Annotated in this window: 44 protein-coding genes (1 of these 44 only partly in view); 20 read left to right on the forward strand and 24 right to left on the reverse strand. The window is 58.7% G+C overall.

The genetic code is table 11. The annotated features are described in order from the left end of the window. Positions 1–6: 6 nt before the first annotated feature. Positions 7–573: an ADP compounds hydrolase NudE gene (gene nudE, locus J2Y91_RS06475; RefSeq protein WP_099753502.1), complete on the reverse strand. Its 567-nt coding sequence runs from the start codon at positions 571–573 to the stop codon at positions 7–9. Between the two features lie 403 nt (positions 574–976). Here nudE and J2Y91_RS06480 point away from each other — a divergent pair, with 403 nt between their 5' ends. The 5 genes from J2Y91_RS06480 (at position 977) to kch (ending at position 8,306) form a co-directional block, all read left to right on the forward strand. After that, a complete protein-coding gene (locus tag J2Y91_RS06480; RefSeq protein ID WP_133622548.1) occupies positions 977–3,112 on the forward strand; it encodes an intracellular growth attenuator family protein in 2,136 nt (711 codons plus the stop codon). 144 nt (positions 3,113–3,256) lie between these two features. Further along, positions 3,257–3,658: a ribosome-associated heat shock protein Hsp15 gene (gene hslR, locus J2Y91_RS06485; protein WP_133622547.1), complete on the forward strand. Its 402-nt coding sequence runs from the start codon at positions 3,257–3,259 to the stop codon at positions 3,656–3,658. A gap of 25 nt (positions 3,659–3,683) precedes the next feature. After that, complete coding sequence (gene hslO, locus J2Y91_RS06490) at positions 3,684–4,562, forward strand: Hsp33 family molecular chaperone HslO (protein WP_048917685.1); 879 nt, start codon at positions 3,684–3,686, stop codon at positions 4,560–4,562. A gap of 373 nt (positions 4,563–4,935) precedes the next feature. After that, complete coding sequence (gene pckA, locus J2Y91_RS06495; RefSeq protein ID WP_133622546.1) at positions 4,936–6,555, forward strand: phosphoenolpyruvate carboxykinase (ATP); 1,620 nt, start codon at positions 4,936–4,938, stop codon at positions 6,553–6,555. Positions 6,556–7,130: 575 nt separating this feature from the next. Continuing rightward, the gene (gene kch, locus J2Y91_RS06500) at positions 7,131–8,306 is read left to right on the forward strand and encodes a voltage-gated potassium channel protein (RefSeq protein ID WP_133622545.1); all 1,176 of its coding nucleotides are present in this window, start codon (positions 7,131–7,133) and stop codon (positions 8,304–8,306) included. A gap of 37 nt (positions 8,307–8,343) precedes the next feature. Here the strand turns inward: kch and envZ are convergent, their stop codons facing one another. Together envZ and ompR are read right to left on the reverse strand one after the other, a co-directional pair. Next, the gene (gene envZ / locus J2Y91_RS06505; RefSeq protein WP_048917688.1) at positions 8,344–9,690 is read right to left on the reverse strand and encodes a two-component system sensor histidine kinase EnvZ; all 1,347 of its coding nucleotides are present in this window, start codon (positions 9,688–9,690) and stop codon (positions 8,344–8,346) included. Further along, positions 9,687–10,406, reverse strand: a complete 720-nt coding sequence (gene ompR, locus J2Y91_RS06510) for an osmolarity response regulator transcription factor OmpR (RefSeq protein WP_001157751.1) — start codon at positions 10,404–10,406, stop codon at positions 9,687–9,689. Before ompR ends, envZ begins: the two co-directional genes overlap by 4 nt. 290 nt (positions 10,407–10,696) lie before the next feature. Between ompR and greB the strand changes: the two genes are divergently transcribed. The 5 genes from greB (at position 10,697) to J2Y91_RS06535 (ending at position 18,254) form a co-directional block, all read left to right on the forward strand. Then, entirely contained in the window at positions 10,697–11,176 is a 480-nt protein-coding gene (greB, locus tag J2Y91_RS06515) for a transcription elongation factor GreB (RefSeq protein ID WP_048917689.1), read from the forward strand. A 279-nt stretch (positions 11,177–11,455) separates the two neighbouring features. Then, positions 11,456–13,789, forward strand: coding sequence for a Tex family protein (locus J2Y91_RS06520; protein WP_133622544.1), 2,334 nt, complete (start codon positions 11,456–11,458; stop codon positions 13,787–13,789). A 152-nt stretch (positions 13,790–13,941) separates the two neighbouring features. Beyond that, positions 13,942–14,181 (forward strand): ferrous iron transporter A, encoded by a 240-nt coding sequence (gene feoA / locus J2Y91_RS06525; protein ID WP_048917691.1) that lies wholly within the window; start codon positions 13,942–13,944, stop codon positions 14,179–14,181. After that, positions 14,181–16,484 carry a Fe(2+) transporter permease subunit FeoB gene (gene feoB, locus J2Y91_RS06530; RefSeq protein WP_133622543.1) on the forward strand — a complete coding sequence of 768 codons (2,304 nt, stop codon included), beginning with the start codon at positions 14,181–14,183 and terminating at the stop codon, positions 16,482–16,484. Before feoA ends, feoB begins: the two co-directional genes overlap by 1 nt. An 81-nt stretch (positions 16,485–16,565) precedes the next feature. Continuing rightward, positions 16,566–18,254: an alpha-amylase family glycosyl hydrolase gene (locus tag J2Y91_RS06535; RefSeq protein WP_133622542.1), complete on the forward strand. Its 1,689-nt coding sequence runs from the start codon at positions 16,566–16,568 to the stop codon at positions 18,252–18,254. Between the two features lie 33 nt (positions 18,255–18,287). Here J2Y91_RS06535 and J2Y91_RS06540 read toward each other — a convergent pair whose 3' ends face one another. Both J2Y91_RS06540 and bioH read right to left on the reverse strand, forming a co-directional pair. Continuing rightward, a complete protein-coding gene (locus J2Y91_RS06540; RefSeq protein WP_048917698.1) occupies positions 18,288–18,554 on the reverse strand; it encodes a YdgH/BhsA/McbA family protein in 267 nt (88 codons plus the stop codon). Positions 18,555–18,687: 133 nt separating this feature from the next. After that, positions 18,688–19,461 (reverse strand): pimeloyl-ACP methyl ester esterase BioH, encoded by a 774-nt coding sequence (bioH, locus tag J2Y91_RS06545; RefSeq protein WP_133622541.1) that lies wholly within the window; start codon positions 19,459–19,461, stop codon positions 18,688–18,690. Between the two features lie 34 nt (positions 19,462–19,495). Here bioH and gntX point away from each other — a divergent pair, with 34 nt between their 5' ends. The 3 genes from gntX to fabF all read left to right on the forward strand — a co-directional run bounded on the left by gntX (position 19,496) and on the right by fabF (position 22,262). Continuing rightward, a complete protein-coding gene (gntX, locus tag J2Y91_RS06550; RefSeq protein WP_099753507.1) occupies positions 19,496–20,179 on the forward strand; it encodes a DNA utilization protein GntX in 684 nt (227 codons plus the stop codon). Between the two features lie 58 nt (positions 20,180–20,237). Further along, on the forward strand, positions 20,238–20,813 hold the full coding sequence (gene nfuA / locus J2Y91_RS06555) for a Fe-S biogenesis protein NfuA (protein WP_133622540.1): 576 nt from the start codon (positions 20,238–20,240) through the stop codon (positions 20,811–20,813). 165 nt (positions 20,814–20,978) lie between these two features. Beyond that, positions 20,979–22,262 (forward strand): beta-ketoacyl-ACP synthase II, encoded by a 1,284-nt coding sequence (gene fabF / locus J2Y91_RS06560; protein WP_133622539.1) that lies wholly within the window; start codon positions 20,979–20,981, stop codon positions 22,260–22,262. Positions 22,263–22,327: 65 nt separating this feature from the next. Here the strand turns inward: fabF and malQ are convergent, their stop codons facing one another. Further along, entirely contained in the window at positions 22,328–24,397 is a 2,070-nt protein-coding gene (malQ, locus tag J2Y91_RS06565; RefSeq protein ID WP_133622538.1) for a 4-alpha-glucanotransferase, read from the reverse strand. Between the two features lie 10 nt (positions 24,398–24,407). Beyond that, the gene (gene malP / locus J2Y91_RS06570) at positions 24,408–26,810 is read right to left on the reverse strand and encodes a maltodextrin phosphorylase (protein ID WP_133622537.1); all 2,403 of its coding nucleotides are present in this window, start codon (positions 26,808–26,810) and stop codon (positions 24,408–24,410) included. A 514-nt stretch (positions 26,811–27,324) separates the two neighbouring features. On the opposite strand from malP, the gene malT reads away from it, so the two are divergent. Further along, complete coding sequence (gene malT / locus J2Y91_RS06575) at positions 27,325–30,042, forward strand: HTH-type transcriptional regulator MalT (RefSeq protein WP_133622536.1); 2,718 nt, start codon at positions 27,325–27,327, stop codon at positions 30,040–30,042. Positions 30,043–30,142: 100 nt separating this feature from the next. On the opposite strand, the gene J2Y91_RS06580 is transcribed toward malT, so the two are convergent. The 3 genes from J2Y91_RS06580 to glpE form a co-directional block, all read right to left on the reverse strand. Continuing rightward, on the reverse strand, positions 30,143–30,901 hold the full coding sequence (locus tag J2Y91_RS06580; RefSeq protein ID WP_133622535.1) for a DeoR/GlpR family transcriptional regulator: 759 nt from the start codon (positions 30,899–30,901) through the stop codon (positions 30,143–30,145). Beyond that, entirely contained in the window at positions 30,898–31,728 is an 831-nt protein-coding gene (glpG, locus tag J2Y91_RS06585) for a rhomboid family intramembrane serine protease GlpG (RefSeq protein WP_133622534.1), read from the reverse strand. Before glpG ends, J2Y91_RS06580 begins: the two co-directional genes overlap by 4 nt. Positions 31,729–31,827: 99 nt before the next feature. After that, positions 31,828–32,151, reverse strand: a complete 324-nt coding sequence (gene glpE / locus J2Y91_RS06590) for a thiosulfate sulfurtransferase GlpE (protein ID WP_133622533.1) — start codon at positions 32,149–32,151, stop codon at positions 31,828–31,830. A gap of 239 nt (positions 32,152–32,390) precedes the next feature. Between glpE and glpD the strand changes: the two genes are divergently transcribed. Beyond that, the gene (gene glpD / locus J2Y91_RS06595; RefSeq protein ID WP_133622532.1) at positions 32,391–33,902 is read left to right on the forward strand and encodes a glycerol-3-phosphate dehydrogenase; all 1,512 of its coding nucleotides are present in this window, start codon (positions 32,391–32,393) and stop codon (positions 33,900–33,902) included. A gap of 87 nt (positions 33,903–33,989) precedes the next feature. On the opposite strand, the gene glgP is transcribed toward glpD, so the two are convergent. The 6 genes from glgP to asd all read right to left on the reverse strand — a co-directional run bounded on the left by glgP (position 33,990) and on the right by asd (position 44,962). Next, positions 33,990–36,437 carry a glycogen phosphorylase gene (glgP, locus tag J2Y91_RS06600; protein ID WP_048917710.1) on the reverse strand — a complete coding sequence of 816 codons (2,448 nt, stop codon included), beginning with the start codon at positions 36,435–36,437 and terminating at the stop codon, positions 33,990–33,992. Positions 36,438–36,458: 21 nt separating this feature from the next. Beyond that, complete coding sequence (gene glgA, locus J2Y91_RS06605; protein WP_133622531.1) at positions 36,459–37,892, reverse strand: glycogen synthase GlgA; 1,434 nt, start codon at positions 37,890–37,892, stop codon at positions 36,459–36,461. Between the two features lie 31 nt (positions 37,893–37,923). Next, positions 37,924–39,210, reverse strand: coding sequence for a glucose-1-phosphate adenylyltransferase (glgC, locus tag J2Y91_RS06610; RefSeq protein WP_133622530.1), 1,287 nt, complete (start codon positions 39,208–39,210; stop codon positions 37,924–37,926). Positions 39,211–39,223: 13 nt separating this feature from the next. Beyond that, the gene (gene glgX, locus J2Y91_RS06615) at positions 39,224–41,209 is read right to left on the reverse strand and encodes a glycogen debranching protein GlgX (protein WP_133622529.1); all 1,986 of its coding nucleotides are present in this window, start codon (positions 41,207–41,209) and stop codon (positions 39,224–39,226) included. After that, positions 41,206–43,392 carry a 1,4-alpha-glucan branching enzyme gene (gene glgB, locus J2Y91_RS06620; protein WP_133622528.1) on the reverse strand — a complete coding sequence of 729 codons (2,187 nt, stop codon included), beginning with the start codon at positions 43,390–43,392 and terminating at the stop codon, positions 41,206–41,208. Before glgB ends, glgX begins: the two co-directional genes overlap by 4 nt. 460 nt (positions 43,393–43,852) lie before the next feature. Continuing rightward, positions 43,853–44,962, reverse strand: coding sequence for an aspartate-semialdehyde dehydrogenase (gene asd, locus J2Y91_RS06625; RefSeq protein WP_133624994.1), 1,110 nt, complete (start codon positions 44,960–44,962; stop codon positions 43,853–43,855). Positions 44,963–45,235: 273 nt separating this feature from the next. On the opposite strand from asd, the gene J2Y91_RS06630 reads away from it, so the two are divergent. Next, positions 45,236–45,829 carry a YhgN family NAAT transporter gene (locus J2Y91_RS06630; protein WP_133622527.1) on the forward strand — a complete coding sequence of 198 codons (594 nt, stop codon included), beginning with the start codon at positions 45,236–45,238 and terminating at the stop codon, positions 45,827–45,829. Positions 45,830–46,138: 309 nt separating this feature from the next. Here the strand turns inward: J2Y91_RS06630 and gntU are convergent, their stop codons facing one another. From gntU to J2Y91_RS06650, 4 genes are all read right to left on the reverse strand, one after another. Then, positions 46,139–47,479 carry a gluconate transporter gene (gene gntU / locus J2Y91_RS06635; RefSeq protein WP_062818500.1) on the reverse strand — a complete coding sequence of 447 codons (1,341 nt, stop codon included), beginning with the start codon at positions 47,477–47,479 and terminating at the stop codon, positions 46,139–46,141. A 6-nt stretch (positions 47,480–47,485) separates the two neighbouring features. Continuing rightward, positions 47,486–48,025 carry a gluconokinase gene (gntK, locus tag J2Y91_RS06640; RefSeq protein ID WP_062818501.1) on the reverse strand — a complete coding sequence of 180 codons (540 nt, stop codon included), beginning with the start codon at positions 48,023–48,025 and terminating at the stop codon, positions 47,486–47,488. A gap of 186 nt (positions 48,026–48,211) precedes the next feature. Continuing rightward, on the reverse strand, positions 48,212–49,207 hold the full coding sequence (gene gntR, locus J2Y91_RS06645; RefSeq protein ID WP_048917721.1) for a gluconate operon transcriptional repressor GntR: 996 nt from the start codon (positions 49,205–49,207) through the stop codon (positions 48,212–48,214). A gap of 106 nt (positions 49,208–49,313) precedes the next feature. Next, positions 49,314–50,009 carry a pirin family protein gene (locus tag J2Y91_RS06650; protein WP_048917722.1) on the reverse strand — a complete coding sequence of 232 codons (696 nt, stop codon included), beginning with the start codon at positions 50,007–50,009 and terminating at the stop codon, positions 49,314–49,316. A gap of 367 nt (positions 50,010–50,376) precedes the next feature. On the opposite strand from J2Y91_RS06650, the gene J2Y91_RS06655 reads away from it, so the two are divergent. Continuing rightward, positions 50,377–50,871, forward strand: a complete 495-nt coding sequence (locus tag J2Y91_RS06655; protein ID WP_048917724.1) for a GNAT family N-acetyltransferase — start codon at positions 50,377–50,379, stop codon at positions 50,869–50,871. 59 nt (positions 50,872–50,930) lie between these two features. Here the strand turns inward: J2Y91_RS06655 and J2Y91_RS06660 are convergent, their stop codons facing one another. Beyond that, the gene (locus J2Y91_RS06660) at positions 50,931–52,112 is read right to left on the reverse strand and encodes an aspartyl protease family protein (RefSeq protein WP_253537687.1); all 1,182 of its coding nucleotides are present in this window, start codon (positions 52,110–52,112) and stop codon (positions 50,931–50,933) included. 302 nt (positions 52,113–52,414) lie between these two features. Between J2Y91_RS06660 and J2Y91_RS06665 the strand changes: the two genes are divergently transcribed. After that, positions 52,415–53,245 carry an SDR family oxidoreductase gene (locus tag J2Y91_RS06665; protein ID WP_099754385.1) on the forward strand — a complete coding sequence of 277 codons (831 nt, stop codon included), beginning with the start codon at positions 52,415–52,417 and terminating at the stop codon, positions 53,243–53,245. A gap of 10 nt (positions 53,246–53,255) precedes the next feature. Continuing rightward, complete coding sequence (locus J2Y91_RS06670; protein WP_253537690.1) at positions 53,256–54,398, forward strand: phytanoyl-CoA dioxygenase family protein; 1,143 nt, start codon at positions 53,256–53,258, stop codon at positions 54,396–54,398. A gap of 82 nt (positions 54,399–54,480) precedes the next feature. Here the strand turns inward: J2Y91_RS06670 and ggt are convergent, their stop codons facing one another. Beyond that, positions 54,481–56,229: a gamma-glutamyltransferase gene (gene ggt / locus J2Y91_RS06675; protein ID WP_048917728.1), complete on the reverse strand. Its 1,749-nt coding sequence runs from the start codon at positions 56,227–56,229 to the stop codon at positions 54,481–54,483. Between the two features lie 161 nt (positions 56,230–56,390). Here ggt and J2Y91_RS06680 point away from each other — a divergent pair, with 161 nt between their 5' ends. After that, positions 56,391–56,687 carry a DUF2756 domain-containing protein gene (locus J2Y91_RS06680; RefSeq protein WP_048917759.1) on the forward strand — a complete coding sequence of 99 codons (297 nt, stop codon included), beginning with the start codon at positions 56,391–56,393 and terminating at the stop codon, positions 56,685–56,687. Between the two features lie 102 nt (positions 56,688–56,789). On the opposite strand, the gene ugpQ is transcribed toward J2Y91_RS06680, so the two are convergent. Further along, positions 56,790–57,530 (reverse strand): glycerophosphodiester phosphodiesterase, encoded by a 741-nt coding sequence (ugpQ, locus tag J2Y91_RS06685; RefSeq protein ID WP_048917729.1) that lies wholly within the window; start codon positions 57,528–57,530, stop codon positions 56,790–56,792. Further along, positions 57,530–57,671, reverse strand: partial view of a sn-glycerol-3-phosphate import ATP-binding protein UgpC gene (locus J2Y91_RS06690; RefSeq protein WP_133622525.1) — the 3' end only. The gene runs 929 nt beyond the window's last position; only the last 142 of its 1,071 coding nucleotides appear in the window; the start codon falls outside the window, past its right edge; it ends in the stop codon at positions 57,530–57,532. Before J2Y91_RS06690 ends, ugpQ begins: the two co-directional genes overlap by 1 nt.

The following is a 57,671-nucleotide window of genomic DNA, read 5'->3' on the forward strand; positions in this document are numbered from 1 at the left end:
TTTTTTTTAATACGTTACCCTGCCCTGCTTCACCAGCCACTCGCGCACCAGGAACAGCGCGCTGACGTTGCGCGCCTCGCGGAAATCCGGCTCCTCCAGCAGCGCCAGCAGATTGTTCAGCGGCCAGCGCATCTGCGGCAGCGGTTCAGGCTCGTCACCCTCCAGCTTTTCCGGATAAAGCCCTTCCGCCACCACGATATTCATCTGACTGGAGAAATAAGACGGCGCCATGGTCAGTTTACCCAGCTGCTCCAGCTGATGCGCGCCAAAGCCCGCCTCCTCTTTCAGCTCGCGGTTAGCAGCGTCAAAGGGTGTTTCACCCGGGTCGATCAACCCTTTCGGGAAGCCCAGTTCGTAGCTCTCCAGCCCGACCGCGTACTCCTGGATCAGGATCAGATGATCATCAATGATCGGCACGATGAGCACCGCTTCCCGGCCTGAAGATCGCATGCGCTCATAGACCCGGCGCTGGCCGTTGCTGAACTCAAGGTCGACCGATTCCACCGTGAACAGTTTCGATCGCGCTGCGACCTCAACATTAAGGATGGCAGGTTTTTGTAATTGTCTGGTCATAAGGGCCCCAGCGAAAAGCCAAAAAGTGAGCGTCATCCACCCGGCGAATTCAGGTGCTGACCGTGTTATTGTCCATTGTGCGGTAGCCGCCGCAGGAAACCAATCATCGCATGAATCATTTTACTTATTTATAACAAATCATTGTAAACATGAGAAAAATCTTTTAAAGAATGTCAATTATCAGACTAATAAATAGGAATATGCCGATACTTAAGTGGCCAAATGCCTGGTAACATCTACATCGGCCATGGTATACAATTATTCTAATTTTATGATTTTTAGCGCTATTTTTAATCACACAGCTGACAGCCAGCACTGTTTAAACTCGCCACAATTGGGTTAGATATGACACAGTCTTACGCGAGAACGTCGACAGGAGCATTGTGGCAGGAATGAGGGAAGCATGAGCACAATAGTCATCATATTGGCTGTAATGCTGGCCTGCTCGGTAACGGCAGGTTGTTTCTTTTGGTACGCTATGCGGCATCGCCCGCCGTTGGCGAAACCACTGCCATTCATAAGTCCCCCCTATCGCAAGCTGAGCAACGAAGAGCGCGCGGCGGTTGAACGCTACGTGGCGCAGTTGGGCAGCCAAAATCAGACTCTGCCCAGCGGAGCCAGCAGTTCGCCCGATCAGCTGGTGCTCACCTCGCAAAGCAACAATGTCTACCCCGTCACCCGCTCGATTACCCGCTACGGCCTCTCTACCGATGAACCCCACAAATGGCGCTACTACCTTGATGCCGTCGAAGTGCATTTGCCGCCGCTGTGGGAACAACATATCGCGGAAGAGAACTATGTTGAGCTGATCAAAACGCAAACCATTCCGTTGGTGATCTCACTCAATGGTCACTCGCTGACGCAGTACAGCTGGGAAGCGCCCGCGCTGACGCCAATGGTGCGCGCCACCGGGCAGAATGCCTCTATCCGTAAGGAAGAGGGCGAAAATATTGAGCTGCTAAGCGTGCGCAAAGAGAGTGCAGAAGAGTACGCGCTGAGCCGACCTGACGGCACGCGTGAAGCGGTCGCTATCTGTATCGCGCTGCTGCTGTTCTTTATCAGCCTGGTCGGGCCGATAGTGTTGATGCCCTGGCTGATGCTGGCGGGCGTTGCCATCATCGCGGTCAGTGCCTGGTTTATCTATCGCCGCCCAGGCGAAAATGATCTGCGCGAAATTCACTGCCTGCGCGGCGCGCCGAAGCGCTGGGGACTGTTTGGCGAATCTAATCAGGGGCAGGCCAGCAATATCTCGCTCGGCATTATCGACTTAATCTACCCGCCGCACTGGCAACCCTATGTCGCCCAGGACCTTGGCCAGACCACCGAAATTGATATCTACCTCAACCGTCAGGTGGTGCGCCAGGGGCGCTTCCTCTCGCTACAGGATGAGGTGCGCAACTTCCCTGTCCAGCGCTGGCGTAAAAACGTCGTGCTGGCGGTGGGTTCGCTGATCCTGCTGGCGCTGCTGATAAGCTGGATCCCGCTCAGCATGCCGCTGAAACTTAGCCTGGCGTGGATCAAAGGCACGGAAAGTTTGCAGGTTACCCAGGTCAGCGAGTTGGAAAAAGCCCCGCTGCACGTCGGTGACAGCCTGAAGGTAAACGGCAGCGGAATGTGTTCGATCCCGGCGACCTACCAGGGCAACCGTAGCTATGCGTTTATGCCGTTCGACTGTTCGGCCATGTACTGGAACAATGCGGAACCGCTGCCGCTGCCGCAGTCCGATATTATCGATAAGGCAACGGCGCTGCTGGACACCACCAGCATGCAGCTGCACCCGCAGTCCAGTACCGACCCGAAACTTAACCCGCAGCTGGCGACCGCCATTCAGAAGTCGGGCATGATCCTGCTGGATGACTTCTCCGATATCGTGCAGAAAACCCAGGATCTGTGCAGCCAGGAGCAGGACTGTGTGCGCCTGAAAAATGCGCTGGTCAACCTGGGGAACGCGAAAGACTGGCAAACGCTGGTGCACCGCGCTAACTCCGGCGCGCTGAACGGCATGAACGTGCTGCTGCGCCCGGTCAGTGCAGAAGCGCTGGAAAATCTGGTCAATACCGCCACCTCTTCCTTCTTCTACCGCGAAACGCGCCGTGCGGCAGAAGCGCTGAACAGCCCTCCCCCGGGTGGCTTCCTGATCCTCAGCGATGAGGGCCGTCAGTTCGTCAATCAGCCAGCACCGGCGGTCTCACTGTTTGATTACAACGCGCCGGACCAGTGGCCGGAACTGCAGCGGCTCTCCGGCATGCTGCTGCACACTCCGTTTAGCGCCAGCGGCATTATTACCAGCATCACCACCGATGCCAACGGCACGCGCCACATCGCTCTGCACAGTGAACCGGATAGCCTCACCCTGTGGCGCTATCTTGCCAGCAGTCTGTTACTGCTGGTGCTGGCGCTGAGCCTGGTGATTAACAGCCTGCTGGCGCTGCGCCGCATGCATCGCCACCGCGTGCGCCTGATGGAAATTCATCAGTATTATGAGAAGTGCTTTAACCACTCGCTCAGCGACATCCAGACCGTGCGGCCGATGTTCTGAGCATCGCCGCATCTGTGCTATTTTTAAGGCTGAGACTCTCCGCTTTACCTGCCTGAACACGTTGCGCGTGAGTATCCGCCGCAGCGCGCCTTGATTTATGGCGTTAGCCCCATATATAAGGTGAATCCAAAAAGGAACCCAGCGATGAAAGAGAAACCCACAGAAGGGGTGCGGCTTGATAAATGGCTCTGGGCCGCCCGCTTTTATAAAACCCGTGCTGCGGCACGCGAGATGATTGAAGGCGGCAAGGTGCATTACAACGGCCAGCGCAGTAAACCCAGCAAGCTGGTTGAAGTCGATGCTGAGCTGGTGCTGCGCCAGGGTAATGACCAGCGCACCGTGGTGATCGAAGGCATCAGTGATAAGCGCGGTCCGGCAGCGATTGCCCAGCAGCTGTATCGCGAGACGGCAGAAAGTATTGAAAAACGGGAAAAGGTCGCGCAGGCACGCAAAATGAATGCGCTCAGTATGCCGCACCCGGACCGACGCCCGGATAAAAAGGAGCGTCGCGACCTGATGAAATTTAAAAATTCTGGCGACGAATAACGCGCCATTAAAGAGAGAAAAACTTATGTCCCAGCAAGACCAGATGCACCGCTTCCTGTTTGAAAATCACGCCGTGCGTGGCGAACTGGTAGGTATTTCCCAGACCTGGCGCGAGATTATCGACGGCCACGACTACCCACAGCCGGTGCAGCAGGTGCTTGGCGAACTGCTGGTAGCGACCAGCCTGCTGACCGCCACCCTGAAGTTTGACGGCGACATCACGGTCCAGCTGCAGGGTGATGGCGCACTGAATATGGCGGTTATTAACGGTAATAATCAGCAGGAGATGCGCGGCGTGGCCCGTATGCAGGGCGAGATTGCTGACGGCAGCAGCCTGAAAGAGATGGTCGGTAACGGCTACCTGGTGATCACCATCTCGCCAAAAGAGGGTGAGCGCTATCAGGGCGTGGTTGGGCTGGAAGGCGAAACGCTGGCAGAGTGTCTTGAGGACTACTTCATGCGCTCTGAGCAGCTGCCAACCCGTCTGTTTATCCGCACCGGCGAAAGTGAAGGCAAAGCGGGCGCAGGCGGCATTCTGCTGCAGGTGCTGCCCGCGCAGGATGCCAGCCTGGATGAGTTCAACCATCTGGCGACGCTGACAGAAACCATCAAGACCGAAGAGCTGCTGGACCTGCCGGCGAACGAGGTGCTGTGGCGCCTGTTCCACGAGGAAGAAGTCACGCTGTTCGAGCCGCAAAACGTCTGCTTTAAATGCACCTGCTCGCGCGAGCGCTGTGGTGATGTGCTGAGCACGCTGCCGCCGGAAGAAGTGGATCAGATCCTGCAGGAAGACGGTGAGATCGACATGCACTGTGACTACTGCGGCAACCACTACGTCTTTGACAGCGTAGACATCGCGGCCATCCGTAATGATTCAGCTGCCGGTGACCAACAGGTTCACTGATCCCTTCGGGCCAGGTCTTCCTGGCCCTGCACTCTCCTGCTGTGCATAACAAACTTCTCGTAGCAAAAAAATGCGATACTTTCTATCGCCAATATGCCGAGTTTTCAACCATTTCATGCGCAATTCCACGATATTTATCACTGGCTTATCGCACTTACTTTAGTTAATAAATGAAACAAATCACGCCGCTTTACAGCGAATCGCGTGTCGCCTCTCATTTCTTCCTTTTGCCTCTTTCTCTGTCGTCTGACAGGTGTAAACTGCGCGCGATCGTCACGGTGCCAGCCGCCCGAATGTGCCAGGCATTACGGCAAAATCGTCGAAACACCCCTACATCTGCAGCAGTACAAAAAACCGACAAAGGAGCAGTAACATGCGCGCTAACGACCTGACCAAGCAGGACCTCGTTGCTTATGGCATCACTGATACGGTTGAGGTAGTTCATAACCCCGATTATGACACGCTGTTTAAGGAAGAAACCCAGCCCGGTTTACAGGGTTTTGAACGCGGAATAGTGACCCAATCAGGCGCGGTTGCCGTCGATACCGGTATTTTTACCGGCCGCTCGCCAAAAGATAAATATATCGTGCGCGATGACGTCACGCGCGACACGCTGTGGTGGAATGACCAGGGTAAAGGCAAGAATGACAATCAGCCGCTGTCGCAGGAGAACTGGCAGTCGCTGAAAAACCTCGTCACCACCCAGCTCTCTGGTAAGCGCTTATTTGTGGTCGATACCTGGTGCGGCGCCAACCCGGACAGCCGCCTGAGCGTGCGCTTTATTACCGAAGTCGCCTGGCAGGCCCACTTCGTCAAAAACATGTTTATCCGCCCGGATGCGCAGGGTCTGGCTGACTTTAAGCCTGACTTTGTGGTGATGAACGGGGCGAAATGCACCAACCCGGACTGGCAGGCTCAGGGGCTGCATTCAGAGAACTTTGTGGCGTTTAACCTGACGGAGAAAATCCAGCTGATTGGCGGTACCTGGTACGGCGGCGAGATGAAAAAGGGGCTGTTCGCCATCATGAACTACCTGCTGCCGCTTAAGGGCATTGCCGCGATGCACTGTTCGGCCAACGTCGGTGAAAAAGGCGATGTGGCGGTGTTCTTTGGCCTGTCCGGCACTGGCAAAACCACCCTGTCGACCGACCCGCAGCGCCAGCTGATTGGTGATGACGAGCATGGCTGGGACGACGACGGCGTGTTTAACTTTGAAGGCGGCTGCTACGCCAAAACCATCAAACTGTCCGAGCAGGCTGAACCCGAGATCTATCACGCTATCCGCCGCGACGCGCTGCTGGAAAATGTGGTGGTGCGCGCCGATGGAACGGTGGATTACGACGACGGCAGCAAAACCGAAAACACCCGCGTTTCCTACCCGCTCTACCACATCGACAACATTGTTAAACCGGTATCAAAAGCAGGCCATGCGAAGAAAGTGATCTTCCTGACCGCCGATGCCTTTGGCGTGCTGCCGCCGGTGTCGCGCCTGACGCCAGAACAGACGCAGTATCACTTCCTGTCCGGCTTTACCGCCAAACTGGCGGGCACCGAGCGCGGCGTAACCGAGCCCACCCCAACCTTCTCCGCCTGCTTTGGCGCCGCGTTCCTGACGCTGCACCCTACCCGGTACGCTGAAGTGCTGGTGAAGCGCATGCAGGCCGCGGGAGCGGAAGCCTGGCTGGTGAATACCGGCTGGAACGGCAGCGGCAAGCGCATCTCGCTGAAGGATACCCGCGCCATCATCAACGCGATCCTCAGCGGTGAAATCGCCGATTCGGAGACGGCAACGTTGCCGATTTTCAACCTTGAGATACCGCTGGCGCTGCCGGGCGTCGACAGCCACCTGCTCGATCCGCGCAACACCTACGCCAGCACCGCCGACTGGGAAGTGAAAGCCCGCGACCTGGCGCAGCGCTTTATCACCAACTTCGATAAGTTCACCGACACGCATGCCGGTGAGGCGCTGGTGAAGGCCGGACCTGCTCTCTGAAAATAATCACGGGGCGACCGAAAAAGAGGTCTGCCCCTACAACTGCAAGAATGCCGTAGGGGTCGACCCCTGAGGTATTCCCAGAAATGACATCCCTCGCTAAACGTCCGCTAACCGGTCTGAGCTCAGTCTGAGCACGCCGGAACGGCAAAAGACGCTCCCTGCGGGCCTCGGCACGCGGCATCCCTGCCGCGTGACGTCCGGCTTACCTCAGGCCAAGCTCATCCCCCACTCGCATCGTGCTCGCTGTGGGTTTCAAACCGCGACGCTGCGGCTTTGGGTGCAAGGAGGGAGGGCTGATTGCAGCAGGCCCACGGCCAGGGATGGCCGTGAGCCAGGCTACAGGGATGTATTCATGCCGGTGCGGAAAGCAGCCCTCCCTCCTGAAACCTGTCACCTCTCATACCGCGATAAAATCCAGATCAATTTTTGTGGGGATCCCTCATGGGTCGACCCTTTTTTCCGGTCGACCCATTTTGGCTTAAACCCAGCAGCCTTCTATCGCACATTACTCATTGTCCGACCTGACAAACTGCTAAAATAGGATCCCGACTTGGCTCTGGAAACACAGTGACGTGAAACGCCTGCTGCACCACACGCTTTATCTGTTTAACCCCGTTCACCTGCTGGCCTGCCTGGTGACGATAAATGGCTATCTTTTTCTGCACCCTTCCCTGCACCACGCATGGCACTCCGTGCCCGGTGTGATTGACGGTTTTACCACCTGGAAAAATGCCCTGCTGGTGTTTGGCCTGCTGGAGATCCCGCGCTTTATGCTCGGCCTGAGCCTGATGATTATCGGCTGTGGTTTACTGCTGCGCGCGCGCATCGCCTGGGCTTTCTCACTGCTGCTGCTGCTGGCGATGATGCTGTTTGAACTTAACAACCCGCATACGCGGCACCTGCTGCTGTACGCCACGCTCGGCAACACCCTGCTGCTGCTGTGGTTCTGGCGGCGCTTTCATCATGCCAGCCTGGCCGCAGGCAGCCTGTTTGCCCTGCTCAGCATCACCTCGCTGCTGCTGTATGGCGTACTAGGCTCGCTGTACCTCGGCGAAGAGTTCCGGCCACACATCAGCGATCTCACCATGGCGTTCTACTATTCAATCGTCAGTATGTCGACGGCAGGCTTTGGCGATATCGTGCCGCTCACCCCCCATGCGCGCCTGTTTACCGTCTCCATTATTCTGCTGGGCATCACGGTGTTTGCCACGTCGGTCAGCGTAATTATCGGCCCGGTGCTGGGCGGCAATATGAAAAGAATTATCAAAGGGAGGTTTACCCGCGTGATGCGTAAAAATCATTTTATTATCGCCGGTGCTACGCCGCTGGCGCACAGCGTCTATCTCGGCCTGAAGCAGCGCGGGGAAGCGTTAACGGTGATTGTACCGGAAGGGCTGGCGCACCAGTATCCGCCGGATACTGACCTGGTCATCGGCGATCCTTCCAGCTCGGAAGTGTTAACGGAGGCGGGATCGGCACACGCGAAGTTTATCCTCGCTCTGCGCAACGATGATTCGGAGAATGCGTTTATCGTGCTGGCGGCAAAAGAGGCGGGCGGTAGCGCAACGCGCACCATCTGCCTGGTGAACGACAGTCAGCATCTGCAGAAGATTAAGCGCGTGCAGCCCGATATTGTGATCTCTTTGCAGCTGCTGGGCAGTGAGTTCCTGGTGCGGACGTTAAGCGGGGAGACGATCGACAATGCGAAGATTGCCGAGCTGTTTTTTGGTCACGTTAACACGGATTAACCGGGCGCGGCATGCCACGCCCCTACCCGGTCTCCGATTACGCCACCGGGCCGGGCAGGCTGGCCGGAGGCAGCGGCAGGTAAGCACGAATGCGCAGACCGCCTTTATCGCTCTTGCCGATCTCCAGCGTTCCCTGATGCGCATCGATAATGCGTTGCACAATCGCCAGGCCGAGGCCGGTGCCGCTGGTACTGCGCGCGCTATCGCCGCGCACAAACGGCTGGAACAGATGCTTCAGCTGGTCCGGCTCAATGCCCGGGCCGTCATCTTCCACCTGGAACCAACCGCGCTGCAACTCGCGTCCGGAGCTGACTTTAATCCAACCGTTACCGTAACGGGCAGCGTTAACCACCATATTCGCCACGGCACGTTTGATGGCCAGCGGGTTGATATCCAGCATCAGCTCGGCGGACATCACCGCATTTTCAATTTCACGCTCGTAGCCGCTCTCTGCGGCCACCACTTCGCCCAGCACGCTGTTGAGGTCGGCACGCTCAAACTGCATCTCCTGGCCGGTGCGCAGATAGTCGATAAACTGTTCGATAATCGCATTACACTCTTCGATATCTTTGTTAATCGACTCCGCAAGGTAGCCGTCCTGCTCCGACATCATCTCGGTCGCCAGACGGATACGCGTCAGCGGCGTGCGCAGATCGTGACTGACCCCGGCCATCAGCAGGGTACGGTCATCGGCCAGCTGCTTAACGCCGGAAGCCATCTGGTTAAAAGCCCGGGTAACTGAACGCACCTCGGACGCGCCATACTCGCGCAGCGGCGGCGGAATAATCCCTTTACCCACCTGCAGCGCAGCATGCTCCAGCTCCACAAGGGGTCGGTTCTGGATGCGGATAAACAGCCACGCACCGCCAATCGCCAGCAGCATGATCGCCAGCGTGTAGCGGAACAGCGGCGAGAAATCGCCCTGATGGATTTCAGTCAGCGGCACGCGCACCCAGATATCGGGCGACAGCCAGGTTTTCAGCCAGACCACCGGTGAGTTTTTATTCACCTCGACGCGCACATCGGTCGGGCCACCGAGCTGCTGCGCCATCTGCTGGCTGAGGAATTCGTAGTGTTGCGCCCAGCGTAATCCGCTCTCTTCCGCCGCCGCATTGGTATACAGCGAAATGCCCAACTCGCGGTATATCTCACGGCGAAATGCCGGCGGCACTTCCAGCTGCGTGCCATCTTCCAGCTGCAGCCGGTCGGTCATCAACATGCGCACTTCATACGCCAGCACTTTGTTAAACTGCTGCAGGCTGGGCAGTATGGCAAAGTTAAGCACCACCAGATAGGTCGTTACCAGGCTGACAAACAGCAAGGTAACGATCAACAGTAGCGTGCGGGCAAATGAACTGCGGGGAGAGAAGCGGAGTCGCCTCATGCCTTACTGCCGTCCGGCACGAAGACATAACCCAGGCCCCAGACGGTCTGGATGTAGCGCGGATGGGCCGGATCTTCTTCCACCATGCGGCGCAGGCGGGAGATCTGCACGTCGATAGAACGCTCCATCGCACTGTACTCGCGGCCACGCGCCAGGTTCATCAGCTTGTCACGCGACAGCGGTTCACGCGGGTGGCTGACCAGCGCTTTCAGTACCGCAAACTCACCGCTGGTCAGTGGCATAGGCTCATCTTCACGGAACATCTCACGCGTGCCGAGGTTCAGCTTGAACTTACCAAAGGCAATCACCGCCTCTTCCTGCGAAGGGGCGCCCGGCAGCTCATTGGCCTGACGGCGCAGCACGGCACGGATACGCGCCAGCAGCTCACGCGGGTTGAAAGGCTTCGGAATGTAGTCATCCGCGCCGATTTCCAGCCCGACGATACGGTCCACTTCTTCACCTTTCGCGGTCACCATAATGATCGGCATCGGGTTACTCTGGCTGCGCAGACGGCGGCAGATCGACAGGCCATCTTCGCCCGGCAACATCAGGTCCAGCACCATCAGATGGAAGGATTCACGCGTCAGCAGACGGTCCATCTGCTCGGCATTTGCCACGCTACGCACCTGGAAACCCTGTTCGGTCAGATAGCGTTCCAGTAGCGCACGTAAACGCATGTCATCATCGACCACCAGGATTTTGTAATTTTCTTGCATTGAGTGACTCCCAAAGGCGCTATTGCCTGAGCTGGTATTTTCAAAAAAGATGCCTGAATGTAACAGTCAATAATGGTTTATATTGTAGCCGAAATTGTTACAAAGCATATTAAACAGCAGCTTATCTTGAAATTCTGGCAAAAAACCACGGCTGAAGCACAAAGTTCACGCGCGGTATTTGTCAGAACAAACAAGCAGTAACGTTCGGGGATAATTCGCAATGCGTGATTTGCATCCGCACGCCGGGCATCACAAAATAGCGGGCAAACCGCGACGATGATGGCTGAACGATGAAAACAAAACTGATTACCCGTGAAGGCTACAATCTGCTAAAGAAAGAGCTGGATTTTCTCTGGCGCGAAGAGCGCCCGGAAGTGACGAAGAAGGTGACCTGGGCGGCCAGCCTTGGCGACCGCAGTGAAAACGCCGACTATCAGTACAACAAGAAGCGCCTGCGGGAAATTGACCGCCGGGTGCGCTACCTGACCAAGTGCCTGGAGCAGCTGCGCATCGTCGATTACAGTCCGCAGCAGGATGGCAAAGTGTTCTTTGGCGCCTGGGTGGAAGTGGAGAATGACGACGGGGAGATCAAGCGTTTTCGCATCGTCGGCTATGACGAAATTTTTGGCCGTAACGATTACATCTCCATCGACTCACCGATGGCGCGCGCCCTGCTAAAGAAGGAGGTCGGCGATGCCGCCACCGTGCAAACGCCGGTCGGTGAAGCGCTGTGGTACGTCAACGACATCCGCTACGTTAAAGAATCCTAATCCGCACCGCGGCGGCCTGTTTTTACCCAAAATAATTCGAGGTGCAGGAAGGCGGCAAATGAGCGACAAATCGGTCGGGAACCGATTTGAGCAACGCTGGCCGGAGGCTGAGCCTCAGGGATGAGGCTCACTAATCCCGATGAGCTTACATAAGTAAGTGATTCGGGTGAACGAATGTAGCCAACGCGCCTGCGGCTTGAAGTATGAAGGGTAAAGTAGCATTCTGCCGCTGCAATCCGTATAACTGTTGCCAATTTCTTAAGCCATTAAAGTATCCCAATGATGAAAGATTCGCTGAGCCGCCTGATTGCAAGTGAACTGCAGGCCCGAGCTGAACAGGTTGAAGCCGCTGTTCGCCTGCTGGACGAAGGTAATACCGTGCCGTTTATCGCACGTTATCGTAAGGAAGTGACCGGCGGGCTGGACGACACCCAGCTGCGCCAGCTGGAAACCCGCCTTGGCTACCTGCGCGAACTCGCTGACCGCCGCCAGTCCATTCTGAAATCCATCGCCGATCAGGGCAAACTGACCGACGAGCTGGCCGCGGCGATTAACGCCACGCTGAGCAAAACCGAACTCGAAGATCTCTACCTGCCGTATAAACAGAAGCGCCGCACGCGCGGGCAGATCGCCATTGAAGCCGGTCTGGAACCGCTGGCCAACACGCTGTGGCAGGAGCCAAAACACGATCCTGAGCAGCTGGCTGTGGGCTATGTTGACGCCGATAAAGGCGTTGCCGACAGCAAAGCGGCGCTGGATGGCGCGCGCTATATCCTGATGGAGCGCTTTGCCGAAGACGCCAGCCTGCTGGCAAAAGTGCGTGAATACCTGTGGAAAAATGCTCACCTCGTCTCCCGCGTGGTTGACGGCAAGCAGGAAGAAGGCGCGAAATTCCGCGACTACTTTGACCATCACGAAGCCCTGTCCGGCGTGCCTTCCCACCGCGCACTGGCCATGTTCCGTGGCCGCAACGAAGGCATCCTGCAGCTGTCGCTGAATGCCGACCCGCAGTTTGACGAGCCGCCGCGTGAAAGCCACGGCGAACAGATTATTACCGAGCACCTCAACCTGCGTCTCAACAACGCTCCGGCCGATGCCTGGCGTAAAGCCGTGGTGAGCTGGACCTGGCGCATCAAAGTGCTGCTGCACCTCGAAACCGAGCTGATGGGCACGGTGCGCGAGCGGGCGGAAGACGAAGCGATTAACGTGTTTGCCCGCAACCTGCATGACCTGCTGATGGCGGCCCCGGCCGGGATGCGCGCCACTATGGGTCTCGATCCGGGCCTGCGTACCGGCGTGAAAGTAGCGGTAGTGGATGCGACCGGCAAGCTGGTTGCCACCGATACCATCTACCCGCACACCGGGCAGACCGCCAAAGCGGCGGCGACAGTGGCCGCGCTGTGCACCAAACATAACGTTGAGCTGGTGGCCATCGGTAACGGCACCGCCTCACGCGAAACCGAGCGTTTCTACATTGAGGTGCAGAAGCAGTTCCCGCAGGTGAAAGGCGAGAAAGTGATCGTCAGCGAGGCGGGCGCGTCAGTCTATTCCGCCTCTGAACTGGCGGCGCTGGAGTTCCCGGACCTGGACGTTTCGATTCGTGGTGCGGTATCCATTGCCCGCCGTCTGCAGGATCCGCTCTCCGAGCTGGTGAAGATCGACCCTAAATCCATCGGCGTGGGCCAGTACCAGCATGACGTGAGTCAGAGCCAGCTGGCGAAGAAGCTGGATGCGGTAGTGGAAGACTGCGTAAACGGCGTAGGCGTGGATCTGAACACCGCTTCAGTGCCGCTGCTGACCCGCGTGGCCGGCCTGAGCAAAATGATCGCGCAGAATATTGTCAGCTGGCGTGATGAGAACGGCCGCTTCCAGAACCGTCAGCAGCTGCTAAAAGTGGGCCGCCTTGGACCGAAAGCCTTTGAGCAGTGCGCGGGCTTCCTGCGCATCTCACAGGGCGATAACCCGCTGGATGCCTCCACGGTGCACCCGGAAGCGTACCCGGTGGTGGAGCGCATTCTCGCCGCCACCGAACAGGCGCTGAATGAGCTGATGGGGAACCCGTCCGTGCTGCGCGACCTGCGCGCGGTCGATTTCACCGACGAGCGTTTCGGCGTGCCAACCGTCAGCGATATCATCAAAGAGCTGGAAAAACCGGGGCGCGATCCGCGTCCAGAGTTCAAAACCGCCCAGTTTGCCGACGGCATTGATACCATGAACGATCTGCTGCCGGGCATGGTGCTGGAAGGCTCCGTCACCAACGTCACCAACTTCGGCGCGTTCGTCGATGTCGGCGTGCATCAGGACGGCCTGGTACATATCTCCTCCCTCTCCGACAAGTTTGTTGATGATCCGCATAAAGTGGTGAAAGCCGGGGATATCGTCAAAGTGAAGGTGATGGAAGTGGATCTGCAGCGCAAGCGTATCGCCCTGACCATGCGCCTGGACGAGCAGCCGGGTGAAACCAACGCGCGTCGTGGCGGCGGTAGCAGCGCGGCTAACGGCCGTGACAATGCGCGCCCGGCAAAAGGCAGCAAGCCACGCCCGGCCGCGCAGCCCGCCGGTAACAGCGCGATGGGCGATGCCCTCGCCGCCGCGTTTGGTAAAAAGAGCTAAACCTCAGGGCGGGCTGCCAGGCCCGCCCTTTTTTGCAAAAAACCGCTCCCGTTCTCCGCTATAACCTTGCTCAATATCAATGTGAGCAATAATCATTCTCATTAAAATTCATTGTTTCACTCTCCCGTCCAACATCTCAGCAGGCCAGGACAATGCAACTGATCCCCCAGCACAGCTACCGGATTACCGGTTTTTCTCCCACGCTCAGCGCGGCTTTTCGTCAGAAACTGATGGCGCAGGGCCTGCTGCCCGGCACCTGCTTTACCCTGGTGCGCGTAGCGCCGCTCGGCGACCCGCTGCATATCGAAACCCGCCGTACCAGCCTGATGCTGCGCCGCAAAGAGCTTTCCCTGCTGCTGCTTGAAGCCATTGAAGCCGGGGAGGGAGCTTAATGAAAAACACGACTCTCGCCCTGACCGGTAACCCAAACGTTGGCAAAACCACCCTGTTTAATCAGCTGACCGGGGCGCGCCAGCGCGTCGGCAACTGGGCGGGCGTCACGGTTGAGCGTAAAGAGGGACGCTTTACCACCGCCCGGCATCAGGTGAAGCTGGTCGATCTGCCCGGCTGTTACTCGCTGACCACTCTCTCGGAGCAGGCATCGCTGGATGAGCAGATCGCCTGTCAGTACCTGCTGAGCATGGAGGCTTCGCTGGTGATCAACGTGGTGGATGCCAGCAATCTGGAGCGCAATCTCTACCTTACGCTGCAGCTGCTGGAGATGGGCCTGCCCTGTATCATCGCGCTGAACATGCTGGACATGGCCGAAAGCCAGCAGATCACAATAGACATTGCGGCGCTGGAGCAGGCGCTGGGATGCCCGGTAGTGCCGCTGGTTTCCACTCGGGGCCGCGGGATTGATCGGCTGAAACAGGCGATTGACCATTACCCACCTCGCGGCGCGCAGATCGGTGTCGCCTACCCTGCTGCGGTGCAACAGGCGGTAGCACAGCTGGCTGCGGCCATGGCGGCCCCCCTCTCGCCGGCGCAAAAAAAGTGGCTGGCGCTGCAAATGCTGGAAGGGGATATCTGGAGCCAGCAGCAGGCCGTGGATGCCGCCCGGCTGCTGCCCGCCGTATCCCGGCAGGCAGGAGCAGACGTGGCGCAAAGCATCGTCAGCAGCCGCTATCAGACGATTGAAACCCTGTGCTGCCAGGCCATTCAGCAGCAGGGAACGCGCAAGGGGGTGTCACAGCATCTCGACCGCCTGACGATGAACCGCTGGCTTGGTCTGCCCTTCTTCCTGCTGGTGATGTACCTGATGTTTTTCCTCGCCATTAATCTCGGCGGTGCGCTACAGCCGCTGTTCGACCTCGGGTCGGCGGCGCTGTTTATTCAGGGTACGCAGTGGCTGGGCATCACGCTGCACCTGCCAGAATGGCTGACGCTGTTTCTGGCGCAGGGGATTGGCGGTGGTATCAATACGGTGATGCCGCTTATCCCCCAGATCGGCATGATGTACCTGTTTCTCTCACTGCTGGAAGATTCTGGCTATATGGCGCGTGCCGCCTTTGTGATGGACCGCTTGATGCAGGCGCTTGGCCTGCCGGGGAAATCTTTCGTGCCGCTGATTGTCGGCTTTGGCTGCAATGTCCCGTCAGTCATGGGTGCGCGTACGCTTGATGCCCCGCGTGAGCGCCTGATTACCGTGCTGATGGCGCCGTTTATCTCCTGCGGGGCACGCCTGGCTATCTTCGCGGTGTTTGCGGCAGCGTTCTTTGGTCAGCGCGGGGCGCTGGTGGTATTCAGCCTTTATCTGCTCGGCATGGGTGCCGCTATCGCGACCGGCCTGCTGCTCAAGCATACGCTGATGCGCGGCGCGGCCAGCCCGTTTGTGATGGAGCTGCCCACATGGCACGTTCCGCACCTTAAAAGTCTGCTGTTACAGACGTGGCAGCGTCTGCGCGGCTTTGCGCTGCGCGCGGGCAAAGTGATTGTGCTGGTCAGCGTCGTGATTGGCGGGCTGAACAGTTTTACCTTCAGCGGTCAGCCGGTCAGTAACCTCAACGACTCGGCCCTCGCCAGCGTCAGCCGCACGCTGACCCCGCTGCTGTCGCCGATTGGCGTGCAACGCGATAACTGGCAGGCGACCGTCGGGCTGCTGACCGGGGCAATGGCGAAGGAGGTGGTGGTCGGCACGCTCAACACGCTCTACACCGCAGAAGCGCTGCAGCGGCAGCCGTTTGACGCGGCGCAGTTTAGCCTGATCGATCAGCTCAAGGAGGCCGCCGTGCAAACCTGGCAAAGCGTGCGGGCGACGTTCAGCCTCAGCGTGCTGGCGAACCCGATTGAAGCCAGTAAAGGCGATGCCGAAATGGCCAGCGGTGCGATGGGTACCATGCACAGTAAATTTGCCAGCGATGCCGCCGCCTACAGCTACCTGATCTTTGTGCTGCTGTATGTCCCTTGCGTCTCGGTGATGGGAGCCATCGCGCGCGAAAGCAGCGCCCGCTGGATGCTCTTCTCTGTCGTGTGGGGCATCGATCTGGCGTACTCACTCTCTGCCCTGTTCTATCAACTTGCCCGTTTTGACCAGCACCCGCGTAGCAGCCTGCTGATCATCGCCAGCGTGATACTGATTAATGCGTTACTGCTGCTAGTCCTGCGACGCATCCGCATCCGGCCGGGGCTAATCCCGGTAAAAAATGGGGTGAGCGGCTGCTCTGGTTGCGCAAAAAGCGACAATTGCCACTGATGTAAGTTGCGATTTTGTGACCAGCGTCTACAGTGAAAAATAACGCCTGATTTTTCACCTGCGGTGGCAGCCGAAATAAAAATGGATATTATCAATAACTTAATAGATAAGATCTACGAATACGCATTTCCGCCATCGTACCTGCAGCGCCTGCATACGCTGATTGACGAGGCGCGGGCGCAGATTCATCAGCAGCGAAAAGCCCACTGGGATGAAAACGATGTGGTGCTGATCGCCTATGCCGACCAGTTTCATCAGGACGATACCCCTACCCTGACCACCTTCTCACGCTTCTATCAGCAGCATTTACAGTCCAGTTTTAACCTGGTTCACCTGCTGCCCTTTTTCCCGTATTCATCCGACGACGGCTTCTCGGTGATAGATTATCACCAGGTTAATCCCCGGTGCGGCAGCTGGCAGGAGATCGCCGAGCTGCACCAGCACACGCGCCTGATGTTCGATTTTGTCTGCAATCATATGTCCGCGCACAGCGCCTGGTTCGCGCACTATCTGGCGCAGGATCCCGGCTGGGATGACTTCTTTATCAGCATACCCCCCGCCACCGATTTAACAGCCGTGACCCGCCCACGCACCTCGCCGCTGCTGACGCCGTTTACCATGGCCGACGGCGAAACGCGTTATATCTGGACCACCTTTAGCGCGGACCAGATCGACCTGAACTTCGCCAATCCACAAGTGCTGATCGCTATGGTTAACGTGCTGCTCGACTACCTGAAAAAAGGTGCCGACTATGTGCGGCTGGATGCCGTGGGCTATATGTGGAAAACCCCCGGCACCTCCTGCATCCATCTGGAGAAAACCCACCAGCTGGTGAAACTGTTCCGCGCCATTGCCAACGAAGTCGCCCCAGGCACCGTGGTGGTAACGGAAACCAACGTGCCGCACAAAGACAATATCAGCTACTTCGGCAACGGCCGCGATGAAGCGCAGATGGTGTACCAGTTTTCCCTGCCGCCGCTGGTGCTGCACGCTATTCACTACGGTTCCGCGCGCGCACTGCGCCAGTGGGCGGCCTCGCTCGACAGCAGCGGTGGCAGCACCACCTTTTTCAACTTCCTCGCTTCGCACGACGGCATCGGCCTGAACCCGCTGCGCGGCATCCTGCCGGAAACCGAAATTGTCTCGCTGGTGCGCGATCTGGCGATGGAAGGCGCGCTGATCTCCTATAAAAATAATCCTGACGGCAGCACCAGCCCGTATGAAATCAACGTCACCTATATGGATGCGCTGAACCAACGGGATGACGATGACGATACCCGCCTGCAGCGCTTTCTGCTGGCGCATGCCCTGCTGCTGGCCTTCCCCGGCGTGCCGGCGATTTATATCCAGAGCATTCTCGGCTCGCGCAATGATATGGAGGGGGTAAAAGCAGCGGGGCATAACCGGGCGATTAACCGGCAGAAATACGCCGTCAGCGACATTGAGCAGGCGCTGAGCGAGACCGATTCCCTGCGCTACCGGGTGTGGTATGCGCTCAGCCAGCTGGTGCAGGTGCGTAAACGCCAGCCCGCGTTCCATCCGGATAACCCGATGCATATCGCCGACAGCGATAATTCACTGCTGGTGATGCAGCGCCAGGCGCGGGACGAAAAAGAGAGCCTGTGGTGTGTCTACAACCTGAGTGGCAAAACGGTAAGCTATACCCTGCCGGAAGCGCGCTGGTATCGCGATGTGGCGAATGATGAGCGGGTGGATGGGCATCAGGGGCTGGAACTGGCGCCGTGGAGCTTTCGCTGGCTGAAAATCTAAAATACTGCCCACCCGCGGTGGGCAGGAGATCGATTACTTGTACACTTCAGCCAGGGCGTGAGTATGGTCGCCTTCATCTGCGGCGATAATCACGAAATACTTGCCGCCCTTCTCATCGGCCTTTTTTGACAGGTGTTTTTTCGCATCCATCGGATCGAGCGTTGAGTTGGTGGTCACGGTGCCGACTTTTTCCAGCTTCATCTCAGCCGCTTTTTCGCGCGAAATCTCTTGCGCAGCGCTGGCGTTGAAGGTGAATGCGGCGGTGACGAGCAGAGTGGTAACAGCAATAATCTTTTTCATCCTGGATCCTCTCCTTAGGCCAAAACTTCGGTTTGTCTGACAGCGCCGTGCGCTGCCGTTAAACAGTATTGTTGCTGTCGCGAAGTGCGGCAACTGACAAAATTGTTGCAAGTAGTAACTATTGCAACGTTTATCAACGTATTGGCGACGCAAACTCCAGCACTTCACGACAAAAATCATCCGGATGGGAGATAAAGGGTGCATGAGCAGCTTTGGCGATAATGTGACTGCGGCTGTGCGGCCAGCGCTCATCCAGCAGCGCGGCAATCTTACGCGGCACCAGGCCATCGAGTGCGCCGTACAGCCTGAGCAGCGGCATTTGCAGCACGATCATCGCTGCGCGCAGATCGGCGGTACGCAGGATCTCCAGCCCGCCGTTTAACACCTGCGGCGTCGGCATCGGCTGTTCCAGCACCACGCCTTTCAGCAGGCGTGCATCCTGGCGCGCGCTCTCGGTGCCCAGGGTTTGCAGCGCCAGAAAACGCTCCACGGTGCGCTGGAAATCTTCGCTGAGCTGCTGCTGGAAGCCGCTCAGGGTTTCCGGCCTGATGCCCGGCCACTGCGGTTGTGCGCTGAAGCAGGGGGAGGAAGCCACGCTAATCAATCCGCTGACGCGCTCAGGGTGGCTCAGCGCCAGCTGGCTCGCCACCAGTCCACCCAGTGACCAGCCGAGCCACATAGCGCGTTCAGGTGCCTGCGGCAGAATCGTCGCGACCATCTCATCCAGCGTCATCGCCGGAAAATTCCGGCTGCGGCCATAGCCCGGCAGGTCAACGAGGTGCAGGCAAAAATGTGCGCTGAGCCGCTCGCTGATGCAATGCCACACGCCCGCATTCAGCCCCCATCCGTGCAGCAGCACAAGATGGCGATCTCCCTGTCCAATTGTCTCCCAGTGCAGTGCCGTCATGAGTTAGGGTCCTGTTTTTGCTTATGAGGTCGCTATGCTACCAATGCCGGCTGTCTGTTGGCTATGCCAGATGCCGCTCGCTGTGGCCGCCCACGGGATCTGCAGCATTTGTCTGCGGGGGTTACCGCTGCGCCGCCACTGCTGCCCGCGCTGCGGATTAGGCCACCATGGCGGCCTGCACGAGTGTGGCCGCTGCCTGCGCCGCCCGCCGCCCTGGGGAGCGCTGCTTGCGGTCACGCCCTGGCAACCGCCACTCAGCCAGCTGGTGAATCGCCTGAAGTTTTATCACGGCACCGCACAGGCGGTAATGCTGGCGCGGCTAATACTGCTAAGCTGGTTAATGCGGCGGCGGGACCACGGGCTGATGCGCCCCTCCCTGCTGCTGAGCGTGCCGCTGCATCATCACCGGGCATGGCGGCGTGGCTATAATCAGTTAGAGGATATCGCCCGCGCGCTGGCGCGCTGGACGCCGTGCCAATATCTGCCGCATGCGCTAACGCGGGTGCGCGCTGGAAAAGTGCAGCATCGCCTGGGGGCTCTCGCCCGGCGAAAAAACCTGCGCGGTGCGTTTCGGCTTGAAACGCAGGTGCGCGGTCACCATATCGCCTTACTGGACGATGTGGTCACCACCGGCAGTACCGTGGCTGAGATCAGCCGCATTTTGCTGGCCCAGGGCGCGGCCAGCATACAGATATGGTGCCTGTGCCGAACCTTGTAGAGCGTCGGTGATGGGCGTATTATAACCAACGAAATTAGTCAACTATTGAGCAATCGCCATGATCCTAATTACCGACTCTGCACAAGAGCACTTCTCAAAATTGCTGTCAAAGCAGGAAGATGGCACCCAAATTCGCGTATTCGTGATTAATCCGGGTACGCCGACCGCAGAGTGCGGCGTCTCCTACTGCCCGCCCGATGCAGTAGAAGCGACGGATACCGAACTAAAGTTCGAGAAGCTGTCCGCCTTCGTTGACGCGCTCAGCGCCCCTTATCTGGAAGACGCGGAAATCGACTTCGTCACCGATAACCTGGGTTCACAGCTGACGCTGAAAGCGCCAAACGCCAAAATGCGTAAAGTGAACGACGACGCGCCGTTGGTCGAGCGCGTTGAGTACCTGCTGCAGGCCCAGATTAACCCGCAGCTCGCCAGCCACGGCGGCAAAGTCTCGCTGATGGAAATCACCGATGAAGGCTTCGCCATCCTGCAGTTTGGCGGCGGCTGTAACGGCTGTTCCATGGTCGACGTGACCCTGAAAGAGGGCATCGAAAAAGAGATGCTGGCCGCCTTCCCTGAGCTGAAGGGCGTGCGTGACCTCACCGAGCACCAGCGCGGCGAGCACTCCTTCTACTGATTGACCTCGTTATCTAGCGGGATGGGCCTGCCCATCCCCTACACTCCATTCCCCTCATCCTGGCCCTTTTCCCGTCTCAGCGCGCCTACCCCCGCTGCGATTGAGTGTGGATCTTTCAGCTTACACGTGTACACTGAAATCAGTTTCCCTAACCTACAGGTCATCATGTTGAATACTACTGGCAGAAGAGTTGTTATCACCGGCATGGGTCTGATTGGCCCATTGGGCAACGGCGTGGCAGGCAGCTGGCAGCGGCTGATCGCCGGGCAGTCCGGCATTCGTCATCTCGATGAAGAGGCGCACGGTGACACCGCCATTCGCGTGGGCGGGCAGGTTCAGTCTGTCGCTCAGGACCCCGAGTACGGCTTTGATATCGATGCGTTAATTCCCCCAAAGGAGCAGCGTAAAGCTGACCGCTTTATCCATCTGGCGCTGGCCGCCGCTGAAGAAGCGATAAGCCAGGCGGGGCTGCACACTCTGACGGAAGCGGCAAAACTGCGCACCGCGACGATTATTGCCACCGGCATTGGTGGCTTTCACGCCATCAATAATGCGGTGAAAACCGTGGCGGAGAAAGGCAGTCGCAGGCTGTCACCGTTTACCATTCCCTCATTTATCGCCAACCTTGCCTCGTCGCATGTGGCGATCAAATACGGCTTTAAAGGCATCTTAGGCACGCCAGTTTCTGCCTGTGCGGCCAGCATTCAGAGCATCGGCGATGGTTTCCGCGCTATTCGCTATGATGAGGCGGATATCGCCGTGGTTGGCGGCAGTGAGTCCTGCATTAACCCGGTATCGCTCGGCGGCTTCCAGGCGGCACGCGCCCTCTCAACCGCCTTTAACCACCATCCAGAGCAGGCCTCACGACCGTTCGATCAGCGCCGCGACGGTTTTGTGATGGGTGAAGGCGCCGGGATGCTGGTGCTGGAAGAGCTGAGCAGCGCACAGCAGCGCGGCGCCACTATTCTGGCGGAAGTGGTCGGCTACGGCACCACGTCGGATGCATACCATATCACTGCCGGGCCGGAAGATGGTGAAGGCGCAGCCAGGGCAATGAGCATTGCGCTGCAGCAGGCGGGGATGACGGGCAGCGATATCGATTATATCAATGCGCACTCGACCTCCACCCCGGTCGGCGACCTCGCGGAGATGAATGCGTTACGCCGCGTGCTCGGTGACGGGGCGAAAACCGCAATCTCCTCCACCAAATCCGCCACAGGTCACCTGCTGGGTGCGGCGGGTGCAGTGGGCGCCATCTTCTCACTGCTGGCAATGCGCGACGGTATTGCCCCGCCATCGCTGAATATTTCCCAGCTCGACAGCGGTGCTGAAGGGTTAAACGTGGTGCAGAATGAGGCGCGCCGGATGCCGATCGGCAGCACGCTGGTGAACGGGTTTGGCTTCGGCGGGGTGAATGGCTCGGTGATATTTAAAGCCTTTACGCCTTAAACCAGGGCGGACCGAAACAGAAGGTCCGCTGTAGGGGACGACCTTCTGTTCCGGTCGTCCCGTGTTCAGCTTTTACGCCGCTTATCCAAATCCTTAATCAAGCGGTTGACTCTCGGGTCGGCAAACATCGCCTCCTGCGTCACGCTCAGCTTGCGCCGCCAGTTCGGGTATTGATCGGTGGTGCCCGGCACATTGACCGGTTTTTCCATATCCAGCCAGTCCTCCGGCTGTAACCCCAGTAAGGCGCTATTGCTGTCGGCGATAAAGCGCTGCATGCCGCGATTAAGCGTTGCCGTCATCGCCATTTTCGCCGCCTGGCTACCGCAGCTTTTCGGCACGCAGCCATAGCGGTGCAGCGCGTTTAACAACGCCTGCTTCTGCCGCGTACGGTCAGCGTACAGCTTGCTCAGCACCACCTTATCCGGATAGAGGCCCAGGGTTTCGCCGAGAGTGAGATCCCCGGCGCTCCAGAAGCCGCGCAGCGTCGGCAGGTCGTGCGTGGTCGCACTCGCCATCGACTGACGTGGCCACGCCGCTGGAGAACGGTAGCGGTCCATCCCCTCCTGCTCGAAATAGAGCACCTTCCACGAATAAACCCCGTTATCGCGCAGCTTGCTGACAATTTCCACCGGCACCGTGCCGAGATCTTCGCCGATCACCATGCACTGATGGCGCTCGCTTTCCAGCGCGAGGATCGCCATCAGATCGTCAACCGGGTAGTAGACGTAGGCGCCGAAGTTAGCGGTCTCGCCGTAGGGGATCCACCACAGGCGCAGCAGCGACATCACATGATCGATACGCAGCGCGCCGCAGCTTGCCATATTGGCGCGCAGCAGATCGATAAACGGCTGATAGCCGCGTGCCGTCATCACGTGCGGATCCATCGGCGGCAAGCCCCAGTTCTGACCCAGCGGACCGAGGATATCCGGCGGTGCACCGACCGAAGCCTTCAGGCGATAGAGCTCGCGATCGCTCCAGGTCTCCGCGCCCCCCTCCGCCACGCCGACCGCTAAATCGCGATACAGGCCAATCGGCATCTGCTGCTGCTGGCACTGCTGCCAGCACTCATCGAACTGGCGATTCGCCAGCCACTGCAGCCACAGCCAGAACTGCACCTCATCAGGGTTATCGCGGCTGAACTGCTGCACAGCCTCACTCTGGCCGTGCTGATAGTCGGCGGGCCACACCGGCCAGCCCCAGCGGCTGGCATCTTCCTTCAGCATCGCCGCGTGCAAAGCATCGTAGGTCGCCTGCGAAAACAGGCTCTCGCCGCCGTCGGCAACAAACTGCGCGAAGTGCTGGCGGGTGGCATCCTGCTCATCGCGCTGGCGGAAAGATTGCCAGGCGTGACGCAGCCCTTGCAGCTTCAGCTCGCCCACCGTGGCGTAATCCACCCACTCGGTGTCGCGCGCCTTTTTTAACGCCTGCTGGGTATTTTTCTGCTGCCACCAGCGCTGGGCGGCAGCGCTGTGCTGGAAATCAGGCACTGCCGCGACGTCGATATACATCACGTTAAGCCAGCGCCGTGATGAGGGGCTGTAAGGGCTGGCGTTTTCCGGCATCGCCGGATAGAGCGCATGCACCGGGTTGAGGCCGATAAATGCCCCCCCGCGCTGCGCAATATCTGTCACCATGCGTTTCAGATCGCTGAAATCCCCCATCCCCCAGTTGTGCTGCGAGCGCAGGGTGTAGAGCTGCACGGTGGCGCCCCACAGTTTCTGCCCGCGCTTGAGTTCTGCCGGCTCATAACAGCGCCTGGGTGCGATAATAATCCGGCACGGCCACTGTTTTTTGCCCTGACGCAGCAGCAGCTGATGGTAGCCGTTGGGCAGATTCTGCGGCAGGCGAATCTGCTCGCCGCCGTTCACCTCGCCGTAAAACTCGCGTCCTTTTTCACTGGTAAAACACCACTGAAAGCGCCCTTTGCCGCCAATCTCCATCCGCTGCTCGCGCTTTTTCAACAAAACTTTGCAGGGCGGCAGCGGCGCATCCTCACTCTTCAGCGGCTCACTCATCGCCGCCAGCAGCTTCTCACGCGTCTCCCGGCTGACCGCTTCCGGCTGGCCGAAGGCGTTAATATATTTGGCTGAAATACCGGCCGCCGCAGCGGCCTGCTCAAACTTCTTTGCATCCATAAGCCGCTCCTTAGCGTTTTGCCTGCCAGATACGCTGCTGGTAGTCGCGTACCGAACGGTCCGAGCTGAACATCCCGGTACGGGCTGTGTTAAGAATGGCCGCACGCGTCCAGGCTTCCTGGTCACGATACAGCGCTTCCACCTGCAGCTGCGCCGCACAGTATTCAGCAAAATCGGCCAGCACCAGCCAGGGATCGCCCCCCTTGCCGAGGCTGTGCAGCATCATATCGAAGGCGTGCTTGTCGCCATCGCTAAAGAAGCCTTTCTCCAGCTCTTTCAGCAGGCTGTCGAGGTGCTTATCTTTTTTACGCAGCTTGATCGGGTCATAGCCGCCCGCTTTCAGCGCCTTCACCTCATCGACGGTGTTGCCGAAGATAAAGATATTCTCTTCACCCACCTGCTCGGCGATCTCGACGTTGGCGCCGTCCAGCGTTCCCACGGTCAGCGCACCGTTCAGCGCCAGCTTCATATTGCCGGTACCGGAGGCTTCATAACCGGCGGTCGAGATCTGCTCCGACAGGTCCGCTGCCGGGATCATCAGCTCAGCGGCGGTGATGCGGTAATCGGGGATAAACACCACTTTCAGCTTGTCGCCGATCAGCGGATCCTGGTTAATCTTCTCCGCCACTTTGTTGATGGCGTAGATAATATTTTTCGCCAGGTAGTAGCCCGGCGCAGCTTTGGCACCGAACAGGAACACGCGCGGCACCACGTCGAGCTGGGGATTGTCGCGCAGCCGCTTATACAGCGAGAGGATATGCATCAGCCCGAGGTGCTGGCGTTTGTACTCATGCAGGCGCTTGATCTGCACATCAAACAGCGCGTTGGGATTGACTACAATGCCGGTACGCTGCTCGATGTAAGCCGCCAGCCGCAGTTTGTTATCGTGTTTAATCTGGCGATATTTTTTCCGAAATGCCTTATCGTCGGCAAACTTCTCCAGCCCCTGCAGGGCAGCAAGATCGTTGGCCCACTCTACCTTCAGCGTGTCGTCAATCAGCCCGGCCAGCGCCGGATTACACTGCTTCAGCCAGCGGCGCGGCGTAATGCCGTTGGTGACGTTGTGGAATTTTTGCGGCCACAGCTGGTGATATTCCGGGAACAGATCTTTCACCACCAGCTGCGAGTGCAGTGCCGCCACGCCGTTAACGGCAAAGCCGCTGACCACGCAGAGGTTGGCCATGCGCACCTGTTTGTGATGCACAATCGCCAGCTTCGCCCACACTTTCTCATCGCCCGGCCACTGCTTATCGACCAACTTTTTAAAGCGGCGGTCGATCTCTTTGATCAGCGTAAAGTGGCGCGGCAGCAGGCTGCGTACCAGCTTCTCATCCCAGCGCTCCAGCGCTTCCGGCATCAGCGTGTGGTTGGTGTAAGCAAAGGTGCGGCTGGTAATGGCCCAGGCGTCATCCCAGCTCAGCTGATGCTCATCGAGCAGCACGCGCAGCATTTCCGGGATGGCGATGGTCGGGTGAGTATCATTCAGCTGGATAACTTCAAAGTCGGGCAGCTGATGGATGCTGCGCCCGGCCAGGTGGTGACGGCGCAGAATATCCGCCACTGAGCAGGCGCACTGGAAATACTGCTGCATCAGGCGCAGGCGCTTGCCTTCCTGATGGTTGTCGTTGGGATACAGCACTTTAGTCAGCTTCGCCGCATCAATGCCCTGCTGCTCCGCCTTCAGGAATTTCCCCTCGTTAAACAGCGTCAGGTCGAAAGGATGAGCATGCACCGCCTGCCACAGGCGCAGCGGCTGCACCACGCCGTTGCGATAGCCGGTAACCGGCAGATCCCAGGCTTCACCGCGCAGGGTGAAGTCCGGCTCCCAGCGCAAGCCGCCATTGCCGGTTTTCACCACTTTACCGCCGATACCGACGTTCACATCCAGCGCCGCGTTATGGCGGAACCACGGATAGCTGGCACGATGCCAGTCATCGGGGGCTTCAATCTGCTTGCCGTCGTTGAACGACTGGCGGAACAGACCGTACTGATAGTTAAGACCGTAGCCGGTTGCCGACTGGCCGACGGTCGCCATCGAGTCGAGATAGCAGGCGGCAAGGCGCCCCAGACCGCCATTGCCCAGCGCCGGATCCACTTCCTCTTCCAGCAGTTCGCTCAGGTCGCGCTGATGCTCTGCCAGTGCCGCCTTCACTTCGTCATACCAGCCGAGGTTCAGCAGGTTATTACCGGTCAGACGGCCAATCAGAAACTCCATGGAGATGTAGTTCACATGGCGCTGTGTCCTGGCGCTTTTCACCACCGGCTGCGCGGCCAGCAGTTCCGCCAGCGCCCCGCTTATCGCCTGCCACCACTGGTGGGAGGTCATCTCACTGGCAGAGGAGTACCCTAAATGCTGCCATTGACGCGTCAAGGCAGCGTCGAAACGTGCCTTATTGAATTTCTGTTGCGACATACCGTCCCTCTTAAATTAGTTACTTATGCGCACATGCTAACGTTGCGGAATGACAGAACATCCTCCTCCGGCATTTTTTATCAGGGAGGAGTGACAGGGCGTAGCTGAAAATTTAGCCCCAGAATAGAGTTAAGACGGCAAAACGAAAAAAAGCTCACCGCATCATGCGATGAGCCAAAAATAAATCAAAAAAAGCAACTAGAGGGACTCAACCTGCCGGGCGGGCAGCCCGGAAAAGCGCACGGTCAGGGGGTGCAGGTGTGACTGCACGCCCGGATAGCAAGATGGGGGAGGAAGCGTGCTGCTGATGTAATTATGGGTGATTCAATTGATCGCGCCAGCGTCGCGCGCAGTAAAAATTACGTCAGGAAATGTGATGAGGTGCAACTTACCGAGCATCCGCGATCGCTCTGTCTTGCAATAACCGGGTTGATGGTCAATGGTGTCTTAATTACGCGCTGTAAAATAATTCCCATTATTTCACGATGTATCATCACACAATGAAGTGTAACTCATGTTGATACCAGCAAAACTAAGCAGACCCCTAAGGTTAGAGAACACGCTGCTGCGCGATCGCCTGATCGCCCGGCTGTCCAACAGCAACCTTTATCGGCTGGTACTGGTGACCAGCCCGGCTGGCTATGGCAAAACCACACTCATCGCCCAGTGGGCGGCAGAAAAGAGTGGCCTGGGCTGGTACTCCCTCGACGACAGCGACAACTATCCTGAGCGCTTCGCCAGCTATTTTATGGCTGCGGTGCAGCAGGCAACGGACGGCCACTGCGTGCGCAGCGAAGCGCTGGCGCAAAAACGTCAGTACGCCAGCCTCAACGGGCTGTTCGCTCAGCTGTTTATTGAGCTGTCCGAATGGCAGCGCCCGCTGTCGATCGTGATTGACGACTACCACCTGCTGACCAATGACGCCATTCACCAGGCGATGCGCTTCTTTATCCGTCATCAGCCCGAGAACCTGACGCTGGTGATCCTGTCGCGCAACCTGCCCTCGCTGGGTATTGCCAACCTGCGCGTGCGCGATCAGCTGCTGGAGATCAACAGCCAGTCGCTGGCGTTTACGCATCAGGAAACCGGCGCCTTTTTTGCCGCTCGCCTGCAGCAGCCCATTGCTGACGTTGATTCGCAGCGCCTGTGCGATGAAGTGGCTGGCTGGGCGACCGCCCTGCAGCTGATTGCGCTGTCGGCACGCCAGTCAAACACCCCGGCGCATCAGTCGGCACAGCGGCTGGCCGGGATTAACGCCAGCCACCTTTCCGACTATCTGGTCGACGAGGTGCTGGACTGCGTTGACGAAGGCACGCGTAATTTCCTGCTGCGCAGCTCGGTGCTGCGCTCAATGAACGATGCGCTGATCGCCCGCCTGACCGGCGAAGAGAACGGCCAGCGGCGGCTGGAAGAGACGGAGCGCCAGGGGCTATTTTTACAGCGCATGGATGAGAGCGGCGAGTGGTTTAACTTCCACCCGCTGTTTGCCTCCTTCCTGCGTCAGCGCTGCCAGTGGGAGTTGGGCAGCGAACTGCACACCATTCACCGCGCCGCCGCCGAGGGCTGGATGGCGCTGGGCTATGCCGGCGAAGCGATTCACCACGCGCTGGCGGCGGAAGATACCGCCCTGCTGCGCGATATCCTGCTGCGTCACGCCTGGACGCTGTTCAACCACAGCGAACTGACGCTGCTGGAAAAAGGGCTGAAGGCGCTGCCGTGGCGTCAGCTGGTCGACCATCCGCGCCTGATCCTGCTGCAGGCCTGGCTGGCGCAAAGCCAGCATCGCTACGATGAAGTTGACCTGCTGCTGGCGCGCGCCGAACAGGAGATGGCGCTGGAAAAGGTGACGGTCGATGCGCTACTCAGCGCCGAGTTCAATGCCCTGCGCGCCCAGGTGGCGATCAACGCCGGGCGCCCGGATGAGGCCGACCGCCTCGCCACGCTGGCGCTCGATACGCTGCCGCTCTCCTGCGACTTCAGCCGCATAGTGGCGACCTCGGTGCGCGGCGAAGTGCTGCACTGCCGCGGCGAGCTGGCGCAGGCGCTGGCGATGATGCAGCAGACCGCGCAGATGGCCCGTCAGCAGGGCGTCTGCCATTATGCTTTGTGGGCACTGCTGCAGCAGAGCGAAATCCTTATTGCTCAGGGCTATCTGCAAACCGCCTGGGATACCCAGGAGCAGGCTTTCCGGCTGATCGCCGAGGAAGGTCTGGAGCAGCTGCCGATGCACGAGTTTTTGCTGCGCATCCGCGCCCAGCTGCTGCTGTCGTGGGCCAATCTTGACGAGGCGGAGAAATCCGCGCGCGCCGGGCTGAAGGTGCTGGAAAACTTCCACCCGCAGCAGCAGCTGCAGTGCCTTTCGGTGCTGGCGAAATGCGCGCTGGCACGTGGCGATCTCGATAATGCCCGCCGCTACCTGACGCGCTGTGAAAATCTGCTCAGCAACGGCCACTATCACAGCGACTGGGTAACCAACGCCGATGAAGCGCGGGTGATTTACTGGCAGATGAACGAGGACCGCAGCGCCGCCGCCAACTGGCTGCGGCTGACGCAGAAACCGGCGGACGCCGATAACCATTTCCTGCAGGGGCAGTGGCGCAATATCGCCCGCGCCCAGATTATGCTGGGGCAGCTTGACGAGGCGGAAGTGGTGCTGGACGAGCTGAATGACAATGCGCGCCGCCTTCAGCTTACCAGCGACCTCAACCGCAACCTGCTGCTGGCCAATGCGCTTTACTGGCAGGCCGGGCGCAAAAGCGAGGCTCAGCAGGCGCTGATTGAGGCGCTGACGCTGGCGAACCGCACCGGCTTTATCAGCCATTTTGTGGTGGAGGGCGAAGCGATGGCGCAGCAGCTGCGCCAGCTTATCCAGCTGAACACGCTGCCGGAGATGGAGCAGCGCCGGGCGCAGCGCATCCTGCGCGACATCAACCAGCATCATCGCCACAAGTTTGCCCACTTTGACGAAACCTTTGTCACCCGACTGCTGACGCATCCGCAGGTGCCGGAGCTGATCCGTACCAGCCCGCTGACGCTGCGCGAGTGGCAGGTGCTGGGGCTGATTTATTCCGGCTACAGCAACGATCAGATCGCTGGCGAGCTGGACGTGGCGGCCACCACGATCAAAACGCATATTCGTAACCTGTATCAGAAGCTGGGCGTGGTTCACCGTCAGCAAGCGGTACAGCAGGCGCAGCAGCTGCTGCATTTGATGGGGATGGGTGTGAATTGAACGGTCGACCACATTTGTAGGGGTCGACCGCTTTTCTGGTCGACCCGTCGGGCTGACCAAAACAGAGGGTCAGCCCCTACGCGTAACGCATCATAACGGGTTAACACAGCTCCAGATGCACTTCGTGCTGCTCGATGGTTTTCATCACGCTCGGCGGCGGTGCTTCATCGGTAAACAGATAGTCGATCAAGCTCATATTTCCGAGGTTAACCATGGCATTGCGGCCAAACTTTGAATGGTCGGCGACCAGCATCACGCAGCGCGAGTTTTCGATAATGGCGCGCTTGGTGCGCACTTCATGATAGTCGAAGTCGAGTAGCGAGCCGTCAAGGTCGATGCCGCTGATGCCAAGAATGCCGTAGTCGAGGCGGAACTGAGAGATATAGTCGAGCGTCGCTTCCCCCATAATTCCCCCGTCGCGGGTGCGCACTTCTCCGCCCGCGAGGATCAGCCGGAAATCCGGCTTCGCCATCAGCAGTACCGCCACGTTGAGATTATTGGTCACAATGCGCAGATTGTTATGGTTCATCAGCGCGTGCGCCACGGCTTCCGGCGTGGTGCCGATATCAATGAACAGCGAGGCACCGTCCGGGATCTGGCTGGCAACGCGCTGAGCGATGCGCGCTTTTTCCGCTGACCACATCATCTTACGATCCTGCCACGCGCTGTTTTCCGAGCTGGAAGGCAGCGCCGCACCGCCGTGATGACGCTGGATCTTATTCTGCTCCGCCAGGTCGTTCAGGTCACGGCGAATAGTCTGCGGGCTGACTACAAAGTGCTCCACCAGCTCCTCGGTACTGACATAGCCCTGACGACGCACCAGTTCGATAATGGCGTCGTGTCGTTGTGTCTGCTTCACTCGCGTCCCCTATTTGTTAACTGTCGCGTATCGACAAACGCCATTGCCAGCCCGACCAGCAGGCCAGTCACATGTGCGGCATTGGCAATCGACAGGCCAAACCAACCGAAGTAGCCCACCAGCAGCCAGAGGACGGCAAACGCCATCAGTCCGCGCTGCAGCTCTATCCCACTTTGCGGGTCGCGCTCGCCGCGCAGCCAGCTGTAGCTCATGAGCGCATACACCACGCCGGAGAGGCCGCCAAACAACACGCCGCTGAACTTCGCCTGCATCCAGCCGCTCAGCAGCGCCGAAATCAGGGCGATCACCAACAGCTTACCGCTGCCGAGGCGTTTTTCCACCGCGCCGCCGAGATACCAGAACCACATCAGGTTAAACAGAATATGCAGCATAGAGAAGTGCAGCAGCGCGTGGCTGAACCAGCGCCACAGCTCCAGATGCTGATCGGCATCCGGCCAGGACAGCACCAGCATCACCGGCTGGTCGCCAAAAACCTGCATCAGGATAAACACCAGAATACAGGCGGCCATGATCAGCAGGGTTAACGGCCCGGCGCGGTCGCGCACGTTGGCCATCAGGGAGGTATGCTGATACTGAATGCCGCTGTCAGTGGTGCCGCTCTGCCAGCTCGCCGCCTGGTAGCGCACATGGTTAGGGTCGCGGATAAACAGGTTAAGTTCGTTTTCGACCACATTCAGCTGCGATTCGTCATCCAGCCACAGCGTATAACCGCTGTCGTGCTCGATGCGCAGCGTAACGCCGCGCGTGGCCATATAGTCAACGAACGCCTGTGCCGGGCGCAGATGCGTAAAGTGAGTAATGCGCATAGTTAGGACGGCTTCCTTTAATCCTGAGCAAACAAAGGCGGCAGTATAGCTTTTTCACCCGACAAGTTGCAGGGGTAACGCCGCGAGCAAAAATGCGCGTTATTGCGCGTCTACCTGGCTGGGGAAGGCGCTGCGCCAGGCATCGAAACCGCCGTCAATGCTGTAAGCCTCGGCAAAACCCTGGGTCAGCAGGTACTGCGCGGCCCCTTTGCTGCTGTTGCCGTGGTAGCACATCACCAGCACTGCCGGGGTAGATTCAGCCCGGGCAAGGAAGGCGGGAAGGGAGTCATTCGTCAGGTGAAATGCGCCGCTAGCATGCCCGGCTGCGTAACTTTGTGGGTCACGAATATCGACCAGCAGCGCGCTGCCGTCAGCCAGTTTCTGCTGTGCCTGCTGCACGCTGATGCACTCAAATTGTTCCATGGTGGGTTCTCGTAACAAGCTAAAAAAGGGAGCGAATAAGTTCCCATTGTAGCCCGAAGGCAGCGCACAATAACCCGGCAGTGATCGGGGAGAAAGCCTTTTTCTTGGGTTAATTATGTTACCTGCATCACGCATAAATGTTTTTATTAGGTTAACGCTGGCATCAATGTTGGTTTCCGACTAATATAATGCTCGAAAACGAACATTATTGAAAGATTCCGAACATCGGAGGAGATGACGTGGAAACCAAAGATCTGATCGTAATCGGCGGCGGCATTAACGGTGCCGGTATTGCGGCTGATGCTGCCGGGCGCGGACTGTCGGTGCTGATGCTGGAGGCGCATGACCTCGCCTGCGCCACCTCTTCCGCCAGTTCTAAACTGATCCACGGTGGCCTGCGCTATCTGGAACATTACGAATTCCGTCTGGTGAGCGAAGCGCTGGCCGAACGTGAAGTACTGCTGAAAATGGCGCCGCATATTGCTTTCCCGATGCGTTTCCGCCTGCCGCACCGCCCGCACCTGCGCCCGGCGTGGATGATCCGCGTGGGTCTGTTTATGTACGATCATCTGGGCAAACGCACCAGCCTGCCGGGCAGTAAAAGTTTGCGCTTTGGCTCAGATTCGGTATTAAAACCGGAAATCGTGCGCGGTTTCGAATATTCCGACTGCTGGGTGGATGATGCGCGCCTGGTGGTGCTCAACGCGCAGGAAATTGAAAAGCGCGGCGGCGAAGTGCGTACCCGCACCCGCGTGACGCGCGCATGGCGTGAAAACGGCCTGTGGAAGGTGGAAGCCGAAGACGTCGACAGCGGCAAAACCTTCACCTGGCAGGCAAAAGGCCTGGTGAATGCCGCCGGCCCGTGGGTGAAGCAGCTGTTTGATGACAGCCTGAAGCTGAAATCCCCTTACGGTATCCGCCTGATCAAAGGCAGCCACATTGTGGTGCCGCGCGTGCATACCCAGAAGCAGGCGTACATTCTGCAAAATGAAGATAACCGTATTGTGTTTGTTATCCCGTGGATGGACGAGTTCTCGATTATCGGCACCACCGACGTGGAGTATAAGGGCGATCCGCAGAGCGTGAAGATTGACGATAACGAGATCGACTATCTGCTCAAAGTGTTTAACGCGCACTTCAAACAGGACCTGGTGAAAGACGATATCGTCTGGACCTACTCCGGCGTGCGTCCGCTGTGTGATGATGAATCCGATTCTCCGCAGGCCATTACCCGTGACTACACGCTCGACGTGCACGACGATGCCGGTCAGGCGCCGCTGCTCTCGGTGTTTGGCGGCAAGCTGACCACCTATCGTAAGCTGGCCGAGCATGCGATGGAAAAACTCAGCAAGTATTATCCGAATATCGGAGCGGCCTGGACCAAAAGCTGCGTGCTGCCGGGCGGAAACTTCGCCGGTACGCGTGAAGATTACGCCGCCAGCCTGCGTCGCCGCTTCCCGTTCATTACGGAAGCGATGGCACGTCACTATGCGCGCACCTACGGCAGCAATAGCGAAGTGCTGCTGAAGGATACCACCAGCCTGGAAGATCTCGGCGAGCTGTTTGGTCACCACTTCTACGAGGCGGAGCTGCGTTACCTGGTGGATCATGAGTGGGTGCGTGCTACCGATGATGCTATCTGGCGCCGTACCAAAGAGGGGATGTGGCTGAACGATCAACAGCAGGCGCGCGTCACCGAATGGCTGGCGCAGCACGGAAAAAAACCCACGGTACTGTCGCTGGCGTCATAAAAGAGAGGGCGACCGAAAAAGGTCGCCCTCTACCTATATTCCGTGTAGGGGTCGACCTTTTTTTCCGGTCGACCCGTCAATCACGCTTTACAGCCGCACCGGCTTAATCGCCCAGATCTCATCCGCATACTCCTGGATGGTACGATCCGACGAGAAGTAGCCCATATTGGCGATGTTGTGCACCGCACGACGCGTCCACTCCTCCTGATTGCGATACAGCTTATCCACCTCATCCTGCATATCCACATAGCTACGGTAGTCGGCCAGCAGCTGATAGTGGTCGCCAAGACTGACCAGCGAATCAAAGATATTGTGGTAGCGCCCCGGCTCCTGCGGGCTGAATAGCCCGGTAGCGATCTGCGTCAGCGCCTGATGCAGCTCGGCATCTTTCTCATAAAAATCACGCCCGTTGTAGCCGCTGGCGCGCAGCGCCTCCACCTGCGGCGTGGTGTTACCGAAGATAAAGATATTCTCCTCACCGACGTGCTCCTGCATTTCGACATTAGCCCCGTCCAGCGTACCGATAGTGAGCGCGCCGTTAAGCGCAAACTTCATGTTACTGGTGCCGGAAGCCTCGGTGCCCGCCAGCGAAATCTGCTCGGAGAGATCGGCCGCCGGAATAATGATCTGCGCGATACTGACGCCGTAGTTGGGAATAAACACCACCTTCAGCTTGTTCTTCACCTGCGGATCGTTATTGATCACCTGCGCCACGTCGTTGATCAAATGAATAATATGCTTCGCCATAAAGTAAGCCGAGGCGGCTTTCCCGGCGAAGATGTTCACGCGCGGCACCCAGTCGGCGGTCGGGTCCGCTTTGATGCGGTTATAGCGGGTGATGACATGCAGCACGTTGAGCAACTGGCGCTTGTACTCGTGGATACGCTTGATCTGCACATCGAACATCGCGCGCGGATCGATAACGATATCCATCTTCTGACTCACCCAGGCGGCAAGGCGCTTTTTATTCGCCAGCTTGGCGGCGCTGACCTGCTGAATAAACTCCGGGTAGTCGATGTGCTGCTCCAGCTCGGCGAGCTGGCTCAGCTCGGTACGCCAGTTGCGGCCAATGGTGTCATCCAGCACGTCGGAGAGCGCCGGGTTGGCCAGCGCCAGCCAGCGGCGCGGCGTCACGCCGTTGGTTTTGTTGCAGAAGCGGCCGGGGAACAGGGTGGCGAAGTCGGCAAACAGTGACTGCACCATCAGGTTGGAGTGCAGCTCGGAGACGCCGTTGACCTTGTGGCTGACCACCACCGCCAGCCACGCCATGCGAATGCGGCGGCCGTTGTTCTCGTCGATGATCGAAATCCGCGACAGCAGCGCCCAGTCATCCGGGTAATACTCCTGAATGGTCTTCAGGAAGTAGTCGTTAATATCAAAGATGATTTGCAGATGGCGCGGCAGGATCTTGCCGATCATATCCACCGGCCAGGTTTCCAGCGCTTCCTGCATCAGCGTGTGGTTGGTGTAGGAGAACACCTGACAGGTGACTTCGAACGCATCGTCCCAGGTAAATTTGTTCTCGTCGATCAATAAGCGCATCAGCTCGGGGATCGCCAGCACCGGGTGAGTATCGTTGAGGTGCAGCGCGATTTTGTCCGCGAGGTTGTCAAAGGTCTGGTGCATCGCCCAGTGGCGGTGGAGGATATCCTGCACCGTGGCAGACACCAGGAAATACTCCTGGCGCAGGCGCAGCTCGCGGCCTGAGTAGGTGGAGTCATCCGGGTAGAGCACGCGCGACACGTTCTCAGAGTGGTTTTTATCTTCCACCGCCGCGAAGTAATCCCCCTGGTTAAACTTACCGAGGTTAATTTCATTACTCGCCTGCGCGCCCCACAGCCGCAGCGTGTTGGTAGCATCGGTGTCGTAGCCGGGGATAATCTGGTCATACGCGGTCGCCAGCACCTCTTCGGTTTCCACCCAGCGGGCGCGGCTGCCCTCCTGCTGGATACGCCCGCCGAAGCGCACTTTGTAGCGGGTGTTAAAGCGCTCGAACTCCCACGGATTACCGTACTCCAGCCAGTAGTCCGGCGACTCGGCCTGGCGGCCGTCGACGATATTCTGCTTAAACATGCCGTATTCGTAGCGGATGCCGTAGCCGCGCCCCGGCAGGCCGAGGGTTGCCAGCGAGTCGAGGAAGCAGGCCGCCAGGCGGCCCAAACCGCCGTTGCCCAGGCCGGGGTCGCTCTCTTCTTCAATCAGCTCTTCGAGGTCAAACCCCATCTCATCAAGCGCCGCTTTGGCATCGTCATAGATACCCATCGCCAGCAGCGCATTCGACAGCGTGCGCCCGACCAGAAACTCCATCGACAGGTAGTATACCTGGCGCACGTCCTGCGACAGCTGCGCACGGTTTGATCGCAGCCAGCGCTCCACCATGCGGTCTCGCACCGCCAGCAGCGTGGCGTTAAGCCACTCATGCTTGTTGGCGATTGAGGGATCTTTACCGATGGTGAACATCAGTTTATAGGCAATCGAGTGCTTAAGTGCATCTACGCTGAGCGTCGGGGAGGCGTAGGAGAAAGGTGCGTTCATATCAATTTTCCCATTTACTGGTTACAACAAACGTTGATAGAGATCGCGGTAGGCCACCGCAGCCACCTGCCAGCTAAAATCCATCCCCATCGCCTGACGCTGAACGTAGCGCCACAATGAAGGACGGGACCAGAGTACAAAAGCACGTCGGATAGCACGCAGTAATGACCAGGCGTTACTGTCTTCAAATACAAAGCCGCTGGCGATGCCATCGGCTAAATTTTCCAGCGAACTGTCATTGACCGTGTCGGCCAGCCCCCCGGTGCGCCGCACCAGCGGAAGCGTGCCGTATTTCAGGCCATAGAGCTGCGTTAGCCCGCACGGTTCAAAACGGCTCGGCACCATTATCACATCGGCACCGCCCATGATGCGGTGCGAGAACGCTTCGTGATAGCCAATCTGCACCCCCACCTGGCCGGGATACTCGGCGGCAGCGGCGAGGAATCCCTGCTGGATATCCGCATCCCCCGCCCCCAGCAGCACCAGTTGTCCACCCTGCTCCAGCAGTCCGGGCAGCGCTTCCAGCACCAGGTCGAGACCTTTCTGCTTGGTCAGGCGGCTGACCACGGCGAAGACCGGCACTTTATCGTCGGTCTTCAACCCCATCGTCACCTGCAGCTGGCGCTTATTCTCCTGCTTCGCTTCCAGTACGTCACGGTTATAACGTGCGCTTAACAATAAATCCTGCTGCGGGTCCCAGATTTCCGGGTCGACACCGTTCAGGATCCCCGTCAGCCTGCCCTCCAGCTGACGCTGTTTGAGCAGATCTTCCATGCCGTAACCGAACTCCGGCAGGGTTATCTCGCGCGCGTAGGTCGGGCTGACGGCGGTAATGTGATCGGCGTAAAACAGCCCGGCTTTCAGGTAGGAGATCTGACCAAAGAACTCCAGCCCGTGCATATTGAAGAACGACTGCGGCAGCTGAATTTCTTCCAGGTGGTGCGCTTTAAACAGCCCCTGATAGGCGAGGTTGTGCACGGTAAACACCGACTTCGCCGGGCGCCCGCGAGCGGCCAGATAGGCACAGGTCAGGCCAGCATGCCAGTCATGCGCGTGCACCACATCGGGCCGCCAGTGGCTATCCAGCCCGCAGCCCAGTTCACACCCCACCCACCCTAACAGCGCAAAGCGCAGGTAGTTATCGGTATAGGCAAACTGCGACTCATCGTGATACGGGCTGCCGGGCCGCTCGTACAGGCCCGGCGCATCGATCAGGTAGATCCCCACCCCATTGAAGTGCCCAAACAGCAGCTCAACTTCGCCCGCAAAAGTTTGCATCTTCGCCACCACCTCGGTGTTGGGGATGCCTTTTTTCAGCGCCGGAAACGCTGGAATTAATACCCGGGTATCGGTGCCTTCCGCAATTTGCGCCGCCGGTAATGCCCCAACAACATCAGCAAGCCCGCCGGTTTTCAGCAGCGGGAAAATTTCTGAACAGACATGTAACACCTGCATTATCGGCTCCTTTATTCAAGCACATACCTGACTAACGCCATCCGAGCTTCGCCAGCATCGTCCGGGTGACCAGCACTATTCCTTCTTCAGACCGGTGGAAACGTCGGGCATCATCGTCCGGGTTTTCGCCAATCACCGTCCCTTCTGGCAGCTCGCAGGCGCGGTCAATCACGCAGCGGCGCAGGCGGCAGGAGCGACCCACCACCACGTCCGGCAGTAATACCGACGACTCAATATTGCAGAAGGAGTTAATCCGAACCCGTGAGAACAGCACCGAGTTCACTACCACCGAACCGGAGATAATGCAGCCCCCCGATACCAGTGAATTCATCGTCATACCGTGACTGCCCGAGCGGTCCTGCACAAACTTGGCCGGCGGCAGCGGCTCCATATGGGTACGGATAGGCCAGCTGCTGTCGTACATGTCCAGCTCAGGCATTACCGAGGCAAGATCGAGGTTAGCTTTCCAGTAGGCCTCCAGCGTGCCGACGTCGCGCCAGTAAGGTTCTGCCGTCTCATCCTGCTGCACGCAGGAGAGGCTGAAGGAGTGTGCGAACGCCTCACCGCTGGCAACGATTTTCGGCAGCAGATCTTTGCCAAAATCGTGATTCGACTCCGGCAGCTCCATGTCATCTTCCAGCAGCCCGTAAAGGTAGTCGGCATCAAAGACGTAGATGCCCATGCTGGCTAAGGCTTTGCTGTCATCGCCGGGCATCGACGGCGGGCTGTCCGGTTTCTCAAGGAATTCGACCACTTTGTTGTCGTCATCCACCTTCATCACGCCAAAGGCGCTGGCCTCATGCAGCGGCACCGGCAGGCAGGCGATGGTGCAGCGCGCGCCGCTGTCGACGTGGTCGATCAGCATGCGCGAGTAGTCCATCTTGTAGATGTGGTCCCCGGCGAGGATCACGATGTACTTGGCGCGATAGCGGCGGATGATATCGAGGTTCTGCGTCACCGCATCCGCCGTGCCGCGATACCAGTGTTCCGTCGACAGGCGCTGCTGGGCGGGCAGCAGGTCGACAAACTCATTCATCTCTTCATTGAGGAAAGACCAGCCGCGCTGGATATGCTGCACCAGCGTATGCGACTGATATTGGGTGATCACCGCGATGCGCCGGATGCCGGAGTTCAGGCAGTTGGAGAGCGCAAAGTCGATGATGCGGAATTTACCGCCGAAGTGAACGGCGGGCTTAGCGCGTTTGGCAGTCAGGTCTCTTAAGCGCGTTCCGCGACCGCCAGCGAGGATCAGGGCGACAGTTTGGGTTGGCAATTGTCTTGCCAGCATGACAGGGTCGTTCTTATCTAATTTGCTCATGTCTGACTCCTATTTATGATTGTTTCTGGAACACGCACACACCGTGCGCGGCTCCATGCCAGACAGTTAACAGAATCGGGTTATCATCCCCGGCGAAGGGAGGAATGGCATGCCATTGCCCCTGAGGTAACACCAGGTCGCACACTTCTTCGGTGGCGTTGCAGGTTATCAACCAATGCTGTGAAAGCCGGATCTGCAAACGGTGCACACCCTGCTCCCACTCCGCAGCGCTGAGCGGCAGCCCCTGGCTGTTCAGCCACTCAACGTTGCCATCTCCCTCCTGCCACCAGCTATCCTGCTGCAGCGCCGGGATGCGGCGACGCAGATGGATCAAAGCGGCAGTGAAGGCAAATAAACCGCGGTCTTGCCGCTGCCAGTCCAGCCACGTCAGTGGGTTGTCCTGGCAATAGGCATTATTATTTCCGTGCTGGCTGTGGCCGTGTTCGTCCCCGGCCAGCAGCATCGGCGTTCCCTGCGCCAGCAGCAGGGTGGTCAGCAGCGCATGCACGCTGCGCCGCCGATGCTCGGTAACCAGCAACGGTGCATGCAAGCCTTCCACGCCGTGGTTGTGGCTGAAATTGCTGTTACTGCCGTCGCGGTTATCCTCGCCGTTGGCCTCGTTATGCTTTTGCCCGTAGCTGACCACATCACGCAGCGTAAAGCCGTCGTGCGCGGTGATCAGATTGATGCTGCTGGAGGGCTGGCGCTGGGCGCGCTGGAACACATCGCTGGACCCGGCAAAGCGGCGGGCGAAATCGCCGTTGGAGAGGTCGCCGTGCAGCCAGTAGCGCCGCGCCGCATCGCGAAAATGGTCGTTCCACTCGGCAAACGGTGGCGGGAAATTACCCACCTGGTAGCCGCCGGGGCCGATGTCCCACGGTTCGGCAATCAGCTTGCAGGCCGAGAGCAGCGGATCGGCGACGATCGCCTGGAACAGCGGCGCATCCGCCCGGTAGTCCGGCGTGCGCCCCAGCACGGTGGCGAGGTCGAACCGAAAACCGTCGATATGGCACTCCTCCACCCAATAGCGCAGGCAGTCGAGCGCCCACGCCATCACCGCAGGGTGGCTGAGGTTCTGCGTGTTGCCGCAGCCGGTCCAGTTGCGGTACTCGCCCTGCTCGTCCAGCCAGTAATAGCTCTGGTTATCGATGCCGCGCATTGACAGGGTCGGGCCGGTCTCTTCCAGCTCGGCGGTATGGTTGAACACCACGTCGAGGATCACTTCAATCCCCGCTTTGTGCAGCGCTTTCACCGCCTGCTGAAATTCACGCCTGGGGTGCAGCTCATTACGCCCGGAAGCGTAGCGCGCCTCCAGCGCATAGCAGGCCAGCGGGTTGTAGCCCCAGTAGTTGCTTAAGCCCTGGCGCAGCAGGCGCGGCTCGCTGGCGAAGCTGGCGACGGGCAGCAGTTCGAGGGTGGTAATGCCGAGGCGCTTGAAATAGTCAATCATCACCGGATGACCCAGCGCAGCGTAGGTGCCGCGGATCGCTTCCGGCAGCTCAGGATGGAGTTTAGTCAGCCCACGCACGTGCGCCTCATAAATCACCGTGCTGCCCCAGGGTATGCGTGGCGCGACATCATCTTCCCAGTCGAAATCATTCGCCAGCACCACGCTTTTCGGTGCCAGCGGCCCGCTGTCAGTCGGGTCTGGCTGCTGCACGCCACACTGGAAACACGGGTGGTCAGTCACCTCGCCCACCACTTCGCACGCTCGCGGATCGAGCAGCAGCTTAGCCGGGTTAAAGCGCTGGCCGATCTGCGGCTGCCAGGGGCCGTGTACCCGGTAGCCGTAGCGCTGACCGGGGCGCACGGCGGGCAGATAGCCGTGCCAGATATCCCCGCTGCGCGCCGGCAGATCAACGCGGGTTTCGCTACCGGCAGCATCAAACAGGCACAGCTCCACGCGCTCGGCGTGCTGCGAAAACAGGGTGAAGTTCACCCCTCTGCCATCATAGCTGGCCCCCTGCGGAAAGGGCTCACCGCTGCGGATGGGCGTCATTCAGCCTCCCGCACCAGCCACAGCGTAGCGAGCGGCGGCAGCGTTATGCTCAGCGAGTGGCTGCGGTTATGGCTGCCCCAGTCGTCGGTGATGAGGGTGCCTAGATTGCCATTGTTACTGCCGTGATAGTGGCCGGAATCGGTATTCAGCACTTCACGCCAGCGCCCGGCACCAGACACCCCGAAGCGGTAGTCGTAACGCGGCACGGGAGTAAAGTTGCTGGCGACGATCAGCTCATTGCCGTCGCGGTCGCGGCGCACAAAGACAAATACCGAGTTATCAAAATCATCCACCACCAGCCACTCAAAACCGGCCGGGTCGAAATCCAGCTGATAGAGCGGCGGGTTAGCCTGATAGGTGTGGTTGAGGTCGCGCACCAGCCGCTGCACGCCGTTGTGCCAGCCGTCCTCGCCCTCCAGCAGATGCCAGTCCAGGCTGGTGTCGTGGTTCCACTCTTTCCCCTGGGCGAACTCGTTGCCCATAAACAGCAGCTTTTTGCCGGGGAAGCCGAACATCCAGCCGTAATAGGCGCGCAGGTTAGCGAACTTCTGCCAGGCATCGCCCGGCATGCGGTCGAGGATCGAGCGCTTGCCGTGGACCACTTCATCGTGCGACAGCGGCAGCACAAAGTTTTCGGTGTAGTTGTAGAGCATGCCGAAGGTCATCAGGTCGTGATGATGGCGGCGATAAATCGGGTCGAGCGACATATAGTCGAGAGTGTCGTGCATCCAGCCGAGGTTCCACTTAAACCAGAAGCCCAGCCCACCCATCTCCTGCGGTCGCGACACGCCGCCAAAATCGGTCGACTCCTCCGCCACGGTAATTGAGCCGGGCGCGGCGTGGCCCAGCGTGCGGTTGGTGTAGCGCAGGAAAGAGATTGCTTCAAGATTCTCGCGCCCGCCAAGGTGGTTTGGCACCCACTCACCTTCGGCGCGGCTGTAGTCGCGATAGATCATCGATGCCACGGCATCCACGCGCAGCCCGTCGATGCCGAAACGCTCCACCCAGTAGAGTGCATTGCCCGCCAGATAGTTGCTGACCTCGCGGCGCCCAAAGTTATAGATCAGCGTGTTCCAGTCCTGGTGAAAGCCTTCACGCGGGTCGCCGTGCTCGTACAGCTCGGTGCCGTCAAACTTCGCCAGGCCAAAATCATCGGATGGAAAGTGGCCCGGCACCCAGTCGAGCAGCACGTTCAGCCCGGCCTGGTGCGCGGCGGTAATAAACTCACGGAACTCGTCGCGGGTGCCAAAGCGGCGCGTCGGCGCATACATTCCCAGCGGCTGGTAGCCCCAGCTGCCGTCGAACGGATGCTCATTGATCGGCAGTAGTTCAAGGTGGGTGAAGCCCATCTCTTTAACATAGGGCACCAGCTGCTCAGCCAGCTCTTTGTAGCTGAGCCAGAAGTGGTTATCGGTGTGACGACGCCAGGAGCCGAGGTGAACCTCGTATATCGAGATGGGTGCATCAAAGCCGTTGGCGCGCTGACGCTCCGGCGAGAGCGTGGTTTTTTCCGGAATACCGCAGATCATCGAGGCCGTTTGCGGGCGCATCTGCGCTTCAAAGGCATACGGGTCAGCCTTCAGCCGCAGCTGGCCGTCTTTGTCGATGATCTCAAATTTATACAGCTGCCCGGTGCGGGCGGCGGGGACAAACAGTTCCCAGACGCCAATTTCCCGCCGCAGGCGCATCGGATGGCGGCGGCCGTCCCAAAAGTTAAACTCGCCGACCACCGAGACGCGCTGCGCGTTCGGCGCCCACACCGCAAAGCGCGTGCCGATCACCCCATCAATGACGTCGGCATGTGCCCCCATGGTTTCGTAGGGACGCAGGTGCGTGCCTTCCGCCAGCAGCCAGCTGTCCATTTCCGGCAGCAGTGGGCCAAAGCGGTAGGCATCATCAATCAGGTTTTGCTCGCCGTGCCAGGTGACGGCAAGCTGATAGCGAAAGGGATTTTTCCGGCGCGGTACCACGCCATGAAAGAAACCGCGTGCGTCCTGGCACTCCAGCTGCACGCACTTTTGCCCGGTACGGGTATCGATCACCCAAACTTCAGTGGCATCCGGCAACAGGGCGCGCACTTCAAGACCGCTTGCGGTCTGGTGCATACCCAGCAGGGAAAAGGGGTCAGCAAAATGACCAGAAACTAATGCATTGATAACATTGCGATCTACAAGCTCTGACATGACTTTCTTCCCGTGATGGTCGGCAGGCGAAAATTAAGCCAGGGAAGGCATAACCCATGCACTGCTCTTCATTGAGCCTAAATCACGCTGGCAGGACCGGACCTTCCCTTGGAAAAAACCGCCGCCGCGCGCAACAAACTAACCGTTCATAAAGCAAAATTATTCTGGGAGAGTGACGTTTTAAGCATAGCCAGGGCACAACAATAACCCTGCCTGAAAGCGTAAATATATTTCTTTCAGATCCACGTTTGTTGTTGTAGAGGCGAGAAGCAGGAAGCTAAGTGCATTCTTAAAAAGGCCGGAGGGCAGCGCCCGTGGCACGGTTAAGATGCTGAAATCTGACGCAGAGGATCGTCAGAAAAGAGATTACGGGTGGATCTGGTTTTAGTGAAAACGCTGGAGCACTAAGATACAGGGTGACATCTTCCCCCGCGTCAAAACGGGGGAAGCGTCACAACTTTTAACCGACCAACAGGCGTAACATGCGGCGCAGCGGCTCGGCCGCGCCCCACAGCAGCTGATCGCCGACGGTGAAGGCAGAGAGATACTCCGGCCCCATGTTCAGCTTACGCAAGCGGCCAACCGGGGTGTTCAGCGTGCCGGTCACGGCGGCTGGGGTCAGTTCACGCATGGAGATCTCACGGTCGTTCGGCACCACTTTCACCCATTCGTTGTGCGAAGCCAGCATCTGCTCAATTTCGCCCAGCGGCACATCTTTTTTCAGCTTCAGCGTAAAGGCCTGGCTGTGGCAGCGCAGCGCACCGACGCGGACGCAAAGGCCATCCACTGGGATCACGCTGCTGGTACGCAGAATTTTGTTGGTTTCCGCCTGCCCTTTCCACTCTTCACGCGTCTGGCCGTTATCCAGCTGCTTGTCGATCCATGGGATCAGGCTGCCCGCCAGCGGCACGCCGAAGTTATCGGTTGGCAGCACGCCGGTGCGGCTCAGCTCGGTGACTTTGCGTTCAATATCGAGGATGGCAGAAGCCGGGTCCTGCAGCTCTTTCGCCACGTGATTGTGCAGCATGCCCATCTGGGTCAACAGCTCGCGCATATGGCGCGCGCCGCCGCCGGAAGCCGCCTGATAGGTCGCCACTGACGCCCACTCAATCAGATTGTTTTCAAACAGGCCGCCCAGCGACATCAGCATCAGGCTGACGGTGCAGTTGCCGCCGACGAAGGTTTTAATCCCTTTATCGAGGCCGTCGTGGATCACCTTATGGTTGACCGGGTCGAGGATGATAATGGCATCATCTTTCATGCGCAGAGTGGAAGCCGCATCAATCCAGTAGCCATTCCAGCCCGCCGCGCGCAGCTTAGGGTAGATGTCGCTGGTGTAATCGCCACCCTGGCAGGTGATGATGATATCCAGCGCCTTCAGCGCTTCAATATCAAACGCATCCTGCAGCGTGCCTGCCGGGCGCCCGCCAAACTCCGGCGCGGCCTGGCCGTGCTGAGAAGTAGAAAAGAATACCGGGCGGATCACATCAAAATCGCGCTCTTCACTCATGCGCTGCATCAGTACCGAGCCAACCATGCCACGCCAACCTACCAGTCCAACTGTCTTCATCATGCACCTGCTTCAGGCTACTTTACTTGCCATTTTGCCTCCCGGCAGTGCGCGCAATCCTCACGTACTACAGTACGCTGCGGTTGCTGTGCGCTGGCGGTAAGCAAACTGGCTGCGCCAGTAACGCCTGACCTGTTAGAGTTAATAAAAGAAATAGGGTTAAACCTTACAAGGTGCAGCAAAAGTGGCAAGTGAATTAAATCGATTAAGCCGGTTTTTTTAGCAGCTACGCTTATAACGCGTGAGCATTGATAATTAAAGAGAACAACGACGATGACCGAAATGATCTCGGCGACGATATTATTGTTGCTGATTATGGACCCGCTGGGCAATTTGCCGATTTTTATGTCGGTATTAAAGCATCTGGAGCCGAAACGTCGACGCATGGTGCTGATGCGCGAAATGCTGATTGCGCTGCTGATTATGCTGCTGTTCCTGTTCGCCGGGGAAAAAATACTTAGCTTCCTCAACCTGCGTACGGAAACGGTGTCGATCTCCGGGGGGATAATTCTGTTTCTGATTGCGATTAAGATGATCTTCCCCGGTCAGGAGAGCAGCAGCAGCGGATTATCCGCAGGTGAAGAGCCGTTCCTGGTACCGCTGGCGATCCCGCTGGTGGCCGGGCCGTCCCTGCTGGCGACGCTGATGCTGCTGTCGCACCAGTATCCGCATCAGATGGGTCATCTGGTGGGCGCGCTGCTGATAGCCTGGGGCGCTACGGTGGCGATCCTGCTGCTGTCGGGGCTGTTCCTGCGCCTGCTGGGGGATAAAGGCGTGAACGCGCTGGAGAGGCTGATGGGGTTGATTTTGATTATGCTGGCGACGCAGATGTTTATGGATGGGATACGCGCGTATTTGAAACTGTGACGATCGCGGGCGAGGCATGCCTCGCCCCTACGGTTTTGTCCGGGTCGGGCATGCCTCGCCCCTGCGGTTTTGTCCGGGTCGGGCATGCCTCGCCCCTGCGGTTTTGTCCGGGTCGGGCATGCCTCGCCCCTACGGTTTTGTCCGGGTCGGGCATGCCTCGCCCCAGCGGTTTTGTACGGGTCGGGTATGCCTCGCCCCTGCGGTTTTGTACGGGTCGGGCATGCCTCGCCCCAGCGGTTTTGTACGGGTCGGGTATGCCTCGCCCCTGCGGTTTTGTAGGGGGCGGGCATGCCCGACCCGCAACATCAATTACGACAACAGTTCAAAGGCAATCATGCCGATAATCGCGCCGACGGTACCGAGGATAGTTTCCATCAGCGTCCAGGTTTTCAACGTCTGTGCTTCGGTGGCGCCGGTAAAGCGGCCAAACAGCCAGAAACCGGCATCGTTGACGTGGCTACAGATAATCGAGCCCCCGGCAATACAGATCGACAGCGCGGCAAGCTGCGCGCCCGAGTAGTGCAGCGGTTCGATCACCGGCATAATCAGGCCCACGGCGGTCAGGCAGGCTACGGTCGCCGAGCCCTGAATAATGCGCACCGCACCGGACAGCACAAAGCACGCCAGCGCTACTGGCAGACCGGCTCCGGTCAGCGCATTCCCCAGCGCCGGACCCACGCCGGAATCCACCAGCACCTGCTTGAACACGCCACCCGCACCGATCACCAGCAGGATAATGCCCGCCGGCTGCAGCGCCGCGCCGCAAATCTGCATCACGCGCTCTTTATCCATACCCTGACGATAAGCCAGGCCATAAATCGCCACCAGGCAGGCCAGCAGGATCGCCGTAAACGGGTGGCCGATAAACTCCAGCCACTCGTACAGGCTGGTGCCCGGCGCGGTAAAGCGCGCACCGATGGTTTTCAGCCCGACCAGGATCAGCGGGAACAGGATCAGCGACAGGCTGAAGCCAAATGAGGGCAGCTTGCTCTCGTCAAACTCCGGGTGCTCGCCCTCTTCGGGCACGCCGAACTCAACGTGCTGGCTGATAAAGCGACCAAACAGCGGCCCGGCAATCAGCATCCCCGGAATAGCGGCGCACAGCCCCAGCAGGATCATCCAGCCAAAGTCCGCGTGCATCTGGGAAGCCAGCAGCATCGGCGCAGGCCCCGGCAGCAGAAATGCCGCGGCGGCAGCCACCCCGGCGAACAGCGGAATCACCAGCTTCACCAGGTTATCCCCGGTGCGGCGCGCCACGGCAAACGCGATGCTGATCAGCAGCACCACCGCTACTTCGAAGAACAGCGGCAGTGCGCAGATCAGACCGGCAATGCCCATGGCGTAGTGCGCCCGGCTTTCGCCAAAGGTTTTCAGCATGCGGATGGCGATCTGATCGACCGCGCCGGTTTCGTGCAGGATTTTACCGAACATCGCGCCCAGCGCGACGACAATAGCGAGGAATCCGAGCGTGCCGCCCATGCCTTTCTGCATGGTATCGGCGATTTTATCCAGCGGCATCCCGGAGAACAGCCCGGCGCCGATCGAGACCAGCATCAGCGCCACAAAGGCGTGCATTCGCGCCTTCATCACTAAAAACAGCAGCAGCAGGACCGATCCGGCTGCGGTTAACACCAGCGTTGCAGTACTCATGACACCCTACTTAGTTTTGGCGATCGCACCATCAATGGTTTTGAGCGTTGCCGCAACAACCTCATCCAGCGTCTGATTAATATCGACGACCAGCACGTCATGCTCATCACTGCCCGGCTCTTCCAGGGTGGCGAACTGCGTCACCAGCATCTGTGGCTTGAAGAAGTGGCCTTTGCGCGCGCGCAGGCGGGATTCAATGGTATCGAAATCGCCCTGCAGATAGACGAAGGAGAGGTTCTGATTCCCTTTGCGCAGGATGTCGCGATAACTTTTTTTCAACGCCGAGCAGACAATCAGCGACACGCTGTTGGTGCGCTGCATGGCAAAGGCCGCATCGTTGATCGACTGCAGCCACGGGCGGCGGTCATCATCATTCAGCGGATGGCCTTCGGACATTTTTTCGATATTGGCGCGCGGATGCAGGAAATCGCCATCGAGGAATGCCGCTTGCAGCTGGTGCGCGACCGCATTGGCAACGGCGGACTTGCCGCTGCCGGATACGCCCATCAGGACAAATACGTGATTTGGCGTTGAAGTTGTGTTCATTTTTATCGCTCCGGCAGAGAAGGTGCAGGTGTGTTCGTCCAGTTGTTATCGGTAACATTGTCTGGATGTGCATTGATTATGGCAACAGCTGGCCAGGAAAAAGCTGGTAAATGTGAGGGGGGTCATAAAAACGGAAGAATCAGAGTCGGGGTCGGACATATCCGCCCCGAATAGCTAAACAAGTTATTAAATGCTGCCCCCGGCTGAGATGGTAAAGCCGACATCCACCGGGCGCATATCAACATTCTCGCCACGAATGCGCGCCAGCAGCAGCGCCGCAGACTCGTGCCCCATGCGTTCACGCGGGGTCTGCACCGTCGCCAGCGTCGGGTTGACCACATCAGCAATATCGTGGCCGTGGAAACCGGCAATCGCCATCTGCTGCGGGATCTGCAGCCCCTGGCGCTGGCACTCAAACATCGCCCCGACCGCCAGGTCATCATTGGTACAGAACAGGCTGTCGGTCAGCGGATAGCGCTGTTGCGCCTCGCGCATCAGCATCGCCCCGGCGGAGAACGACGAGGCCGCCTCCATCATCACCGTTTGCGGCTCCAGCCCTGCTTCACGCATCGCCAGCGCGTAGCCCTGCTCTTTCTGCAAGGTACGCTCATCTAGCCGCGCCCCGAGGTAAACCGGGTGACGATGGCCTTTTTGCAGAATGGCGTGGGTCATCTGGCGCGCCGCCTCAACGTTGTCAAAACCGACCGCCATATCCAGGCATGGCGATACGCTGTCCATCATCTCAATCACCGGAATGCCTGCGGTTTCGATCATGCGCAAGCTGGCGGCGGTGTGGGTGCGCTCGGTGAGGATCAGGCCGTCGATATTCCAGCCAAGCAGGGAGCGCAGCTGCAACTCTTCCTTTTCGGCGCTGTAGCCAAAGTGCCCGAGCAGCGTCTGGTAGCCTGCGGCGTCGGTCACCGCTTCAATGCCGCGCAGCACGTCGGCAAACACCTGGTTGGTCAGTGAGGGCAGCAGTACGCCAATGGCGCGGCTGGTGGCGTTGGAAAGCATATCGGGGGCGCGATTGGGGATATAACCCAGCTCATCCAGCGCGGCGGCGATCTTGCCCTGCAGCGCGGCAGAAACCTGATCGGGGTTACGCAGATAGCGGCTAACGGTCATTTTGGTGATGCCTACGCGATCGGCAACGTCCTGTAGTACCGGTCTTTTTTTCTTCATTGGGCTTCAGCTATGCGGACAGAATTATGCTGAGTGTAACAAAAGCGTGGGCAAAAACGACAAAGGGGCGAGGGTCTCGCCCCTTAAAGTGTGACACAGGTTGTAGTTAAACCGGCGGCAGGTCGAACAGCAGGATCTCTGCATCGCTGCTGGCGTTAATCGCCAGGGATTTTTCATCCCAGATAGCGAACGCGTCAGAGGTGGTTGCCGCTTCGCCGTTGACGGTCACATCGCCTTTCACCACCTGGATCCAGATGCGGCGGCCCTCTTCGACCTCAACCACGCCCTCTTCCGCCGCTTTCAGCGCCCAGCGCGACAGGGTCATATCCTGGAACACCTTAAGTGAACCGTCACGCGCATCCGGCGACAGCACCAGCTGGCGGCCCTGCACATCGTCAAAACGGCGCTGTGCATAGCGCGGTTCAATACCGGTGCTTTCCGGGATAATCCAGATCTGGTACAGGTGCAGCGGCACCTCTTTGCTGGCGTTGTACTCAGAGTGACGTACGCCGGTCCCGGCGCTCATAATCTGGAACTCACCCGCCGGGATCTGCTCCTTGTTGCCCATGCTGTCCTGGTGCTCAACGGTCCCGGACAGGACATAGGTGAGGATCTCCATATCTTTATGCGGATGGGTACCAAAACCCTGGCCGCCGTCGATCACATCTTCATTAATCACCCGCAGCGCGGAGAAGCCCATAAAGTTGGCATCGTAGTAATCAGCGAAAGAGAAGGTGTGGTAGCTGTCCAGCCAGCCATGGTTAGCATGACCGCGATCTTGTGCTTTGCGTAAGTAAATCATATTCAATTCTCCTCAACGTTTTGACACAGTCTGAACCTGAAAGGAGGGGGATGATAGCGGAGAAAATTGTCTTCTCTGTTCAAAATATTCGATGGGGTAGGAGGGAGAACTTCAAAGAAACTACCGGAGCAGATGGCAAATCGCAGGCAAAAAAAAGCCAGCACCCGAGCTGGCTAAATAATACTTGGAAGCAATGTGAGCAATGTCGTGCCTTCCCAGCGAGCACCGTAGGCTCTCCTGAAAACGCATGACAATAATAATCATTATCATTCGCACTTGTAAAGCGCTTTGCCGATTATTTTTTACTTGATCTTGCTGGTAAAAACCCTGAATTTAAAGGGGATTCCCGCAAACAAGGAGAGGTAAGATGAGTGAGATTGTCGTCCGTCATGTGGTTGCCGAAGATGCTGTTGCCATCCATCAGCTGTACAGCCAGCCTGAAACCTATGCCGATACGCTACAGCTCCCCCATCCCTCTCTCAAAAAGTGGCAGGAGCGGATTGCGTCGGTGCCTGACGGCGTGCAGATGCTGGTGGCCTGTATCGATAATGAGATTGCAGGCCAGCTGACGCTGGAGGTCAACGGGCGTGCCCGCCGCCGTCATACGGCAACCTTTGGCATCGCGGTGGATGCTCACCAGCGCGGAAAAGGCGTGGGCAAAGCGATGATGCGCACGCTGATCGACCTGTGTGACAACTGGCTCAGCGTCGAACGTATTGAGCTGACGGTGTTTGCCGATAATCAGCATGCCATCGCACTGTATGAACAGTTTGGCTTTGAAACCGAGGGACGCGCCCGCCGCTTTGCGCTGCGCAACGGTCAGCTGGTGGATGCGCTCTACATGGCGCGCTTTCGCGCGTAAACCGTTTTCGTAACGGTATTCGGGCCATTGAAAGGGGAGCGCAGCCGCCCTCCCCTTACTCACAGCGTGACGTTCCTGACCTTTCCCCGCCGCTCAATGCGCAGATTTAGTTCCCCGAGCGGCGTATCAGCCAGCGTGCCACGGATCCACTCCATCTTTTCAGGCAACACTTTGCTGCCGTTAATCTGCAGCAGGACGTCGCCGTTGTGCAGCACGGACGAGGAGAGTGCCCCGGGGGAGTTGGCATAAATTTCCACTCGCCTGGCAAAGTACCGAACGGCCAGGGTGCGCAGCGGGGCCGCCTCATCACGGGTAAAGTGCTGCTGGTTATAGCACAACAGCATTTTGTCCGGGGCCAACAGATAGTCATCAAAGCGCTGCAGAAAGTTCATGCCCAGCCCGTAGTTGCCCCGTTTATCTTCAATCGCCAGCAGCTTCCCCAGCGGCAGCCGATCAAACTGAATCCCGCCCAGCAGATAAGCATCGCTGCGTTCTATTCCGTTCAGCGTGATAACCGGCTGGGTAATGCCGGTCAGGATCGCGCTGCCGAAATGGCCGCGGCTGGCGTGGACGATCTCCTCACCAATCGTGCTCCAGGCCGCCCCGGTGTTCAACGCCATATACAGCGGGCGATCGTGATAGTCCAGCATCAGTTCGGGGCCAAAATCCCAGGCATCGCGATAGGGTACGCAGGCCTGGTAATTGCGGACAGTGAGCGGGTGCTTCCAGACCGTCAGCTGATGATTGCGGTTATCCACTGCCCAGTTGAACTGGCGGTAGAGGTCCTGCCCAATGATGCCATCAATCTGCATCCCGCTGTTCTGGGTGAACGCGCTGAGATCGGCACCCACCCAGGGATCGCTGGCGGGCACCACCTCATTGCCAATCGCCAGCGCCAGCGGCTGCCAGAAACGTATTGACTCGCCTCTCAGCATGCCGCCTGAAGTATTGATGCCGGTGCTCAGGATTTTTTTAGCCAGCTCCGGCAGGAGGTCGTCCGGCGTTTTGCTGGTGATATCGCTGGCGAGACGGTTATCAATCACCATCATCGCGGCGCCGGTATCCAGTAAAAAAGAGTACTGCTTGCCAGCAATAGTCACGGGCACGATCAGCGCATCAGATCGAACTCTCACCGTCAGCAGAGGAACGGGCGACGGTGCATAAATGCTGTCAGCCGATACGGATGAAGCCTGCAACAGCAGCGCGGCTGCAATGCCCCAGAAGTGTGAGAGATATTTCATTACGATCCTTGTCGCGATAAGTCTCTCTGCACATCCATCGTGCAGGATCAGAAGGGTTTCTGAATGCTGTAATTTACGTGAAAAAGGGGAAGTTACGAAATTCAATCGTGCTAATGGCGGTGATATGTCGGGAAAATCGCAAAGGGGCACAGGACGTTGGCCAAACGTCTGAACGGCTCTTTTTGAGGTCTTTTTGAGGTCACCTGCGCATATTGTTAACAAAATGTTGGTGCTAAGGTGGGGATGAGTCAAGGCAATTCACACATACCCTACACCCTTAAACAGACCAGCAAGGCATCATCATGAGCATAAAATTCAACGAGCAGTTTCGTGACAAGGTTTTCGTGGTCACCGGCGGTAATCAGGGGCTGGGCGCAGCCGTCTCTTTATTACTGGCCGAGCGCGGCGCACGCGGTCTGGTGATCTGCGGGCGCAACCAGCAGGCCGGTGCCGCGCAGGTCGATAAGCTGCGCGCTGCGGGCTGTGAAGCCTGGTTTGTCGCCGCCGATTTTAGCGACCCGGCCTCCTGTGAACGGGTGATCGCCGAAGCGGAGAGCCGTTTTGGCACGCTGCACGGGCTGGTTAACTGCGCGGGGATGTCCGACCGCGGCACCATACTCGACACCACGCCGCAGCTTTTTGACGCCATCTTTGCCGTTAACGTCCGCGCGCCGTTCTTTCTGATGCAGGCGGCCATCAGGTTGATGATTGCCAACCACGTTGCAGGCAGCATCGTCAATATCATCACTATGAGCTCCCACGGTGGGCAGAGCTTCCTCACGCCTTATGCGGCCTCCAAAGGTGCGCTGGTTACCCTGACGAAAAACGTCGCCTTCAGCGCGATGCGCAACCGCATTCGCGTCAACGGCCTGAACATCGGCTGGATGGATACGCCGCACGAAGATCAGATCCAGAAGCAGTATCACAACGCCAGCGAGGACTGGCTGGAGAAAGCCGAGCGTGAACAGCCGTTTGGTCGCCTTCTCAAACCGCAGGAGGTGGCGCGCAGCGTGGCATTCCTGCTGTCCGAAGAGTCGGGAATGATGACCGGTGCGATCGTCGACTTCGATCAAAACGTCGTTGGCTGTAGCGATGACGGCGCGGCAAAACCCCAGAATAAACTGGCCCTGTGAGGAACCTGTGATGAACAGTCTCTATCTGACTAAAGAACAGTTATCGGTTGATGATTTTGCCATTGTCTGCGAGCAGACCACCCCGCTGAAAGATTTCCCGCTGGCGCGGAAGGCCGAGCTGGATGTGCTGATCTACCAGCGCGAGGATTTGACCAAAGCCGCCGCCGAGCACCGGCAAACGGTGCTGAGCGAACTGCACCGCGCCCTGTCCTCTGGGCCGGGCGTCTTCGTGGTTAAAGGTCTGTTCAGCGATCTCCCGACGGTGGATCGCAACAGCGCGCTGTTCGAGCAGATCCTGCTCAGTGAGTCTGAAAGCGGCAGCGGCGGGGACCATTTTGCGGCGGCAGGCAATAACGGGCGCATCTGGAATGCTCTGCAGAAAGTCGCCGAGCGCGATGCCGATGCGTTTATTGACTACTACTGTAACCCGCTGCTGGCGCTGATCTGCGAAAGCTGGGTCGGCCCGGGTTATGAGATGACCGCGCAGGTCAATCAGGTGCGCCCCGGCGGCAAAGCCCAGCAGCCGCACCGTGATTATCATCTCGGCTTTCAAAGCAATGAGGTGGTGGAACGCTTCCCGCTGCCGCTGCAGATCCTCTCGCAGTACCTGACGCTTCAGGGCGCGGTGGCACACAGCGATATGCCGGTGGAGTCCGGCCCGACGCAGCTGCTGCCGTGGTCGCATCAGTATCAGGCGGGCTATCTGGCCTGGCCCGATGAGAAGTTTATCGACTATTTCCAGCGCAATGCCATCCAGCTGCCGCTGGAGAAGGGGGACGGGCTGTTCTTCAATCCGGCGCTGTTCCATGCGGCGGGCAGTAACCATACCCACGACCATATCCGCACCGCAAACCTGCTGCAGGTCTCTTCATCCTTTGGCAAAACGATGGAGAAAGTGAACCATATTAAGGTGCTACAGCATATTTACCCGGCGCTGCGCCTGCGCAGAATGTCTGAGGAGCGGATCAATGCGGTGATTGCCGCGGCGGCGGAGGGCTATTCGTTCCCAACCAATCTGGATACCGACCCGCCGGTGGGGGGGCTGGTACCTCAGACTCAGCAGTCGCTGCTGCTGCAGGCACTGCGCGAGAGTTGGGCTCCGAAGCTGTTTAATCAACGGCTGCAAGAGCACCAGCAGAAACGGGAAGCGTAATGCCCTTGTGGGAAATCACCGGCACGGGGCGACTGGAAAAAAGGGTCGCCCCCTACCTCAGATCGGCCTCGCCCGCATCGCATCAATACCCGGCGGTTAAATCATCGATGGTGCGCGGATCGGACGCACCGTAACGCATACCGTCCGGCCCCAGCATAATGCTCTGGGTGCTACCCATCGCAGGCATCACCTTCACATTCTGCCCCTTCTCACCCAGCAGCTTCAGCGTATCCGGGCTGAAGCCCTTCTCGACGCGCAGCTGGTCGGGCAGCCACTGATGGTGGAAGCGCGGCGCGTTAGTGGCTTCAGCCACGTTCATCCCGAAATCAACACTGTTCACCACCATTTGCAGTACGGTAGTGATAATACGGCTGCCGCCCGGGCTACCCGTCACCAGCCAGGTTTTACCGTCTTTCGCAACGATAGTCGGCGACATTGACGACAGTGGGCGCTTATACGGCTGCACCGCATTCGCTTCCCCGCCGACCAGACCGTAAACGTTGGGCGTGCCCGGCTTGGCGGAGAAGTCATCCATCTCGTTATTCATCAGAATGCCGCTGTTGCCGGCCACAATACCGCTGCCAAAGGTGGTGTTCAGCGTGTAGGTCACCGCGACCGCATTGCCGTCTTTATCCACCACCGAGAAATGCGTGGTTTGATTACTTTCATAGGGCGCCAGCTTGCCCGGTTTGATCTCGGATGACGGCCGCGCTTTGGCCACATCGATCTGTTCGGCCAGTGATTTGGCGTAGGCTTTGCTGGTCAGCGCCTGCCACGGCACCTTAACGAAATCTGGATCGCCGAGATATTCCGAGCGGTCGGCATAGGCATATTTCTCCGCCTCGGCCATCACCTGCATGGCATCAGCGCTGCCAAAGCCCATTTTTGCCAGATCGAAGTTTTCCAGGATATTGAGGATCTGCACGATATGAATACCGCCGGAGGATGGCGGTGGCATGGAGAAGACCTCATAGCCGCGGTAGCTGCCGCTCACCGGCTTACGCTCAATCGCCCGATAGTTGGCGAGGTCGCGCTTGTCGATCAACCCGCCGTGCTGCGCCATCTCAGAGGCGATCTCATCGGCAATCTGCCCTTTGTAGAACGCATCCGGCCCCTGCTTCGCAATCAGCTCCAGGCTGTGCGCCAGGTTGCGCTGCACCAGCTTATCGCCCTGCTGGTACGGCTTACCGTCGGCTTTATAGAAGATCGCTTTACTGTTCGGGTGGGCTGGCAAAACCTCACTGCCGTAGATCTTCAGGTCATCGGCCAGCGCTTCGTTAACCACAATGCCCTTGCGCGCCAGCTCCAGCGCCGGTTGGATCAGCGTGCTGAGCGGCAGCGTGCCGTACTTTTTATTCGCCAGCGCAAAGCCCGCCACGGTTCCGGGAACGCCGGACGCCAGGTGGGAGATCAGCGATTTTTTGCTGTCGGCATTACCTGCAGCGTCGAGGAACATATCGCGGCTGGCGCGCACCGGGGCCATTTCGCGAAAATCAATCGAGGTAGTCTGGCCGGAGGCGGTGCGCAACAGCATAAAGCCGCCGCCGCCGAGATTACCGGCCTGTGGATGCGTCACCGCCAGCGCGTAACCCACGGCGACCGCGGCATCCACCGCGTTACCGCCCTGCTGAAGAATTTTCACCCCCACTTCCGTTGCGGTGGCATCCACCGAGGCGACCATGCCGTGCTGAGCCGTGACCGGATGGAAAGTATCAGCGCCTACGCCATAGGAGACCGGCGGTGCGGCTGGAGCGGCACCCGCCCCCTGCCACACCAGTAAAGCGGCTAACAGCGACCACGACAGGCGCTGCACAGTACCTTTTGTTATCATTGTTACATCCTTTAAGTTTATTTACGTTGTGTTTGCCATTGATAAATATGCACAAAATTGCGCAAAAGGCGAACGATAGCGCAAATCAGGAGCACTCCTGGGGTACAGGCCTGGCAGATAACATAGACTTATGGCAGGAACACGGAGGACGTAACATGAAAATGAAAACCAAATGGCTGGTTGTTTTTGCTGCCCTGCTGCCGCTGAGCGGCATGGCAAACATGTTGAATAACAGCAACAACAATAATCCGAATAACCCGCAGTCTTCAAACTACAATCCGAGCACGCAGCGCTTACAGCAAAACATGCAGAATCAGCAGTCGCAGCAGAAGCTGAAGCTGCAACAGGATCAGCAGCGTCAGCAGCAGGATTTGCAGCGAAAAATTCAGGAGCAGCGCGACAGTGCCACGCAGCGCACCAATAACAACGGTCAGCTGCAGCAGACCCAGCAGAATTAATCCGGCCAACCTAGGGGCCAACCGGGAAAAAAGGTCGGCCCCTACAGTAGGGGCGGACCGCAGTTTGGGTCCGCCCGTTATCACCAGGCGATCGCGGTTTAATTAACGAAAGTCCGGCCCGATAATATCAATGCGGTCGGTGCAGATCGCATCCACGCCCCACTGTAGTAACTCCCGCGCCCGCTCCGGCTTATTCACCGTATACACCAGAATACGCAGCCCGGCCTGCTTCAGCAGCGCCACGCGCTCCGGGTCGAGCACTTTGTGATTCAGATGGATCGACACGCAGCCTAACGCGCGCGTCATAGCCTGCCAGTTCTCATCCCAGCTGTCGAGCAGCAGCCCGCGCGGCAGCTCCGGGGCCGCCTGCTGTGCCGCTTCCAGCGCAGAGTACGAGAACGACGACAGCAGCGGCGCGACCTGGCCCTGCCACATCACGCGGGCGGCCAGCGCGATAGCGCGCCCGGTTGCCACCTCCGCTCCGTGAGTCGGCTTAATTTCGATATTGGCCATCAGGCGATGCTGGCGACAGCGGGCGGCGACTTCCGCCAGCAGCGGCAGGCGTTCATCGCTGAAGGCGCTGCCAAACCAGCCGCCGGCATCCAGCGTGACCAGCTTGTCCCACGGCTGATCGCCCGCCACGCCCCAGCCGTTGCTGGTGCGGTCCAGGGTGTCATCGTGCAGCAGGAAGATGGCGCCGTCCTGCGACAGTTTGGCGTCAAACTCAATCATGCGATGCCCGTGCTGCGCGCCAACATCAATGGCGGCAAGGGTATTTTCCGGTGCCAGTTTCCCGCCGCCGCGATGGGCGACGATCGGCGGATATGGCCAGCTGTGGGTCATTATTCGGTCCGTTGTCCGTTATGGTCAAAAAAGTGTAGCGCGGCAGCGGGAAGCTGCAACCACAGCGTGCTGCCCATCTGCGGGCGCACCGAGTGCGGCAGGCGCACCACCAGCTTATTTTTTCCCCAGTGCCCGTGGGCG

The sequence above is a fragment of the Erwinia aphidicola genome, assembly GCF_024169515.1.
Lineage (GTDB): Bacteria > Pseudomonadota > Gammaproteobacteria > Enterobacterales > Enterobacteriaceae > Erwinia > Erwinia aphidicola.

Coding starts and splice junctions, on each gene's coding strand:
- nudE (WP_099753502.1), bottom strand. CDS start 573: ATGACCAGACAATTACAAAAACCTGCCATCCTTAATGTTGAGGTCGCA.
- J2Y91_RS06480 (WP_133622548.1), top strand. CDS start 977: ATGAGCACAATAGTCATCATATTGGCTGTAATGCTGGCCTGCTCGGTA.
- hslR (WP_133622547.1), top strand. CDS start 3,257: ATGAAAGAGAAACCCACAGAAGGGGTGCGGCTTGATAAATGGCTCTGG.
- hslO (WP_048917685.1), top strand. CDS start 3,684: ATGTCCCAGCAAGACCAGATGCACCGCTTCCTGTTTGAAAATCACGCC.
- pckA (WP_133622546.1), top strand. CDS start 4,936: ATGCGCGCTAACGACCTGACCAAGCAGGACCTCGTTGCTTATGGCATC.
- envZ (WP_048917688.1), bottom strand. CDS start 9,690: ATGAGGCGACTCCGCTTCTCTCCCCGCAGTTCATTTGCCCGCACGCTA.
- ompR (WP_001157751.1), bottom strand. CDS start 10,406: ATGCAAGAAAATTACAAAATCCTGGTGGTCGATGATGACATGCGTTTA.
- greB (WP_048917689.1), top strand. CDS start 10,697: ATGAAAACAAAACTGATTACCCGTGAAGGCTACAATCTGCTAAAGAAA.
- J2Y91_RS06520 (WP_133622544.1), top strand. CDS start 11,456: ATGATGAAAGATTCGCTGAGCCGCCTGATTGCAAGTGAACTGCAGGCC.
- feoA (WP_048917691.1), top strand. CDS start 13,942: ATGCAACTGATCCCCCAGCACAGCTACCGGATTACCGGTTTTTCTCCC.
- feoB (WP_133622543.1), top strand. CDS start 14,181: ATGAAAAACACGACTCTCGCCCTGACCGGTAACCCAAACGTTGGCAAA.
- J2Y91_RS06535 (WP_133622542.1), top strand. CDS start 16,566: ATGGATATTATCAATAACTTAATAGATAAGATCTACGAATACGCATTT.
- J2Y91_RS06540 (WP_048917698.1), bottom strand. CDS start 18,554: ATGAAAAAGATTATTGCTGTTACCACTCTGCTCGTCACCGCCGCATTC.
- bioH (WP_133622541.1), bottom strand. CDS start 19,461: ATGACGGCACTGCACTGGGAGACAATTGGACAGGGAGATCGCCATCTT.
- gntX (WP_099753507.1), top strand. CDS start 19,496: ATGCTACCAATGCCGGCTGTCTGTTGGCTATGCCAGATGCCGCTCGCT.
- nfuA (WP_133622540.1), top strand. CDS start 20,238: ATGATCCTAATTACCGACTCTGCACAAGAGCACTTCTCAAAATTGCTG.
- fabF (WP_133622539.1), top strand. CDS start 20,979: ATGTTGAATACTACTGGCAGAAGAGTTGTTATCACCGGCATGGGTCTG.
- malQ (WP_133622538.1), bottom strand. CDS start 24,397: ATGGATGCAAAGAAGTTTGAGCAGGCCGCTGCGGCGGCCGGTATTTCA.
- malP (WP_133622537.1), bottom strand. CDS start 26,810: ATGTCGCAACAGAAATTCAATAAGGCACGTTTCGACGCTGCCTTGACG.
- malT (WP_133622536.1), top strand. CDS start 27,325: ATGTTGATACCAGCAAAACTAAGCAGACCCCTAAGGTTAGAGAACACG.
- glpG (WP_133622534.1), bottom strand. CDS start 31,728: ATGCGCATTACTCACTTTACGCATCTGCGCCCGGCACAGGCGTTCGTT.
- glpE (WP_133622533.1), bottom strand. CDS start 32,151: ATGGAACAATTTGAGTGCATCAGCGTGCAGCAGGCACAGCAGAAACTG.
- glgP (WP_048917710.1), bottom strand. CDS start 36,437: ATGAACGCACCTTTCTCCTACGCCTCCCCGACGCTCAGCGTAGATGCA.
- glgA (WP_133622531.1), bottom strand. CDS start 37,892: ATGCAGGTGTTACATGTCTGTTCAGAAATTTTCCCGCTGCTGAAAACC.
- glgC (WP_133622530.1), bottom strand. CDS start 39,210: ATGAGCAAATTAGATAAGAACGACCCTGTCATGCTGGCAAGACAATTG.
- glgX (WP_133622529.1), bottom strand. CDS start 41,209: ATGACGCCCATCCGCAGCGGTGAGCCCTTTCCGCAGGGGGCCAGCTAT.
- glgB (WP_133622528.1), bottom strand. CDS start 43,392: ATGTCAGAGCTTGTAGATCGCAATGTTATCAATGCATTAGTTTCTGGT.
- asd (WP_133624994.1), bottom strand. CDS start 44,962: ATGAAGACAGTTGGACTGGTAGGTTGGCGTGGCATGGTTGGCTCGGTA.
- J2Y91_RS06630 (WP_133622527.1), top strand. CDS start 45,236: ATGACCGAAATGATCTCGGCGACGATATTATTGTTGCTGATTATGGAC.
- gntU (WP_062818500.1), bottom strand. CDS start 47,479: ATGAGTACTGCAACGCTGGTGTTAACCGCAGCCGGATCGGTCCTGCTG.
- gntK (WP_062818501.1), bottom strand. CDS start 48,025: ATGAACACAACTTCAACGCCAAATCACGTATTTGTCCTGATGGGCGTA.
- gntR (WP_048917721.1), bottom strand. CDS start 49,207: ATGAAGAAAAAAAGACCGGTACTACAGGACGTTGCCGATCGCGTAGGC.
- J2Y91_RS06650 (WP_048917722.1), bottom strand. CDS start 50,009: ATGATTTACTTACGCAAAGCACAAGATCGCGGTCATGCTAACCATGGC.
- J2Y91_RS06655 (WP_048917724.1), top strand. CDS start 50,377: ATGAGTGAGATTGTCGTCCGTCATGTGGTTGCCGAAGATGCTGTTGCC.
- J2Y91_RS06660 (WP_253537687.1), bottom strand. CDS start 52,112: ATGAAATATCTCTCACACTTCTGGGGCATTGCAGCCGCGCTGCTGTTG.
- J2Y91_RS06665 (WP_099754385.1), top strand. CDS start 52,415: ATGAGCATAAAATTCAACGAGCAGTTTCGTGACAAGGTTTTCGTGGTC.
- J2Y91_RS06670 (WP_253537690.1), top strand. CDS start 53,256: ATGAACAGTCTCTATCTGACTAAAGAACAGTTATCGGTTGATGATTTT.
- ggt (WP_048917728.1), bottom strand. CDS start 56,229: ATGATAACAAAAGGTACTGTGCAGCGCCTGTCGTGGTCGCTGTTAGCC.
- J2Y91_RS06680 (WP_048917759.1), top strand. CDS start 56,391: ATGAAAACCAAATGGCTGGTTGTTTTTGCTGCCCTGCTGCCGCTGAGC.
- ugpQ (WP_048917729.1), bottom strand. CDS start 57,530: ATGACCCACAGCTGGCCATATCCGCCGATCGTCGCCCATCGCGGCGGC.